52 protein-coding genes and 1 tRNA gene (2 of these 53 cut by a window edge) are annotated in these 55679 nt (G+C 73.3%); 30 read left to right on the top strand and 23 right to left on the bottom strand.

What is annotated here, in order from left to right:
* The 4 genes from ACFFXY_RS04525 to ACFFXY_RS04510 all read right to left on the bottom strand — a co-directional run.
* On the bottom strand, positions 1-980 hold the start of the coding sequence (locus ACFFXY_RS04525; protein WP_382346260.1) for an AfsR/SARP family transcriptional regulator. It extends 1810 nt beyond the left edge of the window; the window shows 980 of its 2790 coding nt (coding positions 1-980); the start codon lies at positions 978-980; the stop codon falls past the left edge of the window.
* Positions 981-1038: 58 nt separating this feature from the next.
* The gene (locus ACFFXY_RS04520) at positions 1039-1644 is read right to left on the bottom strand and encodes a hypothetical protein (RefSeq protein WP_382346258.1); all 606 of its coding nucleotides are present in this window, start codon (positions 1642-1644) and stop codon (positions 1039-1041) included.
* 149 nt (positions 1645-1793) lie between these two features.
* Positions 1794-2087, bottom strand: coding sequence for a putative antibiotic biosynthesis monooxygenase (locus tag ACFFXY_RS04515; RefSeq protein ID WP_382346256.1), 294 nt, complete (start codon positions 2085-2087; stop codon positions 1794-1796).
* Positions 2088-2136: 49 nt separating this feature from the next.
* Positions 2137-4488 (bottom strand): AfsR/SARP family transcriptional regulator, encoded by a 2352-nt coding sequence (locus ACFFXY_RS04510; protein ID WP_382346254.1) that lies wholly within the window; start codon positions 4486-4488, stop codon positions 2137-2139.
* Positions 4489-4629: 141 nt separating this feature from the next.
* On the opposite strand from ACFFXY_RS04510, the gene ACFFXY_RS04505 reads away from it, so the two are divergent.
* The gene (locus ACFFXY_RS04505) at positions 4630-5304 is read left to right on the top strand and encodes a hypothetical protein (protein ID WP_382346252.1); all 675 of its coding nucleotides are present in this window, start codon (positions 4630-4632) and stop codon (positions 5302-5304) included.
* Between the two features lie 148 nt (positions 5305-5452).
* On the opposite strand, the gene ACFFXY_RS04500 is transcribed toward ACFFXY_RS04505, so the two are convergent.
* Entirely contained in the window at positions 5453-6838 is a 1386-nt protein-coding gene (locus ACFFXY_RS04500; RefSeq protein ID WP_382346250.1) for a WXG100 family type VII secretion target, read from the bottom strand.
* A gap of 12 nt (positions 6839-6850) precedes the next feature.
* Positions 6851-7174 carry a hypothetical protein gene (locus ACFFXY_RS04495; protein WP_382346248.1) on the bottom strand — a complete coding sequence of 108 codons (324 nt, stop codon included), beginning with the start codon at positions 7172-7174 and terminating at the stop codon, positions 6851-6853.
* A gap of 165 nt (positions 7175-7339) precedes the next feature.
* On the opposite strand from ACFFXY_RS04495, the gene ACFFXY_RS04490 reads away from it, so the two are divergent.
* The 4 genes from ACFFXY_RS04490 (at position 7340) to ACFFXY_RS04475 (ending at position 11141) form a co-directional block, all read left to right on the top strand.
* Positions 7340-9001: a hypothetical protein gene (locus ACFFXY_RS04490; protein ID WP_382346246.1), complete on the top strand. Its 1662-nt coding sequence runs from the start codon at positions 7340-7342 to the stop codon at positions 8999-9001.
* Positions 9002-9009: 8 nt separating this feature from the next.
* Positions 9010-9468, top strand: coding sequence for a hypothetical protein (locus ACFFXY_RS04485; RefSeq protein WP_382346245.1), 459 nt, complete (start codon positions 9010-9012; stop codon positions 9466-9468).
* A gap of 624 nt (positions 9469-10092) precedes the next feature.
* Positions 10093-10758, top strand: coding sequence for a hypothetical protein (locus tag ACFFXY_RS04480; protein WP_382346243.1), 666 nt, complete (start codon positions 10093-10095; stop codon positions 10756-10758).
* The gene (locus ACFFXY_RS04475) at positions 10755-11141 is read left to right on the top strand and encodes a hypothetical protein (RefSeq protein WP_382346241.1); all 387 of its coding nucleotides are present in this window, start codon (positions 10755-10757) and stop codon (positions 11139-11141) included. The genes ACFFXY_RS04480 and ACFFXY_RS04475 overlap by 4 nt, the downstream gene beginning before the upstream one ends.
* Positions 11142-11228: 87 nt before the next feature.
* On the opposite strand, the gene ACFFXY_RS04470 is transcribed toward ACFFXY_RS04475, so the two are convergent.
* Both ACFFXY_RS04470 and ACFFXY_RS04465 read right to left on the bottom strand, forming a co-directional pair.
* Positions 11229-12371 (bottom strand): hypothetical protein, encoded by a 1143-nt coding sequence (locus ACFFXY_RS04470; RefSeq protein WP_382346239.1) that lies wholly within the window; start codon positions 12369-12371, stop codon positions 11229-11231.
* A 9-nt stretch (positions 12372-12380) separates the two neighbouring features.
* Entirely contained in the window at positions 12381-12704 is a 324-nt protein-coding gene (locus ACFFXY_RS04465) for a hypothetical protein (RefSeq protein ID WP_382346237.1), read from the bottom strand.
* Positions 12705-12889: 185 nt separating this feature from the next.
* Between ACFFXY_RS04465 and ACFFXY_RS04460 the strand changes: the two genes are divergently transcribed.
* The gene (locus ACFFXY_RS04460; protein WP_382346235.1) at positions 12890-14416 is read left to right on the top strand and encodes a hypothetical protein; all 1527 of its coding nucleotides are present in this window, start codon (positions 12890-12892) and stop codon (positions 14414-14416) included.
* Positions 14417-14445: 29 nt separating this feature from the next.
* Entirely contained in the window at positions 14446-14742 is a 297-nt protein-coding gene (locus tag ACFFXY_RS04455; protein WP_382346233.1) for a hypothetical protein, read from the top strand.
* Between the two features lie 85 nt (positions 14743-14827).
* Here ACFFXY_RS04455 and ACFFXY_RS04450 read toward each other — a convergent pair whose 3' ends face one another.
* The gene (locus ACFFXY_RS04450; RefSeq protein ID WP_382346231.1) at positions 14828-16666 is read right to left on the bottom strand and encodes an acyl-CoA dehydrogenase; all 1839 of its coding nucleotides are present in this window, start codon (positions 16664-16666) and stop codon (positions 14828-14830) included.
* A gap of 220 nt (positions 16667-16886) precedes the next feature.
* Here ACFFXY_RS04450 and ACFFXY_RS04445 point away from each other — a divergent pair, with 220 nt between their 5' ends.
* Positions 16887-17138 carry a hypothetical protein gene (locus ACFFXY_RS04445; protein WP_382346229.1) on the top strand — a complete coding sequence of 84 codons (252 nt, stop codon included), beginning with the start codon at positions 16887-16889 and terminating at the stop codon, positions 17136-17138.
* 100 nt (positions 17139-17238) lie between these two features.
* Here the strand turns inward: ACFFXY_RS04445 and ACFFXY_RS04440 are convergent, their stop codons facing one another.
* Entirely contained in the window at positions 17239-18342 is a 1104-nt protein-coding gene (locus ACFFXY_RS04440; protein ID WP_382346227.1) for a PP2C family protein-serine/threonine phosphatase, read from the bottom strand.
* A gap of 487 nt (positions 18343-18829) precedes the next feature.
* Here ACFFXY_RS04440 and ACFFXY_RS04435 point away from each other — a divergent pair, with 487 nt between their 5' ends.
* From ACFFXY_RS04435 to ACFFXY_RS04400, 8 genes are all read left to right on the top strand, one after another.
* Positions 18830-19303: a GNAT family N-acetyltransferase gene (locus tag ACFFXY_RS04435; protein WP_382346225.1), complete on the top strand. Its 474-nt coding sequence runs from the start codon at positions 18830-18832 to the stop codon at positions 19301-19303.
* A 117-nt stretch (positions 19304-19420) separates the two neighbouring features.
* The gene (locus ACFFXY_RS04430; protein ID WP_382346223.1) at positions 19421-20260 is read left to right on the top strand and encodes a S1 family serine peptidase; all 840 of its coding nucleotides are present in this window, start codon (positions 19421-19423) and stop codon (positions 20258-20260) included.
* A 237-nt stretch (positions 20261-20497) separates the two neighbouring features.
* Positions 20498-21310 (top strand): S1 family peptidase, encoded by an 813-nt coding sequence (locus tag ACFFXY_RS04425; RefSeq protein ID WP_382346222.1) that lies wholly within the window; start codon positions 20498-20500, stop codon positions 21308-21310.
* A gap of 79 nt (positions 21311-21389) precedes the next feature.
* Positions 21390-21460 (top strand) — tRNA-Gly (locus ACFFXY_RS04420).
* A 317-nt stretch (positions 21461-21777) separates the two neighbouring features.
* Complete coding sequence (locus ACFFXY_RS04415) at positions 21778-23058, top strand: extracellular solute-binding protein (protein ID WP_382346220.1); 1281 nt, start codon at positions 21778-21780, stop codon at positions 23056-23058.
* On the top strand, positions 23055-24038 hold the full coding sequence (locus ACFFXY_RS04410) for a carbohydrate ABC transporter permease (protein WP_382346218.1): 984 nt from the start codon (positions 23055-23057) through the stop codon (positions 24036-24038). The genes ACFFXY_RS04415 and ACFFXY_RS04410 overlap by 4 nt, the downstream gene beginning before the upstream one ends.
* Positions 24035-24877: a carbohydrate ABC transporter permease gene (locus tag ACFFXY_RS04405; RefSeq protein WP_382346216.1), complete on the top strand. Its 843-nt coding sequence runs from the start codon at positions 24035-24037 to the stop codon at positions 24875-24877. Before ACFFXY_RS04410 ends, ACFFXY_RS04405 begins: the two co-directional genes overlap by 4 nt.
* 129 nt (positions 24878-25006) lie before the next feature.
* Positions 25007-26947, top strand: a complete 1941-nt coding sequence (locus ACFFXY_RS04400; protein ID WP_382346214.1) for a beta-propeller domain-containing protein — start codon at positions 25007-25009, stop codon at positions 26945-26947.
* On the opposite strand, the gene ACFFXY_RS04395 is transcribed toward ACFFXY_RS04400, so the two are convergent.
* The 3 genes from ACFFXY_RS04395 to ACFFXY_RS04385 form a co-directional block, all read right to left on the bottom strand.
* Positions 26944-28734, bottom strand: coding sequence for an ABC transporter substrate-binding protein (locus tag ACFFXY_RS04395; protein WP_382346213.1), 1791 nt, complete (start codon positions 28732-28734; stop codon positions 26944-26946). The two genes, ACFFXY_RS04400 and ACFFXY_RS04395, sit on opposite strands and share 4 nt — an antisense overlap.
* A gap of 300 nt (positions 28735-29034) precedes the next feature.
* Positions 29035-29874, bottom strand: a complete 840-nt coding sequence (locus ACFFXY_RS04390) for an ABC transporter permease (RefSeq protein ID WP_382346212.1) — start codon at positions 29872-29874, stop codon at positions 29035-29037.
* A complete protein-coding gene (locus ACFFXY_RS04385; protein WP_382346211.1) occupies positions 29871-30812 on the bottom strand; it encodes an ATP-binding cassette domain-containing protein in 942 nt (313 codons plus the stop codon). The genes ACFFXY_RS04390 and ACFFXY_RS04385 overlap by 4 nt, the downstream gene beginning before the upstream one ends.
* Before the next feature lie 86 nt (positions 30813-30898).
* Here ACFFXY_RS04385 and ACFFXY_RS04380 point away from each other — a divergent pair, with 86 nt between their 5' ends.
* The gene (locus tag ACFFXY_RS04380; protein WP_382346210.1) at positions 30899-31663 is read left to right on the top strand and encodes a TetR/AcrR family transcriptional regulator; all 765 of its coding nucleotides are present in this window, start codon (positions 30899-30901) and stop codon (positions 31661-31663) included.
* A gap of 8 nt (positions 31664-31671) precedes the next feature.
* On the opposite strand, the gene ACFFXY_RS04375 is transcribed toward ACFFXY_RS04380, so the two are convergent.
* The 3 genes from ACFFXY_RS04375 to ACFFXY_RS04365 form a co-directional block, all read right to left on the bottom strand.
* Positions 31672-32772 (bottom strand): DUF4253 domain-containing protein, encoded by a 1101-nt coding sequence (locus ACFFXY_RS04375; protein ID WP_382346209.1) that lies wholly within the window; start codon positions 32770-32772, stop codon positions 31672-31674.
* A 234-nt stretch (positions 32773-33006) separates the two neighbouring features.
* Entirely contained in the window at positions 33007-33744 is a 738-nt protein-coding gene (locus tag ACFFXY_RS04370) for an SGNH/GDSL hydrolase family protein (RefSeq protein ID WP_382346207.1), read from the bottom strand.
* A 228-nt stretch (positions 33745-33972) separates the two neighbouring features.
* On the bottom strand, positions 33973-34800 hold the full coding sequence (locus ACFFXY_RS04365; RefSeq protein ID WP_382346205.1) for a diacylglycerol kinase family protein: 828 nt from the start codon (positions 34798-34800) through the stop codon (positions 33973-33975).
* A gap of 126 nt (positions 34801-34926) precedes the next feature.
* On the opposite strand from ACFFXY_RS04365, the gene ACFFXY_RS04360 reads away from it, so the two are divergent.
* On the top strand, positions 34927-36213 hold the full coding sequence (locus ACFFXY_RS04360; protein WP_382346203.1) for an adenylosuccinate synthase: 1287 nt from the start codon (positions 34927-34929) through the stop codon (positions 36211-36213).
* A gap of 67 nt (positions 36214-36280) precedes the next feature.
* Complete coding sequence (locus ACFFXY_RS04355; RefSeq protein ID WP_382346201.1) at positions 36281-38083, top strand: DUF7779 domain-containing protein; 1803 nt, start codon at positions 36281-36283, stop codon at positions 38081-38083.
* Positions 38084-38089: 6 nt separating this feature from the next.
* Here ACFFXY_RS04355 and ACFFXY_RS04350 read toward each other — a convergent pair whose 3' ends face one another.
* Positions 38090-38602: a MarR family winged helix-turn-helix transcriptional regulator gene (locus tag ACFFXY_RS04350; RefSeq protein ID WP_382346199.1), complete on the bottom strand. Its 513-nt coding sequence runs from the start codon at positions 38600-38602 to the stop codon at positions 38090-38092.
* 138 nt (positions 38603-38740) lie between these two features.
* Between ACFFXY_RS04350 and ACFFXY_RS04345 the strand changes: the two genes are divergently transcribed.
* On the top strand, positions 38741-39667 hold the full coding sequence (locus tag ACFFXY_RS04345) for an NADP-dependent oxidoreductase (protein ID WP_382346197.1): 927 nt from the start codon (positions 38741-38743) through the stop codon (positions 39665-39667).
* Between the two features lie 35 nt (positions 39668-39702).
* The gene (locus ACFFXY_RS04340) at positions 39703-40590 is read left to right on the top strand and encodes an RNA polymerase sigma-70 factor (RefSeq protein WP_382346195.1); all 888 of its coding nucleotides are present in this window, start codon (positions 39703-39705) and stop codon (positions 40588-40590) included.
* Positions 40591-40678: 88 nt separating this feature from the next.
* Here the strand turns inward: ACFFXY_RS04340 and ACFFXY_RS04335 are convergent, their stop codons facing one another.
* Positions 40679-41413 carry an SDR family oxidoreductase gene (locus tag ACFFXY_RS04335; RefSeq protein ID WP_382346193.1) on the bottom strand — a complete coding sequence of 245 codons (735 nt, stop codon included), beginning with the start codon at positions 41411-41413 and terminating at the stop codon, positions 40679-40681.
* Between the two features lie 147 nt (positions 41414-41560).
* On the opposite strand from ACFFXY_RS04335, the gene ACFFXY_RS04330 reads away from it, so the two are divergent.
* The 7 genes from ACFFXY_RS04330 to disA all read left to right on the top strand — a co-directional run bounded on the left by ACFFXY_RS04330 (position 41561) and on the right by disA (position 49546).
* Positions 41561-42577: a glycoside hydrolase family 43 protein gene (locus ACFFXY_RS04330; protein WP_382346191.1), complete on the top strand. Its 1017-nt coding sequence runs from the start codon at positions 41561-41563 to the stop codon at positions 42575-42577.
* Between the two features lie 110 nt (positions 42578-42687).
* Positions 42688-44061, top strand: a complete 1374-nt coding sequence (locus tag ACFFXY_RS04325; RefSeq protein ID WP_382346189.1) for an ABC transporter substrate-binding protein — start codon at positions 42688-42690, stop codon at positions 44059-44061.
* A gap of 134 nt (positions 44062-44195) precedes the next feature.
* A complete protein-coding gene (locus ACFFXY_RS04320; RefSeq protein ID WP_382346187.1) occupies positions 44196-45110 on the top strand; it encodes a carbohydrate ABC transporter permease in 915 nt (304 codons plus the stop codon).
* Positions 45107-45952, top strand: coding sequence for a carbohydrate ABC transporter permease (locus ACFFXY_RS04315; RefSeq protein WP_382346185.1), 846 nt, complete (start codon positions 45107-45109; stop codon positions 45950-45952). Before ACFFXY_RS04320 ends, ACFFXY_RS04315 begins: the two co-directional genes overlap by 4 nt.
* Before the next feature lie 5 nt (positions 45953-45957).
* The gene (locus tag ACFFXY_RS04310; protein WP_382346183.1) at positions 45958-47292 is read left to right on the top strand and encodes a Gfo/Idh/MocA family protein; all 1335 of its coding nucleotides are present in this window, start codon (positions 45958-45960) and stop codon (positions 47290-47292) included.
* 331 nt (positions 47293-47623) lie between these two features.
* Complete coding sequence (locus tag ACFFXY_RS04305; RefSeq protein ID WP_382346181.1) at positions 47624-48217, top strand: hypothetical protein; 594 nt, start codon at positions 47624-47626, stop codon at positions 48215-48217.
* Between the two features lie 306 nt (positions 48218-48523).
* Positions 48524-49546, top strand: coding sequence for a DNA integrity scanning diadenylate cyclase DisA (disA, locus tag ACFFXY_RS04300; RefSeq protein WP_382347385.1), 1023 nt, complete (start codon positions 48524-48526; stop codon positions 49544-49546).
* Here the strand turns inward: disA and ACFFXY_RS04295 are convergent, their stop codons facing one another.
* Entirely contained in the window at positions 49547-50215 is a 669-nt protein-coding gene (locus ACFFXY_RS04295; RefSeq protein WP_382346179.1) for a hypothetical protein, read from the bottom strand.
* 391 nt (positions 50216-50606) lie between these two features.
* Here ACFFXY_RS04295 and ACFFXY_RS04290 point away from each other — a divergent pair, with 391 nt between their 5' ends.
* Positions 50607-51518, top strand: a complete 912-nt coding sequence (locus ACFFXY_RS04290; protein ID WP_382346177.1) for an HhH-GPD family protein — start codon at positions 50607-50609, stop codon at positions 51516-51518.
* A gap of 351 nt (positions 51519-51869) precedes the next feature.
* Here ACFFXY_RS04290 and ACFFXY_RS04285 read toward each other — a convergent pair whose 3' ends face one another.
* The 4 genes from ACFFXY_RS04285 to ACFFXY_RS04270 all read right to left on the bottom strand — a co-directional run bounded on the left by ACFFXY_RS04285 (position 51870) and on the right by ACFFXY_RS04270 (position 54869).
* The gene (locus tag ACFFXY_RS04285) at positions 51870-52733 is read right to left on the bottom strand and encodes a PrsW family glutamic-type intramembrane protease (protein ID WP_382346175.1); all 864 of its coding nucleotides are present in this window, start codon (positions 52731-52733) and stop codon (positions 51870-51872) included.
* On the bottom strand, positions 52733-53251 hold the full coding sequence (locus ACFFXY_RS04280) for a hypothetical protein (protein ID WP_382346173.1): 519 nt from the start codon (positions 53249-53251) through the stop codon (positions 52733-52735). Before ACFFXY_RS04280 ends, ACFFXY_RS04285 begins: the two co-directional genes overlap by 1 nt.
* A gap of 355 nt (positions 53252-53606) precedes the next feature.
* Positions 53607-53828 carry a BldC family transcriptional regulator gene (locus ACFFXY_RS04275; RefSeq protein WP_106362672.1) on the bottom strand — a complete coding sequence of 74 codons (222 nt, stop codon included), beginning with the start codon at positions 53826-53828 and terminating at the stop codon, positions 53607-53609.
* Between the two features lie 207 nt (positions 53829-54035).
* A complete protein-coding gene (locus ACFFXY_RS04270; protein ID WP_382346171.1) occupies positions 54036-54869 on the bottom strand; it encodes a DUF8083 family protein in 834 nt (277 codons plus the stop codon).
* Positions 54870-55023: 154 nt separating this feature from the next.
* On the opposite strand from ACFFXY_RS04270, the gene ACFFXY_RS04265 reads away from it, so the two are divergent.
* On the top strand, positions 55024-55679 hold the 5' portion of the coding sequence (locus tag ACFFXY_RS04265; RefSeq protein WP_382346169.1) for a Glu/Leu/Phe/Val dehydrogenase dimerization domain-containing protein. It continues 415 nt past the right edge of the window; 656 of the gene's 1071 nt are visible here — the first part of the coding sequence; the start codon lies at positions 55024-55026; its stop codon lies beyond the right edge, outside the window.

Here is a 55679-nt window from a genome sequence, read left to right as displayed (position 1 = left end):
TACAGCTGCCCGTCGGGGAACCGGTGGGCGACTCGGTGGGCCCACCGGACGGCCAGCGCGGTCTTCCCGACGCCGCCCATTCCGGCGACGACCGCGAGGCCCGCCTCCCCGTCGGCCGCTTCGAGGGCGTCGTCCAGGGCCCGGATCTCGCCGTCGCGGCCGGTGAACCGGGTGATGGCGCGCGGGAGGGTCGCGGGGACGAGGCGGGGCGCCCCGGCGGGCGCGGGCGCGGCGGCGGGCTCGTCGCGCAGGATCGCCGCGTTCAGGTCGACCAGCTCCCGGTCGGGGTCGGCGCCGAGCTTGTCGAGCAGCCGGTCCTTCAGGGCCGCGAAGGCTTCGAGGGCCTCGGCGGTGCGCCCGGACGCGTGGAGGGCGCGCATGAGGAGCGCGGTGAACCGCTGGCGCGTGTCGTGGGCGGCGACGACCTGCCGCAGCTCGTCCACGACGTCGGCGGCGCGGCCCAGCTCCAGGTCGAGTTCGAGGCGCCGCTCCAGGAGGTTCGGGCGGTGCTCGTCGTAGCGGCGGCGGATCGCCTCGACGGCGGTCCCGGACAGGTCGGCGAGCGCGGGCCCGCGCCACTCGGCGAGGGCCTCGCGGAGCGCGGCGGCGGCCTCGGCGGTGCGGCCCTCGGCGCGGAGGTTCCGGGCCAGGTTCTCGTTCGCCTTGCAGCGCAGCAGGTCGAGTTCGCCGGGTGCGATGCGGAATCGGTAGGCGCGGCGGCCGACGGTCTCGATGCGGTCGCGGGCGGCCCCGAGTTCGCGGCGCAGGACGCCGACGGCGTTCTGGATCTGCGTCTCGGGGTCCTTGGGGAGGTCCGGGCCGTAGACGGCGCGGATGAGGTGCTCCAGGGGGACGACGGCGTTCGCGTCGTCGAGGAGGATCGCGAGGATCGTCGCGGTCTTGCCGCGGGGGACGGCGGCTTCGGCGCCGTCGATGCGGACCTCCAGGGGCCCGAGCAGGCGCACGTCCAGGGTGGGCATGTCTCCGCTTCCGGTCGGCTCCAGGGGGGTTCCAGTGTCCCACAGCGGGGAGGCGCGGTCAGGCCTGCTGCCAGAGGGTGACGTCGAGCGAACCGGTGGCGAACGTCCCGTCGGTGCCCGTCGCGGCGACGGTGACCGTGGCGGCGTAGCCGCCGCCGGTGTACGCGCATCCCTCTGCGGCCGTGGGGTTGTCGGGGTCGAAGCGCAGGTCCAGGTAGGTGTCGGCGCCGATCGCGGCGAGGCACGCGGCGGGGTCGGCGGTCCCGCCAGAGTCGACCGTCGCGGACTGGCCGACGCGCCCGTACACGGTGCCGTAGGGGTCGGCGCACGAGTACCAGGTGAGGTCCATCCAGTCGTCGAACGGGCCGTTGACCTCGGCCTGGGTGGCGCTGCCGCCGTCGTCGAGGTCGAGCTGGTCGGTCCAGCAGCGGCCGTCGGCGTAGGTCGCGGCGAGGCCGACCCGGTACGAGTCGACGGCGGTCCATTCGGGATCGTCCCAGGTGTCGTCGGCGACCGGGTCGCCGAGGTCCTCGCCGACAGTGGCGTACGGGTCGTCGGGGTCGCCGTGCTCGCGCTGGTCCTGGAGGGCGACGTAGGCGATCACGACGCCGACGACGCTCGCGATCGCGCCGACGGCGCCCCAGTTGAGACCTGAGCTGCCCATACGGCGAGCGTATCGGGGGTGCGGCGGCGGTGCGGCCCGCGCGCGGGCGGGGCGGTTCGGGGCGTTCAGGGGCGAACCGCCGCAACCGGTCCGGTGCTGTCGGGTATCCGACAGTGGATCGGACCGGCGCGGCGGTCGGGCAGGCCGGGTCAGGCGAGGCGGACGGGGAACAGGACGGTGGACTCCACGACGCGGTCGCGCTCAATGGTGAGGGCGGTGCGGCGCGGGTCGGCCATGTACGCGTCCAGGTCGTCCTGCAACGGGAACCGGTAGGTGTGGACCTCGTGGGGCTGGCCGTCGGCGCCGTCGCCGATCGCGCGGGAGACGAGCAGGCCGCCGTGCTCGGGGACGAGCGCGAGGACCCGGTCCTCGTAGGCGTGGAGGTCGGCTTCGCGGCCGGGGCGGGCGCGCAGGAGGCAGCACAGCTCGATGGGTTCGCTCATGCGGCCCATCATGGCACCGGCCGGGCCGCCGGGCGCCCGCGTTTCCCGCTCACCGGTCGGCGAGGTCCGCGGCCCGCCGCTCCCAGGCGCGGTCCCCCGCCTCGCGGAACCCGGCCTTCGCGCGGCGGGCCGCGGCCGGGCCGCCCCCCAGGAGCGCCTCCAGGTACGCGGTGAGCGCGCCCGGCCAGGGCCCGCCCGCCCGCGCGGCGAGGTCCGCGGCGCGCTCGGCGCACGCCTCGGCGGCGTCCCGGTCGCCGTGCCGGTGGTGGCCGATCGCCATGTAGCCCAGGCAGGTGAGGCGTTCGAGGGCGTCGCCGCGGCGCTCGGCGGCGGCGAGCGCGAGCGACTGCGCCTCCAGCAGGTCCCCTGCCGCGGCGCCGTCGAGGGCGCGTTCGGCGAGGACGCGGCCGAGCTGCCACACCCGCAGGTCGGCCTGGAACCCGGCGCGGGTGCGCAGGAGCCCGTGGAGGACCCGCTGCTCGGCCTCGAACCAGCCCGGCCCGGGGTCCTCGGCGCGGACGCCGGGCGCGGGGCGGCCGGGGTCGATCGCGCCGGGCCGCGCGCGCACGGCGGCGTGCAGGTAGTGCTCCAGCATGCGCAGTGCGGCGGCGCGGCGGGCGGTGTCGGGAACCTCGTCCTCGAAGCACTCGGCGGCGTAGGCGCGCAGCAGGTCGTGGATGGAGTAGCGGCCGCCGGGCAGCGGCTCGACCAGGTTGATCTCGGCGAGCGCTTCGAGGGCGGCGCGGGCGTCGGCGAGGGGCGCGCCCATGAGGCTCGCCATGGCCGCGGGCGTCAGGTCGGGGCCGGGGTGGAGTCCGAAGAGCCGGAACGCGAGCGCGTCCCGCTCGTCCAGGAGCTGGTAGGAGCAGTCGAAGACGGTGCGCGGGTCGGAGGCGAAGTCGGTGGAGACGAGCACGTTGAGGACGTTCGCGGCCCCCGCGAGGCGCTCGGCGAGCTCGCCGAGCGCCAGGTGCGGGTCGGCGGCGGCCCACGAGCCGACGAGGGTGAGCGCGAGCGGGAGCCGCCCGCACGCGGCCGCGATGCGCGCCACCGCGTCCCGGTGCGCGGCGGCCCGCTCGGGGCCGATGCGCCGCGCCAGCAGCGCCTCCGACTCGGCCTCGGGCATCGGCCCGAGGTGGACGACCTCGGCGCCCTCGCTCATGTCCAGGCCCACGAGCCGGTCGCGGCTGGTCACGATCGTGAAGCTCCCCGGGGCGGTGAGCAGCAGCGGGCGCACGTGGGCGGCGTCGCGGGCGTTGTCGAGGAGCACCAGGACGCGCCGCTGCGCGAGGATCGTCCGGTACAGGCCCGCCCGCTCGTCCAGCCCGGCCGGGACGGGGCCCGCGCCGAGGGCCGCGAGGGCCTCCCCGAGGACGTCCTCGGGGGTCGCGCCCGGCGCCGCGGGGTCGAAGCCGCGCAGGTTGAAGTACAGGTGCCCGTCGGGGAAGCGGTGGGCGACGCGGTGCGCCCACCGGACGGCCAGCGCGGTCTTCCCGATCCCGCCCATGCCCGTGACGGCGGCGAGACCGGCTTCGGCGCCCGCGTCCATGAGGAACCGGTCCAGGGCCCGGATCTCGGTCTCGCGGCCGGTGAACCGCGGGGTCGCGCGCGGGAGCATCGCCGGGACCGCGGACGCGGCGGGCGGCGGGGCCTCGGGTGCGGCGGGCCGGTCGCGGAGGATCGCCGTGTGGAGGGCGACGAGCTCCCGGTCGGGGTCGGCGCCGAGCGCGTCGGCGAGCCGCTCCTTCAGGGCCGCATACGCTTCGAGCGCCTCGGCGGTGCGCCCGGAGGCGTGGAGGGCGCGCATGAGGAGGGCGACGAGGCGCTGGCGCGTGTCGTGGGCGGCGATGATCTGCCGCAGCTCCTCGACCGCGCCCGCGGCCCGCCCGGTGTCGATGTCGGCGTCGATGCGCTGTTCGAGGAGGGCGAGCCGGTACTCGTCCAGGCGGCGGCCGATCGCGCCCGCGGCCCGGCCGGGCAGGTCGGCGAGCGCGGGCCCGCGCCACTCGTCGAGGGCCTCGCGCAGGACCGCGGCGGCCTTCTCGGCCTGGCCCTCGCGGCGCAGGCCCCGGGCCTCGTGCTCCTTCGCCTTGCAGCGCAGCGTGTCCAGCTCGGATTCGGTGATGCGGAACCGGTAGGCGCGGCCGACGGTCTCGATGCGCCCGCGGGCGGCCCCGAGCTGGCGGCGCAGCACCCCGACGGTGTTCTGCACCTGCGTCTCGGGATCGAGCGGCAGGTCGTCGCCGTAGACGGCGGCCACGAGGCCGCTGATGGGGACGGCCCGGCCCGCGTCGTCGAGGAGGAGCGCGAGGATCGTCGTGGCGTTGCCCCGCGGGACCGCGACCTGCCCGCCGTCCACGCGGACCTCCAGGGGTCCGAGCAGGCGCACGTCGAGGGCCATATCGTCGCTTTCCTCACCGCGGGTTGGGACCTCAGTGTCCCACAGGCGTGCGCGGGGCGCGTGGCATGACGAAGCGAGGACCGATCCGTGAGGCCCGGGTGGAGTCTTCCATTGAGCCCGACGAGCCGAGGAGGGGCCGCCATGGAGCGCATCGCCGTACCCGACGACTACGAGGACCGCCTCACCGCGGCCCGGGCCGCGCTGGCGCGGCTTCCCGAAGGGCCGCTTCGGGACACCGCGGCGCGGGTCCTGGACGGCGCCCCCTCGCGCGACGCGGCGGGCGCGGCCTCGGACGCGGCCGACCGGGCCGCGGCCCTGGCGGCGCAGTTGATGAGCTGCGGTTTCGACGGGACGGACACGGGCCGGGTGGTGTGGCTGCGCCTGGACTACACGGGCCGGCTCGGGTCGCTCGCGTTGAGCCCCACCGTGGACCGCATGAGCAACCGGGCGGTGGCGAAGGCCGTGGAGGCGGCGTGGGACGCGGCGGAGGGGGCCCGCGCCGAGCACGTGATGCGGGCCGAGCGGGTGGGCGCCGACCTGCTGGCGCGGTGCGCGCCGGACCCGCGCTCGGCGGAGCTGCGGGAGTGGATCGCGCGCTCCCCGGAGCGGTTCTCGGGCGGCGTCTCGGAGGACGACGTGTGCGACGCGGAGGTGGGCCTGGGCGGGCGCCTGACGGCGTTCCGGTTCCTGGTTCCCAACGCCACCATCGACATCGAGTACGAGCAGCTCGGCGCGGAGGTGTCGGGCGCGATCGGCCTGGCGCAGCGCCGGGCCGCGGACCGCCTCGCGGCGGTGGTCGCCTCCGGCGGCCGGTGAGACGCCCCCGGGCATGTAGTGGGTACGGCCCGGGGTGCCGGACGGCCCGCCGCCGACAGGGAGGATCTCCTGTGGACGGCGGGCCGTTCCTTGCGGGTGTTCTTCCTTGCGGGTGTGGGGCTTTGCGGGTATTCCAGCCTGCGGGTGCTCAGTCGCGGCCGGGGCCCGGTTCCGGCGGGGGGAACCCGGGCAGGAGGACCGGCGGCGGGTCCTGGAGGAGCGAGGGGAACGCGTCCTCGTCGGCGGTCTCGGCCTGCTCCTCCTGGTAGTCGACGTACGGGTTGTCCTCGGCGGTGCCGATCCCCCACACGTCCTCGTCGGGGTCCTCGGTCAGGAACGACTCCCGCTCGAACTCGTCGTCGGGGTTCGCGCCGCCGCGCGCGCCCGGGGCGCCGACCATGCCGCCGAGGCCGCGGCTCCCCGTACTGGTCCCGGGGCCGCCCGCGGCGTTCGCGGGCGCGCCGACGACGCCGACCGGGCCCGCGGTCGTGCCGGTCGGCACGGTCCCGGCGTCGGGTGCGCCGACCCCGCCGACACCGCCGCCGCCGAGGCCTCCGCCGCTCCCGGCGAGGCCGCCCGAGGGCAGCTCGGAGCCGTCGAGTTCGGCAGGGTCCCAATCGTTGTCGAGGCCCGGGACGTCGGGGGCCTCGTAGTCGACCAGGTCCGGCGAGGTGTAGTCGGGGACCTCGGGCTCGTTCGGCTCGACCGTCCCGTGCTGCTCCGGGTCGGCCTGGCCGGTCTGGTCCGGGTCCCGGCTCGGGTCCTGGTCCTTCGGCTCGTCTTCCTTGTCGTCTTCGGACTTCTCGTCTTCCTCGTCCCGCTTCTTGTCGTCGTCCTTCTTCTCGTCCTCGTCGGGGTCGTCGTCCTCAGTGGTCTTCTGCTTGGGGTCCTGGTCGGCCCGGCCGGTGGTGTCCCGGTCGTCTTTGCCGTCGCGGCCGGTGCGGTCGTCCTCGGCGACGACGGGCGGGCAGATCGTCGGGTCGGCCGGGCCTCCCTTGTCCTCCAAGGGCTCGAACTGCTCGGCGGCGGCCGTCAGGCCCGCTCCGGTGGCGGCGTCGGCGGCGGTGAGGAGCGAGAGGCCGAGCTGCAACTGCACGGTCCCCTCGTCGGCGCGGGCCTGGAACAGCGCCTGGAGCATCGGCCCGAACGGCCCCGCGGCGGCGATGGCCGCCCAGTGGACGGCCCCGAGCTCCACCCGCGGCTCGGTCTGCACGTTGAAGCCCGCGCCGCGGTAGGACGCGTCGAGGCCCTTCAATTGCTCCACCATGGACTGCATTGCGGCGCCGCCGGAGTCGAGCATCTCGGCGGCCTCGCCGACCTGCGAGACGACCTGCTCGACGTGGTCGTCGACGACCACCGCGTCGTCGTTGAACGCCGTGTTCGCCTTGTCCTGCCAACCGGCGTTGATCTCGACCACCGTCGAGTCGTACTCGGCCCGGTGCTCGGTCAGATCCGTTCCCGCCGAGGCCATCTCGGACGCGTAGTCGACGAACGCGGCCGGGTTCGCGGCCAGCGCCTCCTCATACGTGGGCATCGCGACCCCCTCCTAGTCCTGCTTCGAGCGGGGCACGGACCGCCCGATCGAGCGGAACCTCCCGCCGGCCTCGCCGTCGGCGCCGTCCATGTCGTCGGCGCTGCCGGTGACCTGCTCGCCCTGCCAGGCGACGCGCCGCTCCACGCCCTCGGTGACCTCGCCGAGCGCGGCCCGCCAGCGCTGCCCCGCGTCCCCGGTGAGGAACCCGGCGTTCCCGGTCGCGGCGGCCTCGGCGGGGGCCTCGACCCGGTCGGAGGCCTTGCGCGCCCCGGGGGCGACGGCCCGCAGGTCCGCGCCGCCGCCGCGCACCCGATCGACTTCCATGTACACGTCCATGCCGGTCCTCCTCGCACTGGCGGCGCCGGGTCCGGCGCCCTCCCCTGCAATGTGCCCGCCGCCGTCACGGACCGGTCCCGAGGCGGCCGGTCCGAAGTCGTGACGTTTCCATGACGCGCGGGTCTTCCATTGGGGCACCACCAGGAGCGACCAGGGAGGTGCGGCATGACGGACGGCGGACTCATCGAGGGCTCGGCGCCCGCGGGCGACTCGGGCGCCGAGTACACGACGGTGCTCGACGCCGCGGACACGGGGACGGCGCTCGTCTACGGCGACGAGACCGGCGCGGCGGAAGCGGACGGCGCCGGGTACGCGGACTACTCCGGGTACGGCGAGACCGCGTACGACGAGACGGCGTTCTACACCGAGCCGACCGCCAGCTCCGAGATCGCCTTCGGCGACACCGGGACCGGGGGCCGGAGCGGCTGCACGGCGGGCGCCTGCCCGCACCCGGTGGAGCACCCCGCCGAGGCGGACTGGGAGCGGCTCGTGTCCGCGGTCCCCGTCGAGGGGCAGCTCGGGCGGTTCAAGCCGCGCTGCGAGGGCATGTCCTACCCGACGGAGGACGACTTCCGGTCCGCGGTCGCCGCCGTGCGGCCCCTCGACCCCGACTCGTTCTCGTTGCAGCGGTTGCGGACCGGCTGGAACGAGGAGGTCGCCGCGGTCCTCGCCGACTGGCCGGGCCTGATGCGCTCCGCCCTCGCCGCGCTCGCTGCGGGCTGGGCCGGGGCCGACTTCGACGCGTTCTGCGAGCAGGCCGACCAGGCGAAGGCGCTCGTGCAGGGCGTGCTCGACGACATCGAGGACACGGCCGCGGAGCTGAAGCACCGCGAGGAGGCCCTGTACACGCTCCAGGGCGGCGACTCCGGCGAGATCCCTTACCCCGCACCGCTGGTGGGTGCGGACGGCGAGTGGACGAGCCTCGTCGCGATCCATGTGCGGCCCGCGTGGTGGCACGGGGACTGCATCCGGATGGGGTGCGAGGAGGCCGGGGACGCGCTGCGGCTGGGCGGCGCGGACCCGGCGCTCGCGGCGGAGGTGCGGGCGTTCCTGGAGGAGCGGGCGGGGGACGCCGTGGAGGGTTCGGTTGCGGGCGTTGCGCTCTCGGAAGCGCGGCTGCAGGCGGGCGAGGAGGCGCGGACGGCGTTCGGGGCGCGGATCGACGCGGAGGCCGCCGCATACGCGGAGCGGCACGCGGCGATCGACGGCGCGATCGGCGAGAAGCTGGACGGGCAGAGCGAGCAGCTCGCGGCGATGCGGGCGACCGGCGCGGACCGGCCCTGCCCGGACACCGCCGATTCATCCTATATGGATCTTGCCTCGCCGGTGATGGAGCAGCCCGCGGCGCCGGTGGCGCCGCAGGCGACCCAGGACCCGAGCCCGGTGCCGCCGAGCGGCGACGGCTCGGTGCGGACCGAGGACGAGACCGCCTCGGCCCCTTCGGAGGCGACCGCGGACGGGACCGTCTCGGGCGGTCTGGCGAGCGGTGGCGGCGGCGGATTCGGGGGCTTCGGCGGCGGTCCGGGCGGCGGTGGCGTCGTCCCGGGCGGCGCGGCGACCGTCGCTGGCGGCGCGGGTTTCACGGGGACGGCGCCGGGCGTGATCGGGCCGGGCGCGGCGACGGGGCCCGCGGCCGCGGGCTCGGGCTCCGGGCCGGGCGTGGGCGCGGCGCGGACCTCGGCGGCGAGCGGCCAGGCGGCGGCCGACGCGCGCAAGAAGGGCGAGCGGTCCGAGGAGGACGAGGAGCCGGAGGACGACGACCTCCTGTTCCGCGAGACCGGCAACGTGTGGGGCTATGTGCGGCCCGGCGACGACCCGTACAGCTAGGAGGCGAGATGGCGCAGGAGCGCGTGTTCGACGCGGAGGCGGTCGAGGAGTACCGGCAGTTCCTGCTCGGGCTGCTGGATCAGCTTGAGGGGCAGGTGGTCCCGGTGCTGGCGACGGGGACGCTGAGCCGGGCCCCGGCGTTCGGGACCGCGCCGGGCGCGGCCGACAACGCGGCGGTGCAGTACGCGGAGTTCCATGCCGCGACGTGGCGGAACCTCCAGTACCTGCGCGGGACGCTGCACGGCATGGAGGCGGCGCTCGCCGCGGCGGCGGGCACGGGCGCGGAGGCCGAGGACGACGCCGCGGCGGCGTTCACGGTGATCGAGTCCGACGCGGCGGAGTCGACGGTCCTGACCGCCGACGATCCGGCGTACGGGACCACCGTAGTCGCGGACGGCTCCACGGCGACCGCGGAAGTGCCGTTCTCCCAGGTGGCGACCGCCGAGGAGGTCGCGCCGGATTCATGAGGGCATGTCGCAACGCCCTTGAACCATCCACGAGCCCCCACCCACCCAGAGGGGACCGAAATCGTCGCCGGGCTCGATCCTGCCAATGGGGTCCGACAGGAAAAGGGCCGAAATCGGCCCGGGTGACCAGAGTTCACCCGAACGAGTGCGGCGATGCGAGCGCCGGTCCGATCCAAAGCACGGACCGGCGCTTTCCCACGCCCACCACAACTCCCGGCCGACCGCGCAAAGCGAAGCGCGGCGAAGCGCGGCGAAGCGCGGCGAAGCGCGGCGAAGCGCGGCGCGCTCGCACGCAGTGCGTGAGAGCGCGCCGCGCGGACCCGGCCCGGCGGGCCGGGGTCGAAGGCCCGGCCGGTCGGAAGCCGCTCGGCGGGGCCGGGGCTCTTCTTCGCCTCGGACTCGCGCCCCACCCCGGCTCATCCGGCCGCCCCGGTCAGGTCCCGCCCCAGCCGCCCGGCCACCCCGATCGGGCCCCGGACCTCCCGCCCAAGCCGGGCCTCCGGCCCGGCGGGCCGGGGCCTGTCCGGGCCCGGCGGTCGCCATCGCGGCCGGGATGACCGATCGGTGACCGATCGGTGGCCGGGGCGGGGAGGCTCGGCGGGTCAGTGCGATGAGGAGGCAGCTATGGACCGGATCGACATCCCCGAGGACTACGAGGACCGCGTGGAGGCCGCCCGCCGGGCCGCCGCGCGCCTGCCGGCCGGGCCGGTGCGCGAGGGCGTCGACCGGGCGCTCGAAGCCGCGCCCGGGCGCGACCGGTACGAGCAGGCCGCGGACCTCGCCGAGCGGGCGCGGGCGCTCACCGAGGAGCTCGCGACCCGCGGGTTCGACGGCACCGATCCCGGCCGCTTCGCGTGGGTGCGCCTCGACTACCTGGGCCGGCTCGTCGCGATCGCGCTGAGCCCCACCGTGGACCGGCTCTCGAACCGCGCCGCCGCCGACGCCGTCGAGGCCGCGTGGGACGGCGCCGAGCAGTCCCGTTCCGAGCACGTGCTCAACCTCGAACGCGCCCACCCCGACCTGCTCGCCGGGCGCCAACCCGACCGCAGGGGCGACGAGCTGCGCGACCGCATAGCCGCCCGCGCCGCCGACCGGTTCGAGCACACCACCGACGACGACCTGTGCGCCGCCGAGACCGACATCGAGGGCCGCCTCCGCGGCTTCAAGTTCCTCGTCCCCAACGCCACCATCGACACCGAATGCGAGGAGCTGTCCGCCCGCGCCACCGCCACCGTCCAAGCGGCGCAGGCGAAGGCGCACGAGGCCCTCGCCGCCGTGCTGGCGCGATGACCGACGCGGGCGAGGAGGACCCCACCGGCGGCGAGGCCCCGATCGTGCCCACCACAGGGAAGGTCGGGGTCACCGTCGCGCTCTTCCTGTTCGTGCTGTACCTGACGAACCAGGGCTTCGCCGACTTCGCCAGCGGCTTCCTCCACGACGACCTCGACGCCGTCCCGGTCCGCGGCATCTGCGTCCAGCGGCAGTACGACGAGAACGGCGACGCCTGGTATGTGCAGGTCCCCTGCTGGTCGGCGGCCACGAAGGCCGAGATCATCGAGGTGTACACGTCCCCGCCCGTGCCCGACGCGGCCGGGTGGAACTCCTGCGACTACGCGGGCGGCTCGACCGTCTGGTTCGACAACGGCGTCGCCGTCTGCACCGTCCCCCACTAGCACCCGCCCGGTCCGGACCCGGGCCGCAGCACGACCGCGCGAGAAGGCCCGGTCCCCCTGCCGGGACCGGGCCTTCGCCGACGACTCCTACTCGTACATGTCGTCGGCGGCCTTCCCGATGCCCCAGACGTCCTCGTCGGGGTCCTCGATCAGGTTCGACTCGCGCGCGCTCTCGTCCTCGGGACGCCCGCCGCCGCCACCGCGGCCGCCGCCCATCATCCCGCCGCCCGCACCGGAACCGGCCCCGGCGGCCAGGGCCGCGCCGCCCCCGGCGCCGCCCGCCCCCAAGGGGACCGACGACCCGGCCGCAACACCCGCGCCGCCCGCCGAGAGGCCCCCGCCCGGCAGGCCGCCCGCGCCGCCGCCGAGGCCGCCGCCTCCGGCGAGGCCGCCGGAGAAGTCCTCCGGGTCGGCGAGTTCGGAAGCGTCCCAGGGGTTCTCCAGGTCCGGGGTCTCGGGCTGCGCGAGATCCTCCATGCCGGAGGGGGTCTCAGGGGCGGTCGGCTGCTCCGCGCCCGGGTCGCCCGACTGGTCCTCCTCGCCGGGCTCCTCCTGCTCCTCCTCGGACTGCTCCTCTTCCGTCTCTTCCTCCTCCTCGGACTCCTCGCCCGACTCCTCCGACGACTCGTCGCCGCCGCCGGAGTGGTCCTCGGCCATCTGGTTCATGCTGTCGTCGTCCCCCGCGGACGTCTTGTCGTCCAAGGGCTTCAGCAGGTCGGCCGCCGCCGAGAGGGCCGCGCCCGCGGTCGCGTCGGCGGCGTTGACGAGGGTCGTGAGGGTCTGGAGGCCGAGGGTCCCGGCGAGGGCCTGGGCCTGGAGGGCGGCCTCGATGAGGCCGCCGAAGGGCCCGGCCATCGCGATCGCGGTCCGCTGCGCCGCACCGAGGGTCACCAGCGGCGCGGGCTGGACGTCGAAGCCGACGGCCTTCAGCGCCGCGTCGGCGGCCCGCAGCAGGGTGCACTCGGTGAGCATCTGCGACCCGGCCGCGGCGAGGCTGCCCGCCGTCGTGGTGATCTCGCCGACGACCTGCGTCAGGTGGGCGGCGACGGTCCCGGCCTCGCCATTGAAGGCGTCGTTCGCGGTGTCGCGCCAGTTCCGGTTGATGCCGGCGACCTTCTCGCCGTACTCGGCCTGCTGCGTCGCGAGGTCGCTCGCGGCGGCGGCCATCTCGGCCGCGTAGGCCACGAACTCCGAGGGCTCTGCCGCGAGGGCGTCCTGGTAAGTGGGCATGGGGTGCTCCTATCGCGTCGTGCCGGTCGGGATCTGGTTCTGGATGGCGGCGAACCGGTTCCCGGTCGCCACGTCGTTCGCCTCCGCGTCGTCGGCGCTGCCGACGACCTGGTCGCCCTGCCACATCAGGCGCCGCTCCACCGCGGAGGCGACGGTCTGGAGCGAGGTCTGCCACCGGCGGCCCGCGTCGCCGGTCGCGAAGCCGCGGTTGCGGTCCGCGGCCGACGCCGCCGGGCGCTCCACCCGCCTGGGCGCGGCCTGGCTGTTCGGCGCCAGCGCGCGCAGGCCGGTGCCGCCCGTTCGCACGCCTTCGACGTCCATGTGCACGGTCATGGGTTCCTCCTTCGAGTCCCGCTCCCGGACGGGCGCCCGGCGGCGTTCCCTGCACTCTCGCGCCAGGGGCCACCGATCGGTCACCGCACGGCCCGGGCGGGGCGATGACGGATGTGTGACCGGCCGGTCTTCCATGGGCCGCAGGGACCCGACGAGCGAGGGTCCGCCAGAGGAGGTGCGCTGCGATGACCGACGACCTGTCCGCGACCGGCGAGGGGACCGCCTGGTCGGTCGAGCTGCCGTCGCTGGAGTTCACGATCGCGTTCGGGGGCACGGCCTCCGGGGACGGAGGGCGGTCGGGCTGCACGGCGGGGGAGTGCCCGCACCCGGCGGCGCACCCGGCGGAGGAGGACTGGGTGCAGCTCGCGTCGGCGGTCCCGGTGGAGGGCCAGTCGGCCCGGTTGAAGCCCCGCTGCGAGGGCATGGCGTACCCGACGGAGACGGACTTCCGAGCCGCGGTGGACGCGGTGCGGCCCGAGGACGCGGACGCGTTCTCGCTGCAGCGCCTGCGAGGCGGCTGGACCGGGGAGGTCGGGGAGCGCATCGCGTCGTGGCCGGACCGGATGCGCTCCAAGCTCGCGGCGCTCGCGGAGGGCTGGGCGGGGGACGACTTCGACGCGCTGGCCGAGCAGGCGGACGCGGCGCGGGCGCTCGTGGAGGGCGTGCTCGACGACGTGGAGGCGACGGCCGCGGAGCTGGAGCGGCGCGAGTCGGCGATTTACGCGCTCCAGGGCGGCGACTCGGGCGAGATCCCGTACCCGGCGCCGCTGGTGGGGGTGGAGGGCGAGTGGTCGGAGCTCGCCGCGCTGCACGTCAGGCCCGCGTGGTGGCAGGGCGACTGCATCCGCATGACGTGCGAGGAGGCCGAGCGGGCCCTGGAGCTGGCGGGCGCGGACGCGGGGCTGGCGACGGAGGTGCGTGAGTTCGTCGAGGAGCGCGTGGGCGAGGGCCTGTCGGGGCTGGGCGCGCTGGTCGCGGACGTGCGGGCGACCGCGGGCCTGGAGGCGAAGGAGGTCTTCGGGGAGCGGGTGGCCGCGGAGTTCGCGGCGTACGAGGAGCGGCAGGCGGCGATCGACGAGTCGATCGCGGCGAAGCGGGACGGGCAGAGCGAGGAGCTCGCGGCGGTCCGGACCACAGGCGCGGACCGGCCGTTCCCGAGCACCGCCGACACCTCCTCCATGGACCTGGCCGCGCCGGAGGCGGAGCAGCCCGCGGCGCCGGCGTCGCCGCAGGCGGTGGAGGACCCGAGCCCCGTGCCGCCGGGCGGCGACGGGACCGTGCGGGAGGAGGAGGCCCCTTGGGACGCAGGGGAGGACGACGAGCCGGTCTCGGGCGGCCTCGCGAGCGGCACCGGCGGCGGGGGCGGGTTCGGGCCGGGCGGCGCGCAGGGCTCGGGCTTCGGGGGCCGCGGCGGGGCCGTCGCGGTCGCGGGCGCACCGGGCGGGGTCCCGCAGGGGCTGTTCGGCCCGGCGGTCGCCCCGGCGCCGACGACGGCCACGACCGCGGGTGCGGCGAAGGGCGGGGGCCTGTTCGGGCCCGCCGGGCAGCCGGGCGCGGCGGCGCGGGACGCCGACCGCAAAGGCAAGGGCGGCAAGGACGGCGACGGCGAGGACGAGAGCGATGACGCTGGCGGGGAGCCGCCGCAGCTGTCGCGGCGCGAGACCGGGAACGTGTGGGGCTACGTCAGGCCCACCGAGGACCCCTACAACTGACAACCGTTGCGCGAGAGAGGGAGAGGACCATGGGCGAGCGGGTGTACGACCCGGCGGCGGTCGAGGAGTACCGGCTGTTCCTGCTGGAGCTGATCGGGGAGCTGGAGGCCGAGGTGGTCCCGGTGCTGTCGGAGGGGACGCTGAGCCGGGCGCCCGCGTTCGGGACCGCGCCGGGCGCGGCCGACGCCGCCGCCCGCTACCTGGAGTCCCATGCGGCGCTGTGGCGGAACCTCCAGTACCTGCGGGGCACGCTGCACGGCATGGAGGCGGCGCTGGCCGGGTCCGAGGGCGGCGACCCCGGCTTCTTCGTGGCGTTCACGGCGTGAACGGGGGACGGGCCCGGCCGCGCACCCGGGGGCAGGGGCGCGGCGCGGGCCGTCGCGGCGGGCGTGTCGCGCCGCCGGGAGAGCGCTAGAACGCGCCGTCGGGGAGGTCCATCGGGACCAGGTCCGCGGCCTCGACGATCTTGCGGTCGGCGGTGATGCGCGGGAGCACCTCGTGGGAGAAGAACTTCGCGGCCGCGACCTTGCCGCGGTAGAAGTCGTCGTCCGCTCCTGCGTCCAGTTTGGACTGGGCGACCTCGGCCTGGCGCAGCAGGAGCCAGCCGACCATGAGGTCGCCGACGGCCAGCAGCAGGCGCCGCGAGTGCAGCCCGGCCTTGTACAGCTCGCGGGGCTCCTCGCCCATCGCGGCCATGAGCGCGGGCTGGAGCGACTCCAGGATGCCCTGCACGTCGCCGAGGGCGCGCAGCACGCGGCCGCGCACGTCGGCGAGGTCCGCGTGGCCGTCCTGGGTGGACTCCATGATCTCGCCCGCGACGGCCATGAGCGACTCGCCGTTGTCCTTGATGATCTTGCGGAACAGGAAGTCGAGGCTCTGGATGGCGGTGGTGCCCTCGTAGAGCGTGTCGATCTTCGCGTCGCGCACGTACTGCTCCAGCGGGTAGTCCTGGAGGTACCCGGAGCCGCCGAAGGTCTGGAGCGACTCGGAGGACAGCAGGTCGTACGCGCGCTCGGAGCCGCAGCCCTTGACGAGCGGCAGGAGCAGGTCGTTGATCTTCTTCGCGGTCTCGGCCGCGTCCTCGTCGCCGTCGGCCTCGGCGAGGACGGCCCGGTCCTGCCAGGAGGCGGTGTACGCGACGAGCGCGCGCAGGCCCTCGGCGTAGGACTTCTGGAGCAGCAGCGAGCGGCGCACGTCCGGGTGCCTGATGATCGGCACGCGCGGCGCGGTCTTGTCGGTCGACTGGAGCAGGTCGGCGCCCTGGATGCGGCTCTTGGCGTAGTCGAGCGCGTTCAGGTAGCCGGTGGAGAGCGTGGCGATGGCCTTGGTGCCCACCATCATCCGCGCGTACTCGATGATGAGGAACATCTGGCGGATGCCCTCGTGCTTGTCGCCGAGGAGCCAGCCCTTCGCGGGGGACTTGTCGCCGAAGGTGAGCTCGGCGGTCGCCGAGACCTTCAGGCCCATCTTGTGCTCGATGTTGGTGACGTTGACGCCGTTGCGCTCGCCCAGCTCGCCCGTGGCCGGGTCGAACAGGTACTTCGGCACGATGAACAGGCTCAGGCCCTTCGTGCCGGGCCCGCCCGCGCCCTCTTCGCCGACCGGGCGGGCGAGGACGTAGTGGATGATGTTCTCGGTCATGTCCTGGTCGCCCGAGGTGATGAACCGCTTGACGCCTTCGAGGTGCCAGGACCCGTCGGGCTGCTTGTACGCCTTGGTCAGGCCCGCGCCGACGTCGGAGCCCGCGTCGGGCTCGGTCAGGACCATCGTCGCGCCCCAGCCCTTCTCCACGAACAGCTTCGCCCACTCCTGCTGCTCGGGCGTGCCCTCGCGGTACGCGGAGTGCGCGAACGAGGAGCCGGCGGCGTACATCCACAGGGCCGGGTTGGAGCCGAGCACGAGTTCGGCCAGGGACCACCAGAGCATGCGCGGGGCGGAGGTGCCGCCGAGGACCTCGGGCAGGTCGAGGCGCCAGTACTCGGCGTCGATGAACGCGCGGTACGACTTCTTGAACGCCTCGGGGAGCGTCACCGAGTGGTTCGCGGCGTCGAACACGGGCGGGTTGCGGTCGCCCTCGACGTAGCTGGAGGCCAGCTCGTTCTCGGCGAGGCGGGCCAGCTCCGCCAGGATCTCTCGGGCGGTGGCCTCGTCCAGGTCGGGATAGGCCTGGTGGTCGAGGATCTTGTCCGCTCCGAAGACCTCGAAGAGATTGAACTCCAGGTCTCGGAGGTTGTGGCGGAAGTGCGTCATTGCGGGTCCTCCATTACTCGGTGGTAACCCCCATCATATTACCCGTCAGTAATCTCTACAAGGATCCCGCGGTCCGCCCCAGCTCCGCCAGCGTGTCGCGGTCGGAAACCCGACACTTCGCGCGTGCCCGGCGTCGTTCGATCGGGTGATCGTGGAGGTCGGTGCGCACGTGCCGTAACCGGCGCACTCGTGCCTCGTTGAACCGTGCATCAGACCGCCTGTGCGACGCCTTCCGGAACGGCCCGCAGAGGCCGGACCCGCCGCCGAGGACCGACCGCCGCACTGCACCGCCGCAGACCCGCCGCACCACCGGGAGCACCCCATGATCCGCACCGTCGCCACCCAGATCGCCGCCCGCGTCGGGCCCGCCTACGTCGGGCGCCACCGTCGCGCCCGGCCCGTCCTGCACCGCGTCCTGGGCCTGGTGGGCGCCGCCCCGGCCGACGCCCCCCTTGAGGAGGCCGTCCGATGAGCCGCCGCCTGCCCGTGCGCCTCACCAAGCGCCGCCGCAAAAGGCCCCGGCTCACGGCCCTGCGCCGCTGCCGGATAGGAGGGGGTGCCTGAGGCACCCCCTAGTCCGACTCCGGGCGGTAGTCCAGGAGCAGCAGCGCGATGTCGTCGGTCAGCGGGCCGCCGACCCAGCGCCGCAGCGCCGTCTCCAGCGACGCCAGCCCGTCGCCGGTGTTCCCGTGCCCGATGAGGCTCCACGCGCGCTCGCGGATCGGGAAGAACTCGCCGTCCTTGCGCGCCTCCGCCAGGCCGTCCGTGTACAGCAGGATCCGGTCCCCCGGCTGGAGCCGCACCGTCAGCTCCTGCGCCGACGGGCTCAGCCCCAGCGGCGGCGCCATCGACTCCGGCTCCAGGTAGGACGCCACGCCGTCGCGCACCAGCATCGGCGGCGGGTGCCCGCAGTTGAGGATCTCCAGGGTCCCGCCCCGCTCCTGGAGCAGGATCGCCGTCACGAAGTCCTCATCGCCCCCGTTCCGCGCCACCGCGTGGTCGAGGTCGTTGATCATGCACCGCTGGTCCGGCCGCTCGAACGCCACGTGCCGGAACGAGCCGAGCACCGTCGAGGACAGCCGCACCGCGTCCAGGCCCTTGCCGCGCACGTCGCCGATGACGATCCGCACCCCGTACTCGGTGTCCAGGGCCTCGTACAGGTCCCCGCCGATCTCCGCGCCCGACCGGGCCGACACGTACCGGGCCGCGATGTCGAAGGGCCCCAACCGCTCCCCGATGGGCCGCAGGATCGCCTGCTGCACCACCGACGCGAGCTGCGTCAGGCGCCGCACCCGCTCGTCGTCCCGCTCGCGCACGACCGCGACCGCCGCGGCGATCACCACCGCCACGGCCACCACCAGGAAGTCCACGCCGTGCCGGGACACCGCCGAGAACGAGAAGTCCCGCAGCGTCCACAGGTACCCGAAGGCCGCCGCCATGCTCGCGGCCCCGACCCCGGCGACCCAGCGCCACGGCAGGAACGCCGACGCCGCCAGCGGCGGCAGCGCCAGCCACGACACCGCGTGCGAATCGCCGCGGGCGGTCAGGCGCAGCCCGACCAGGACGACCACCACCGCGAACGCGGCCGTGAACGCCGAACGCATGGACGGCGCCGCCCAGCCCTTCCACAGGTCCCCCCGGGCCTTGGCCGGACTGCGGCGCTGCGTAGTGCGCATGTGGATGCATGCCTCCTTCCCACCGGAATCGCGGGCGCGTCCCGCACACTCGGGACCCCGCACGGGGTCCCCGGGTCAGGGCACGGCAGGCCCTCGGCCCCGGACCGGGCCGGAGGGGGTCGCCGCGCCCTCGCACCGGCCGGGGGTGTCGTCAGCACCGGCCCCGGCCGGCGGCGGTGGGAAGCCCGGAGCGCCGGACCCGTTTCGACCATCGCCGATGTGAAGATCGTAATGGTCGGCGCGGCGCTACCGGGCGTGGAGGACGCCGCCGCTTCCGAGAGCGCGAAGTCTGTGCGTTCGGCCGGACGAAACCGACGAACGGGCCTTGGCCACTCATCCGTTCGGACAGTGCTCCGGGGCCCTGAACAGGGACGCCGCTCCGCGTGCGGCGCATCGGGGAAGCGCCCCGCGGGGATTCGGAAGGCCCGTCGCAAACGTGACGAAAAGCGCTGGCACGGTGACCGCGCGTTGTGCGAATCTAGGGTCCGTGACGTTCACGATCGCGAGAACCCCCTACGCCAGCCCCGCCGCGCGGCTCCTGTGCGACGAGGTCCAGGCCGAGTACGTCGTGCGCTACGGCTCCGGGGACATGACCGAGATGGCCGACGCCGACTTCGAGCCGCCGAACGGCGACTTCCTCGTCGCGTACGACGGGTCCGGCGAGCCCGTCGGGTGCGGCGGCTGGCGCGCCCACGGCGACGACGCGGAGATGAAGCGCGTGTACGTGCGCGCGAGCGCCCGCCGCCAGGGGCTCGCCAAGCGGATCGTGGCCGCCGTCGAGGAGTCCGCCGCGGCCGCGGGCCGCAAGCGCCTGATCCTGGAGACCGGCCCCGAGCAGCCCGAGGCCGTCGCCATGTACGCCCTGCTCGGGTACACCCCGGTCGACGCGTTCGGGTACTACAGCGCCGAGGAGGGCTCGATCCACCTGGGCAAGGACCTCGCGAGCGACCTTCCACATTAATTCACTGAATTGCTATCAGAAGCGGCACGCAACCACTAAAGCCGCTGATAGCGCCTTTCGGGCAGGAAGGCCAAACGGCCTGAACCTCACCTCCACCCCGAAAGGATCAAAGTGGACATGAAGAGGAAGCACCTGATCCGCCTCGGCGCCGGGGCCGGCGCCGTGCTCGGCGCCGCGGCGCTCGCCTGGGCCGGCACCGCCGCCAACGCCCAGGACAACTCGGCCGACAACGACTTCGGCGCGCAGGTCATCGGCGGCCAGCCCGCCGAGGAGGGCCAGTACCCCTGGCTCGTCGGCCTCGGCTCCGCGGGGGAGGGCACCCCCTGGGAGCGCCAGTTCTGCGGCGGCTCGGTCATCTCCGAGACCGTCGTGCTCACCGCGGCGCACTGCGTCGAGGGCACCGAGGACGCCGCCGAGCTCGTCGTCTTCTCCGGCTCGGTGGACCTGGAGTCCGACGCGATCGTCGAGACCGCCGTGTCCGACTTCCACATCGCCGCCGACTACAACGACCCCGTCGCGATGGCGAACGACTGGGCGCTGCTGCTCCTGTCCGAGCCCGTCGACGTCGAGCCGATCGCGCTGAGCGCCGAGCCCGAGGAGTTCGACGCCCTGGAGACCGCGGGCTGGGGCAACACCGGCGAGGAGTACCCGGTCGTCGCCGAGTGGGTCGAGGTGCCCTTCGTGTCCGACGCCGACTGCGAGGCGGCCTACCCCGGCGAGGTCGACGCGGCCTCGATGCTGTGCGCGGGCGACCTCGCCAACGGCGGGGTGGACTCCTGCCAGGGCGACTCGGGCGGCCCGATCATGACCCCCGCCGGTGACGAGCAGATCCTCGTCGGCATCGTGAGCTGGGGCTACGGCTGCGCCGAGGCCGGCAACCCCGGCGTCTACGGCGAGGTCGCGGACTTCGACGAGGACATCGCCGCCGTCCTCGACGAGTGGGGCGTGCTCGCGTAACCGCTGACCGACCCGGAGGCCGGGAGGGCGTGCCCTCCCGGCCTTCCGCGTGCCCGCGGCCGTCCGGAATAGACCGTCCGCGGGTGTCCGTCCCTATTGCTGTTTCGAGCAGGTGAATTCACCGCTATTCACTGAAAAACAGCTTAGATGCGGATTACTCGGATATGAGCGATATTCCCGTATGCTGCTTGCGGCAGGTGAACGCCTGAATCCACCCCACCCGAAAGGATTTCTCGCGTGAAGCACAACCGAAAGACCCTCGTCAGGATCGGCGCGGTCGTGGCCGCCGGACTCGGGGCCGCCGCCCTCGCGATCGGCGCCACCGGCGCCAACGCCGAAGAAGCCGCCCCCGAAGGCGACTTCGACGCGCAGATCATCGGCGGCCAGCCCGCCGCCGACGGCCAGTTCCCCTGGACCGTCGCCCTCGCCGACGCGAACGACCCCTCGTTCAACTTCTGCGGCGGGCAGCTCATCGCCGAGGACGTCGTCCTCACCGCCGCCCACTGCACCGAGGGCTCGGCCGCCTCGGACATCGTGGTCCGCCACGGCGACACCGACGTCACCCAGACCGACGTGTACGACGTCGCCGAGATCGTCGTCGCCGACGGCTTCGACGGCTCGACCATGGTCAACGACTGGTCGCTGGTCAAGCTCGCCGAGCCGATCAGCGGCGCCGAGACCCTCCCGCTCGCCGAGGAGGACACCAAGGACTGGGGCACCCTCACCGTCATCGGCTGGGGCACCACCGAGTCCGGCTCGATGTCGCAGGACCTCCTGTACGTCGACGTCCCCTACATCAGCGACGGCGACTGCACCGGCGCCTACGGCGCCGAGTTCGACGCCGCCACGATGATCTGCGCGGGCGACCTGGAGAACGGCGGGGTCGACTCGTGCCAGGGCGACTCCGGCGGCCCGCTCGTCTCCGAGGACGGCGTCCTCGTCGGCATCGTGAGCTGGGGCTACGGCTGCGCCGAGGCGGGCAACCCCGGCGTGTACGCCAACGTCGGCCTCCTCCACGACGACATCACCGCCGCCCTCGCCACCCTGTAGCGGCACCCGTCCTCCGGGGCACCGGGAACCCCTCCGCGGGGTTTTGTATACTCGGTGCGGCTCCGTTCAGGCGGAGTTCGCGGGTGTAGTTCATTGGTAGAATGCGACCTTCCCAAGGTTGAGAGGCGAGTTCGATTCTCGTCACCCGCTCCGCGAGGACGTCACGGCCGCCCGGTTCCACCGGGCGGCCGTTTCCGTGTCCGCCGGGCGGTCTCCTCCACAACTTCCGGCGCGTGTTCGATTTCGTTCGATTGACCTGTTCCGGCCCCCCGAACCGACTCAGGGTCCGCGGCGCACCTCCTGCCAGCAGCGATGTTACCGATCCCTTACGCGGCATGGGATGGCGAATAGAGACCCCCTTCACTTTCCATGACGTCGCAGGTACCATGATCGCATCGAAAGTTTCCGATACTTCTTCTGAAACTTCCGGAAGCACGTACCCTCATCCCTCGAAAGGAACGCGCCCGATGCGAAATCCCCTTCTCCGGCCCCGAGCGCTCGTCGCGGCCGGTGCGGCCGCAGCCCTCGCGCTGACCGCCGCCGCGTGCGGCGACAGCGGCGAGAGCGACGCCGACATCACCTGGTGGCACATCCAGAACCAGGACCCGCTCATGTCCACCTGGCAGGAGTTCGCCGACGACTTCGGGGCCGACAACGACGTCACGTTCGACGTGCAGCCCATCGAGAACCAGGCGTTCAAGGACCGCATGGGCACCGCCTCCCAGTCCGGCGACGTGCCCGACATCTTCCACACCTGGGGCGGCGGCGTCCTCGCCGAGCAGGTCGAGGCCGGGCTCGTGCAGGACCTCACCGGCAAGCTCGACTGCATCGACCAGATCAACCCGATCGCCCTGGAGCCCTACACGATCGACGGCAAGCTCTACGGCATGCCGTTCGACGCCGGGGTCGTCGGCTTCTGGTACAACATGGACCTCTTCGCCGACGCGGGCATCGACGCGCCGCCCGCCACCTGGGACGAGTTCCTCACCGACGTCCAGCTCCTCAAGGACGCCGGGATCGCCCCCATCGCCCTCGCGGGCGCCGACCAGTGGCCCGGCCACTACTACTGGACCTACCTCGTGATGCGCACCGTGGGCCTCGACGGCCTCGAAGCCGCGGCCGAGGCCGGGGACTTCTCCGGCGAGGGCTTCGTCCAGGCCGGGCAGATGGTCGCCGACCTCGCCGCCCTGGAGCCGTTCCAGCCCGGGTTCGAGTCCGCGACCTACGGCGAGGCCGACGGCCAGTCCGCGGTCATGGGCGAAGGGCTCGCCGCCATGGAGCTCATGGGCCAGTGGGCCCCGCAGGCCCAGCGCGACAACTCCGGCACCGACGGGCCCGAGAACCTCGGGTTCTTCCCCTTCCCGACGGTCGAGGGCGGCACCGGGACCACCACCGAGTGGCTCGGCGGCGGCAACGGCTACGCGGTCGCCGCGGACGCGCCCGACGAGGCCCTCGACTTCCTGTGCTACCTCATGGAGCCCGAGAACTACGCCCGCGCGATCACCGAGGGCAACCTCACCCCGGTCGCCGTCGACACCGCGGCCGTCGCCCCGGACCTGAACGCCGACACCCAGAAGGTCGTGGACGCGCTCGCCACCGCCACCGGCACGCAGCTCTACCTCGACCAGGCGTACCCGCCGGCCATCGGCGGCGTCATCAACGAGGCCACCGAAGGGCTCATCCTGGGCCAGCTGACCCCCGACGACTTCGTGTCGATGGTCAACGAGGCGTGGGCGGCCGAGGAGTGACGACCACGGAGTCCCCCCGGGTCTCCCCGGGGCGCCCGGACCGCCGCGAGGGCACCCGCCCCCGCAAGCGGTCCGGGCGCCCCGGCGCGGGGACCCTCGCGTCGTTCATCGCGCCCGGCCTGGTCCTGTTCCTGCTGTTCGTGATCGTGCCGGTGCTGTTCGCCGCGTACGTCGCGTTCTTCCGCTGGAACGGGCTCGGCGGCGTCCCCACCGACTTCGTGGGCCTGGAGAACTTCCGGAACCTGATCCAGGACGAGGTGTTCCTCGGCGACCTGTGGCGCCTGGGCCTCATCGTGGTCCTGTCGCTCATCGTGCAGCTCCCGATCTCCTTCGGCCTGGCGATGCTCCTGCACCAGCGGTTCCCCGGGCGCACCGCGTTCCGCCTCCTGTTCTTCGTGCCCTACGTGCTCACCGAGGCCGTCACCGCGGTCCTGTTCCGCCTCGTGTTCTCCCCGCGGCGCGGCTTCGCCGACTCGCTCCTGGCGAACCTCGGCGTGGACTCCCAAGTCGGGTGGCTCTCCGACCGCGACATCGTCATGTTCGTGATCTTCGGCATCCTCACCTGGAAGTTCTTCGGGTTCCACATGATCCTGTTCCTCGCCGGGCGCCAGAACATCCCCGACGAGCTGTACGAGGCCGCCGCCATCGACGGCGCCACCGGCGCCCAGGCGTTCCGCTCGATCACCCTGCCGCTCATGGGCCCCACGGTCCGCATGATCGTGTTCCTGTCCGTCATCGGCAGCGTGCAGCTGTTCGACCTGGTGTACGTGCTCACCGGCGGCGGGCCGTTCCACGCCTCCGAGACCCTCGCGATCACCATGTATGAGCAGGGCTTCCAGCGCAACCAGATCGGGTACGCGTCGGCGCTGTCGATCGCGATGTTCCTCATCAGCCTCGTGTTCGCGCTGTTCTACCAGCGGTTCGTCCTCAACCGCGACCTCCAGGGGTCCATCACCACCGCCGGAGGGTCCCGCCCATGAAGGTCACCACGCGCCGCGCGAGGCTCCTGCGGCACACCGGGTTCTACGTCGCCGCGTTCGTCACCACCGCGTTCGTGGCGACCCCGATCCTGTTCGCGCTCCTCGGCGGCTTCAAGGACAACCAGCAGCTGCGCGAGAACGCGCTGGGCCTGCCGAGCCCGTGGAACACCGGGAACTACACCGACGTGCTCGCCTCGGACGCGTTCTGGCGGCAGGTCTTCTCCTCGGTGTTCATCGCGCTCGTCACCACGTTCATCGTCGTCGCGTGCTCGGCGATGATCGCGTTCGTGTTCGCGCGCTACGCGTTCCGCGGCCGCGAGGGCCTGTTCACGCTGTTCGCCGCGGGCATGATGTTCCCGTTCGCGGTGGCGGTCCTGCCGCTGTTCATCATCCTGCGCAGCTTCGAGCTGCTCAACAGCCCGTTCGGGGTGATCCTCCCGCAGGCCGCGTTCGGCCTGCCGCTGACGATCATCATCCTGCGCACGTTCTTCCGCTCGATCCCCGCCGAGGTCGAGGAGGCCGCGACGATCGACGGGGCCGGGCCGTGGCTGTTCTTCTCGCGCATCCTCCTGCCGATGGCGCGGCCGGTGCTCGCAACGGTGTCGGTGCTCGCCCTCGTCGGCTCATGGAACTCGTTCCTGCTGCCGCTCGTGGTGCTCCAGAAGTCGACCTGGTGGACGCTCCCGCTGGGCGTCACCCAGTTCAGCGGCCAGTACGCGTCCGACACGGCGAAGGTCCTCGCGTTCGTCATGCTCGCGATGCTCCCCGCGCTGGTCTTCTACGGCTTCGCCGAGCGCCACCTCATCAGCGGACTGACCTCGGGCGGCACGAAGGGTTGAGACGGCCGCCCGAGACGGGGCCCGGGACTGTGCTCATTTATGGCACGCAAGCTCTGCCATGACCTGGAACTCCCGGGCCCTTTTTCGCGCCCGGGGGAACCGGGGAGGGGCGGGCGGCGTCCCACCGGCATGAAAGCGAAACTCCTCACCGCACTCGCCGGAGCGGCCGCCCTCGCCGCCGCCGGGTGCACCTCCCCTCAGGGCGAGGTCGACCTCGACGTCGACGCCGTCCCGTGGGTGCCCGCCTCCGCGCAGCTCGCCTCCTACGGCGGCTGCGACGAGGCCCTCGAAGGCATCCAGAACGCGGCCGTCGCGATGATGGCCCAGTGGCAGGCCGGCGAGTACTTCGCGAGCGGCTTCGCCGAGGACGGCGTCGCCCGCGAGGAGGGCGACCTGTCCGCGGCGGGCGACAGCGCCGAGTCGCCGACCGCCGCGGCCTCGGACTCCTACTCGCAGACCAACAACGCGGTCGCCGGGGTCGACGAGCCCGACATCGTCAAGACCGACGGGACGTTCGTCTACAGCGTCCTCCAGAACGAGCTGCGCGCCGTCGACACCCGCTCCGGCGAGGTCGTCGCCGAGCACCGCTACGACGACATGTCCTGGGACCACGAGCTGTTCCTCGGCGACGACGAGCTGCTGGTCATGTACACGCAGGACCGCCAGGACGACGAGGCGTACTACAGCGAGTTCACGATCGACCGGCTCGACCCCGCGACCCTGGCCGTCCTCGACACCTTCGCCATGGACGGGTCCATGGTGGACGCCCGGCTGGTGGACGGGGAGGTGCGCCTCGCGGTGTCATCGCAGCCGAGCATCGAGCCGGTGCAGGACGTCCTGTACGACGCCGACGCCGACCTGGAGGACCTCAAGGCGGCCGTGGCGGCCACGGACCTGGAGGACTGGGTGCCGGGCTTCAGCGTCAACGGCGAGGACGGCGAGGTCGACTGCCGCGACATCGCCCACCCCGACCGGTTCAGCGGCTCGGCCGTGACCGTGTTCGGGCTCAGCGCCGACGGCGGCTGGGAGGGCGTCGAGCCGCACACCGTGATGGCCGACAGCGACACCGTCTACGGCACCACCGAGAGCCTCTACCTCGCGCACTACGACTACGGCTGGGGCGCGGCGGAAGACGGGGAGGAACCGCAGTCCGAGACCGAGCTGTACCGGTTCCACTTCGAGGGCGGCGAGCCGCGCCTTGCGGGCGAGGCGACGGTGGCCGGCTCGCTGCTCAACCAGTACTCGCTCAGCGAGTACGACGGGCACCTGCGGGTCGCGACCACCGAGAACGACGCGGTGTGGGGCTGGTGGGGCGGGTGCGGCCCGGCCGCCGACTGCGCGTGGGACGGCGGGTTCGCCGCGGGCGAGGTCGCCCCGGCCGAGCCCGAGCCCTCGAAGTCCACGGTCACGGTGTTCGCCGTCGGGGACGAGGCCCTCACCGAGACCGGCTCGGTCACCGACCTCGGCGTCACCGAGCAGATCTACGCGGTCCGCTTCATCGCCGACACCGCGTACATCGTGACGTTCCGCCAGACCGACCCGCTGTACACCGTGGACCTCTCCGACCCCGCGAACCCGGTCGTCACCGGCGAGCTGAAGATCACCGGCTACTCCGGGTACCTCCACCCGGTGGGGACCGACCGGCTCCTGGGCGTGGGCCAGGAGGCCACCGAGGACGGCGTCACCACCGGCCTCCAGGTGAGCCTGTTCGACACGGCCGCACCGGAGGCGGCGGTCCTCGACCAGTACTTCCGCGAGAACTCCGACTCCTCGGTCCAGTGGGACCCGCACGCGTTCCTCTACTGGGACGACGCCGGGATCGCCGTCCTGCCCGTCACCGACTGGGGCCGCGACTACGCGAACTGCCGCACCGGGGTCGTCGTCCTCGCCGTCGGCGCCGACACGGTCGAGCAGGCCGCCTGGATCGAGCAGGAGGTCGACGACCCCTACAGCGAGGGCGTCGTCCGCACCCTCGTCGTCGGCGGCCAGCTCTGGACCCTCTCCGCGGCGGGCCTGCAGTCCAACGAACTCGGCGGCGGCTACGCCGAGACCGCCTGGATCGGGTTCTAGAAGACCGGGGGGATGGAAGAGGGCCCGCGCCGCCTTTCGGGTGGCGGCGCGGGCCCGTTCCCGTCCGGTAACTCGACGGGGGTGATGCCGGTGAGCATGCGGACCGCGCCGAAGCCCCACATCTCGTCCCACATGCTGGCGTAGACGGCGCCGGAGTCGGCGGTGGGCCAGCCGGTCCAGACGGCGTTGCTGGCCTGGGACCAGGCGCCGTTGTACCAGACGGGGATCGCCGGGAGGTCGCGCAGCGCGAAGCGCTCCAGCTCGGCGATGATCTCCAGGTAGCGGGGGTCCTCGGTGGCGACGGTGGAGAGCTCCTGCGTGAGCTCCCAGGCGTCCTCGTTCTCCCAGCGGGAGTAGTTGCCGGTGAGCTGGGCGTCGGCGACGGGGAGCTGGAAGAGGTACCGGAAGTGGCTCCACGGCGAGTTGGTGAGGCGGCTGTCGTTGTTGACCAGCAGATCGAAGTCGCCGCCGGCGCGGGCGGCGTCGACGTCGGCGGCGTCCACGGACTCGGCGCGCACGTCGATCCCGGCGTCCACGAGGTCGGAGGCGATGGAGCGGGCGGCGTCCTCCCAGTCGGTCCAGCCGGTGGGGACGATGAGCCGCAGGGAGAACGGCTGGCCGTCGCGGTCCTCCACGAACCCGTCGCCGTCCTCGTCGGCGTACCCGGCGGCGCCGAGGATCGCCACGGCCTGGGACGGCTCGAAGACGAACCCGTCCTCTTCGAGCGCCTCGGGGTCGTAGTAGCGCTCCCAGACCGGGAGGAGGCCGGTCGGGTGGGCCTCGGTGACCATGCCGCCGTAGACGGCGTCCACGATCTGCCCGGGGCTGACGGCGCAGGCCATGGCGCGGCGGAACTCCGGGTCGTCGAGGGGCGCGCGGGTGGTGTTGGGGATGAGCATCGCCGTGTTCGCGGGGGCCATGAACGGCGGCTTGTCGTAGTAGGTGGTGAGCGCGGGGTCGCCGGAGAGGAAGTCGGCGACGCCGGGCATGAAGTTGTTCGCCAGGTCGAGGCGGCCCTCGATGAGCATGTTGAGGATGTCGGCGTTCGAGGGTGTCACGAGGTCCACGATGAACCGGGGCCGCACGTCGAGGCCGAGCGCCTCGGTGGCCCACCAGCCGTCGCGCTTGACCCAGGCGATGCGCCCCTCGTCGAAGGAGTGGACGCGGTAGGGCCCGGTGACGACGGGGTCGGGGCCGAGGGCGCCGGTGAGGACCTCCTCGGGGTCGAGGGCCGCGAAGACGTGCTTGGGCACGATCTCGTTGGTGTACAGGAAGTTGTCCCATTCCTGGTGGCGCGCTTCGGTGAAGCGGCACACGAGGGTGAGCTCGTCCACGACCTCGACCGATTCGAGCCAGTCCCAGACCCCGCCGAAGGGGACGCCCTCGGTCCTCCCCAGCTCGAACGTGTAGGCGACGTCCTCGGCGGTGAGCGACTCGCCGTCGCTCCAGTCGATCCCGGCGCGCACCTTGAGCTCGAACTCGCGCTCGCCGGTCCACGTCCCGGACTCGGCGAGCCAGGGGGTGAGGGCCTGCTCCTCGACGTCGTAGAGGAAGAGGTACTCGTAGCCGAGCCCGTTGAGGCCGGTGACGCCGCCCGCGGTGACCGGGTTGAAGTCGCCGGGCGGCCCCCAGGCCGTGCCGGTGGTGTACAGGGTCTCGCCGCGCGGGAAGTCGTCGATCGCGAGGCGGTCGGCGTCGCCTTCGGCGGCGGGCTCGTCGTCGCTGCACGCGGCGGTCGCCAGCACCGCGGTGGCGGCGAGCGCGGGGAGGTGTCTCCTCTTGGTCATGTCGGTTCTGCTTTCCGTCGAGGGATGACCGGGCGCCGGGTACGCGAGGCCGAGGTGAGGGAGCCTCGCGGTGGAAGAACGTTAGCGCAGAATGGAAGCGCTGTCAGGCCGGGCCTTTCGCTGAATCGCCGGAATTGCACGGATAAATACATCGATTGCGCAATCGTCTTCGCAAACGCTCCCATGGAATTGCGGATTTCGGTGCGGAATCGATACCGATAAAACTCGTAACATGCGGGAGGGCCCGCGCCGGAGTGCGGCGCGGGCCCGTTCCTGTTTCCCTTCAGGTCCGTGCGGCCCCTAGCGGCCGAGGTCGCGGAAGCGGCGCACCCCCAGGGGAAGGAACACCGCGGTGATGACGAGCGGCCAGACGATCGCGGCGAGGAGGGCGTGCTGCTCGGGCCAGGAGGTCCCGGCGGCGACGGGGTTGCCGAACAGCTCGCGGATGGCGGTCGCGGTGGCGGACACGGGGTTCCAGGCGGCGACGGCCCCGAGCCAGCCGGGCATGAGCTCGGGCGGGGTGAACACGGAGGAGACCATGCCGAAGGGGAACGCGAGGGCGAAGAGCGTCCCGGCCTGCTCGACGTTCTTGACCAGGAGGCCGAGCCACACGCCGATCCAGATGAGCGCGAAGCGCAGCCACAGCAGGAGGGCGAACGCGCCGAGCGTCTCGGCGATCGTGCCGCCGGAGCGCCAGCCGATGGCGAGGGCGATGAGGCTGAGCACGAGGAGGTCGACGGCGGCCTGGACGGTGTCGGTGATGTTGCGGCCCACCACGACCGCGGAGGAGGCCATGGGCATGGACCTGACGCGGTCGATGAAGCCCTTCTCCTTGGCGTAGGCGACGGCGGTGGCGGTGTTCATGAACCCGAAGGCCATGGTCATGGCGAACATGCCGGGCATGGCGTAGGCGACGTAGTCGACGCCGGCGCCCTGGCCGGTGACGTCCATGGCGGAGCCGAAGACGTACACGAACAGCAGGACCATGACGATCGGGAAGCCCAGGGCCCATGCGAAGTTCGCGGGCTGGCGCAGGATGTGGGTGAACTCCTGGCCGACGATGGCGCGGTAGTCGTGGAGCGTCCACTTGATGCGCCCGGCGAGGGTCTCGTCGGGGAGCGGGGCGAGGCTGGTCGTCACTGGTTCTCCTTGTCGCCGATGAGGTCGAGGAAGGCTTCGTCAAGAGTCGGGCGGCGCAGGCCGATGTCGGCGACGGTGATCCCGGAGTCCTGCACGGCGGTGGCGGCGGCGGTGAGGGCCGCGACGGGGTCCTTGACGGCGGCCGAGACGGAGGCGGCGCCGGCGGCGACGTCCCCGTCGGCGACCTTCGCCGCAATCGCCTGGAGCGCGGGGAGGTCGGCGGGGTCGGCCGCGACGATCTCCAGCCGGTCGGCGCCCATGCGGCGCTTGAGCCCGGCGGGGGTGTCGTCCACGAGGTTGCGGCCGTGGTCGATGACGGCGACACGGTCGCAGAGCCGGTCGGCCTCGTCGAGGTAGTGGGTGGTGAGGACGACGGTGGTGCCGTCGGCGGCGAGCCCGGAGACGGCGTCCCAGACCTCGCGGCGCCCGGCGGGGTCGAGGCCGGTGGTGGGCTCGTCCAGGAACAGGACCTGCGGGGCGAGGATCATGCTGGCGGCGAGGTCGAGGCGGCGCTTCATGCCGCCGGAGAAGTGCTTGGCCTGGCGGTCGGCGGCCTCGGCGAGGCCGAACTGGTCGAGCAGCTGCGCGGCGCGCTCCCTGGCGCGGGTCTTGTTCAGCCGGAACAGCTTCCCGAAGAGGACGAGGTTCTGGCGGGCGGTGAGGAGGTCGTCCACGGCGGTCTGCTGGCCGGTGAGGCCGATGCGGCGGCGCACCTGGCGGGCGTCCTTGGCGACGTCGAACCCGGCGACCGCGGCGCGCCCGGTGTCGAGGCGCAGCAGCGTGGTGAGGATGCGGACGGTGGTGGTCTTCCCGGCGCCGTTGGGGCCGAGGAGCCCGAGGACGGTGCCGGACTCGGCGGCGAGGTCGAAGCCGTCGAGCGCGGCGGTGTCCTTGAATCGCTTGCCGAGGCCGGCGGCCTCGACTGTCGTGGTGGTCATTGCCTGGTCTCCCTGAATCGGGTACGTTGTACCCAGTAATAGCATACGACGTACCCGGTTTGCAAGCGCGATATCATGAGGCCCCTATGGCGACACCACAGACGGGGGCGGGCGACCCCACACGCAGCCTGGAGCTGCTCTGGCGCGAGTTCGCGCCGCAGCCGAGCCGGCCGGGCCCGAAGCCGAAGCTCACCGTCGACCGGATCGTGGAGGCCGCGATCGCCGTGGCCGACCGCGAGGGCTCGTGCTTCGGGATGCGCAGCGTCTCGGCCGAGCTGGGCGTGGGCGCCATGACGATCTACCGGTACGTCCCGGGCAAGCACGAGCTCATCGACCTCATGGTCGACCGGGTCTCGCGCAACGACGGCGACGAGGCGCTGCTGGAGGGCCTGGGCTGGCGGGACCGCCTGGAGCTGCTCGCCGAGGGCACGTGGGAGGTGTACGGCGCGCACCCGTGGCTGCTGGAGATCAACCAGCGCCGCCCCGTGTTCGGCCCGGACTCCATGGCGGGCTACGACTTCGCGATCAGCGCGTTCGAGGGCCACGACCTGCCCGACCGGGAGGTCAACCTCGTCATCACGGCCATCATGAACCTGGTGACGGGCACGGCCCGCCAGTACCTCATGCGCGACAGCGCCGAGGAGGCCCCGGTCGCCGACGAGCGCGAGTGGTGGGCGAAGCAGGAGCCGTACCTCAACCGCGCCTTCGAGTCCGGCATGTACCGGCACATCCAGCGGTTCGCCGACGAGTCCGCATGGGACGTCACCGCCCACCAGGCGATGCGGTACGCCCTGGAGCGGTTCCTCGACGGCCTGGCGCCCCGCATGGAGGCGGCCCGCCGCGAGGCGTGACTAGCGGCCTAGGCCCACCGGAAGTACCAGGCCTTCGACCGGATCATGTGCTCGGCGAGGTCCTCCAGGGTGGGGACGCCGGAGTCGAGGAGGTCGGGGCAGTACGCGTACGCCTCGGAGGCGACGGCGATGGCCTCCTCGGGCGCGGGCGGGCGCGGCACGTACAGCTCGACGACGTCGTAGGTCATGGCGACCAGCTCGGCCTCGAAGCGGCGGTTCCAGCTGCGCAGGACCGCGGCGTGCTCGGCGCCGTACAGCTCCCAGTTCGTGGAGCCCTTCCACGGGAACATCGCGGGGATCTTCCAGCCCGCGTCGGTCTGCACCAGGCCCAGCAGGCCCTCCTGCTGGGGCGTGGCGAAGTCGGTGTCGCCGCGGCGGGGCAGGATCGGGACGCCGCGGGCGGGCTCCCCGGCCTCGGCGCCCTTCTCGTGGAGCAGTTCGGCGGCGTCGATCTCGTCGGCGCGCGCGAGCTCGTCGTCCCCTTCGTGGACGATGGCCTCGCCGTTGTCGCGCCACTCGGCGGGCGCGCCGAGGAGCACGGGCATCCACCCGGTCTGCTCGGCGGCCTGGCGGATGTCGAGCCACCAGCGCAGGGCCTCGGACGCGCGGACCCCGAACGCCCACATGGCGGTGTCGCCGCGGCGCACGAGCTGGTGCATCTTGGGGACGGCCAGCCCGGCGGCGCGCAGGTCGGCGCGCGGGGACCCGGCGATGTCGAGGTCCTCGGAGTCGATGCGCGGCATCATCTCGTCGCGGCCGGTGCCCGGCTGCCGGGGCGGCTCGGGCTTGTCCAGTGTGAGCAGTTCGCGGCGGGGCCGTTCGGGCACGAAGATCTCATCGGTGGATTCGGGCTGCGCGGGCACCGGCGGCGGCCCGTCGTCAGCGCTGTCGGGCAGGGGGTCGGGCGCGAGGTCGGGCACGAGCCGGAGTCCGGTCGCGGGCGCTGCGGTGGTGATGCTGTCCTCCTCCAGGTCGGCCGGGGAGGGGTCCGGGCCGGTCTCGGGGGCGGCGTCGCCGAGCGCGCCCGAGGACGCGCCGGGCTCGTTCACATCGCCGGGCGCGCTGCCGGGCTCGGAGGCAGGTTCGGGTTGGGCGGCGGGATCTGGCACTGAATCAGGTGTGTCCCGGCGCCCCAACAGACGCTGGAGGAGTCCCACAATGAACCATGATGCCCTGTCTCGGCCGGAAGCGCCACGCCCACCCCCGAAGAGGGGCAGGCGAATCCGCCGAGGAGGGCTCGCGTCAGCGGCCCCGGCCCTTCTTGAACAGCAGTCCGAAGAAGAACGCGCAGGTCAGGATCACGACCATGATCGCGAGGAGTTTGAACATGATGGCCATGGCGGTCACTTCACCTTGGTGAGGTCGGGGCGTTTGGGGGTGACGGCGTCCCCAGAGGACTTGCCGGTGAGGCGGCGCTTGACCCAGGGGGCCAGGTGCCTGCCGGCCCACTGGACGCCGTTCATCTCGCGGCGGGGCCGCGGGAGGTCGGGGAGCGGGTCGAGCCATGCCGGGTCGGGCGCGACGCCGAGGGCCAGGCACACGTCGTGGGCGACGCGCCGGTGGCCGAGGGTGTTCATGTGGAGGCGGTCGACGGCCCACAGGCGCGGGTCGTCGAACGCGCGGTCCTCCCACAGGTCGACGAGGATCGCGTCGTGGCGCTTGGCGACCTTCCGGTACGCCTCGTTCATGTCCGTGAAGCGCTTGCGGAGCATGCGCATCCCCGGGATGTGGGGGGTGACGTCCGCGCACGTGAAGAGCACGACCTGCGCGCCGGAGGCCTTGAGGAGCCGGACCACCTCGTGCGCGCGCGTCGCGAGGGGCACGTGGTTGTAGCCGGGCCGGAGCGCGTCGTTGGCGCCGGCCGCGAACGACACGAGGTCGGGGCTCTGCCGGATCGCGGGGACGACCTGCTCGTCCACGATCCGGTCGAAGAGCCTGCCGCGGACGGCGAGGTTCGCGTACGCGAACCCGGGCCACTCCTCGGCCGCGCGCTCCGCGAACAGGTCGGCCCAGCCGCGGTCGCGTCCGCCGTCGGGGTCCGGATCGCCGACCCCTTCGGTGAAACTGTCGCCGATGGCCACGAAACTCGTATACGCCGCCGCCACTGCCCGCCACCTCCATGTTCGCCGTGCGCCGGGTCGAGCACCCCGCGCTGCTCTCGCAAGAACGCTGCCTTGTGGGCGCTGACCAGCATGCCTCACCTAGATAACGATCGTATTTCAATCAGGTGGCGAGGTCGGGCACAGCGGTCGATACGACGCAGGAGGCCGCGCGTCGGATCGCGGTGTCCCGTTCGGCCGCTTGGGGTCTCAGGCCGCGTACCACCCGGCGGCGCCGGGCTCGACCCACCAGGTGCGCTTGCGGGCGAGCTGCCCGGCCAGGCCGTCCTGCACATAGGTGACGGTGTCGGCCGGGTGGACGGCGACGGCGCGGCCCCTCGCGCGCCGCACCTCGATGCGCAGGCGCTTCCTGAACCGCCCGGCCATGACCGGGACGGCCACCGCCACGTCGATCCTCCCGTCCGCGGGGTCCGGCTCGGCCAGGACCATGTCGTCGGCGGCCGCGTACCCGTCGGCGTTGGCCACCACGCACGCGAGGATCTGCTCGGACCCGTCGGCGAGGACCACGTCGTCGAGGTTGACCACGCCTCGCCACGGCCGGTCGCCGCCGCCCAGGCGCACCCCGTCGACCGCGACGCCGCCGCCGTCGTGGCGCATCAGGTCGGTGCGCCTCACCGCCCCGGCGGCCACGGCCTCGGCGACCTCGGCGGGCTTCTCGGGCAGGCCCAGCCGCACCACGATCCCCGGGACCGTCCCCAGCGGCAGCACCGCGAGCGCGGGCAGGTCCGGGACCGTGCGCCCCTCCGGGAGGCCCTCGGGCCGCTTGCTGGGCGCGGGCATCGCGAGCCGGGTGAGGCGCGCGACCACCGCGTTGACCTGCTCGTCGGTGTCGGCGGCCAGGACGATCCGCTCCTGGGGGTCGGCCACGGCGGCGTCCACGTCCTCGGGCGTGCGCGCCTCCACGGCCCGCACGCTCGCGCCGCGGGCCTTCAGCTCGTCGGCCAGGTGCAGCGCCTGGGTGCGCGGCCCGGGGTTCGAGCAGTCGGACTCCACGAGTGTCAACACGACGACGTTCACCCGACCGACTCTACGGTGTGACGGGGACCCGCTTCATAGTGCTTGGGCCTGCTGAGACCCCAGATAAACGAATGCAAGTAGGCTTGGCAGGTAATCGGGTGATCAACTTCCCGGGAGGATGGGCAGATGCCGGCGATCGCGGTCGTAGGAACGCAGTGGGGCGACGAGGGCAAGGGCAAGGTCACCGACCTGCTCGGCGCCGAGATGGACTACGTCGTCCGCTACCAGGGCGGCAACAACGCCGGACACACGGTGGTGACCCCCGACGGCACGAAGTACGCGATCCACCTGGTCCCGGTCGGCATCCTCACCCCCGGCGTCGTCCCCGTCATCGGCAACGGCGTCGTCGTGGACCCGAAGTTCCTCATCGCCGAGCTCGACGAGCTCACCGCCGGCGGCGTCGACGTCTCGAACCTCAAGCTCTCCGCCGACGCGCACCTCATCATGCCCCACCACCGGGCCCTCGACCGCGTCGTCGAGCGGTACCTCGGCGGCGCCCGCATCGGCACCACCGGGCGCGGCATCGGCCCCGCCTACGCCGACAAGGTCGCCCGCCAGGGCATCCGCGTGCAGGACCTCCTCGACCCGAAGATCCTCTCCATCAAACTGGAGCAGATCCTCCGCGAGAAGAACCAGATCCTCGTCAAGGTCTACAACCGCAAGGCCATCGACCCGCAGGCCGTCGTCGAGGAGTACCTCGGGTACGCCGAGCGCCTCAAGCCCTACATCGCCGACACGCGCCTCCTGCTCAACCAGGCCCTCGAAGCGGGCAAGAACGTCCTCCTCGAAGGCGCCCAGGCCACGATGCTCGACGTCGACCACGGCACCTACCCGTTCGTGACCTCCTCCAACCCGACCACCGGCGGCGCCTGCGTCGGCACCGGCATCGCGCCGAACAAGATCACCACCGCCATCGGCATCATCAAGGCGTACACGACCCGCGTCGGCTCGGGCCCCTTCCCCACGGAGCTGTTCGACGAGTTCGGGGAGTTCCTCCTCAAGAAGGGCGGCGAGTACGGCGTCACCACCGGCCGCCGCCGCCGCTGCGGCTGGTTCGACGCCGTCCTCGGCCGGTACGCCGTGCGCGTCAACGGCATCACCGACCTGTTCGTGACCAAGCTCGACGTCCTCTCCGAACTGGAGCGCGTCCCGATCTGCGTCGCCTACGAGGTCGACGGCGAGCGCGTCGAGGAGATGCCCATGACGCAGACCGGCGTCCACCACGCCAAGCCCGTGTACGAGTACCACGACGGCTGGTTCGAGGACATCTCCGCGTGCCGCAAGTTCGACGAGCTGCCCCGCAACGCCCAGACCTACATCGAGCGCCTCGAAGAGCTCTGCGGCGCACGGGTCTCCGTCGTCGGCGTCGGCCCGGGCCGCGAGGAGAACATCATCCGCCACCCCATGATCTGAACCTGAACGCGAAGGGGGCGCCCGCGGGCGCCCCCTTCCGCGCGCCCGCCCGGAGTACCCTGCCCCCATGCCCGAGAACACCGCCCCCAGACCCGGTTTCACGGTCAACGACCCGAAGGTCCACAACCTCATCCAGGGGCAGGAGGTGCACCTGCACCAGCCGTTCCAGGCGCACGCGTTCGCCGACGGGCCGCTCCTGGTCGGCCGCATCCCCAACGCCGCCCCCGCCCGGATCGACCGGGACGTCCCGGTCGCCGAAGAGGGCCCCACCGTCCTCACCGGCCTGACGGGCACCGGCAAGTCCGAGGCCGCCGCCGCGTACGCCCGGAAGGTCTGGAACGCAGGCGAACTCGACCTCCTCGTCTGGGCCGCCGCCGCCGACCGCGAAGGCATCGCCGCGGCGTTCGCCGAAGCCGCGGCGGCCGTGCGCGGCGACGGCCCCGGCGACGCCGAGGACGCGGCCGCCCGCTTCCTCAACTGGCTCGACCGCCCGAACGCGCCGCGCTGGCTCGTCGTCCTCGACGGCGTGACCGATCCCGACCACCTCGCGGGGCTCTGGCCGCCCGAGACCTCCCGCGGCAGGACGATCCTCACCACCCACGTCCGCAGCGCCGCCCTCGACGGCCACCGCGTCCGCCTCGGCCCGTTCACCCCCGAGGAGTCCGCGTCCTACCTGGAGCGGCGCCTGAGCGCCCGCGCCCTCGACGGCGCGGCCGACCTCGCCGCCGCGTTCGGCCACCTCCCGCGCGCCCTCGCCCTCGCCGCCGCCCACCTCCTCGACCGCCCCGGCGCCACCTGCCGCGGCTACCTGGAGGCCGTCCCCGAGACCGCCGCGCCCGCCACGGCCGCGATCCACCCGGTCGTCAAGAGCGCCGCCCGCGACGACCTGCCCCGGCTCGCCTCCTCGGTCCTGGAACTGGCGTGCAGCCTCGACCCCGACGGCATCCCGCTCGCCCTGTTCACCTCCGACCGCGCCCTGCGGACCTTCACCGACGTCGCCAGCGGCCCCTCCGGCACGCCGCCGACCCGCGCCGACGTCGAGGACGCGCTCGCGGACCTGCACCGGCTGTCGCTCATCGACATCGACGGCGACGCGGTCCGCGTCCACCCGCTCGTGCAGCGCGCGGCGGGCGAGACCCTGGAGCTGCGGGGCCGCGAGGCGACGATCCGGATCGCGGCGTACGCCATGCACGACCTCTGGCCGGGCGAGGACGACCCCGGCAGTGCCCTCTTCATCGCCAACGTCGAACGGCTGCTTGCGAACACGCAGGGCTCGCTGTTCGCCGACGAGCGCGCGAGCACGGTCCTGTTCGACGCGGTCCGGCGCATCGGCACGGTCCGGCCGGTCGCCGACGCCGTCGCGTACGCCGAGCGGTTCGCCGCCGCGTGCGAGACGCACCTGGGCGCCGACCACACGGACACCCTCGACGCGCTCGCATGGGCCGGCTACTGGCACGGCGAGTCGGACCGCCCGGAGGTCGCGATCCCCATCGGCGAGCGGGTCCTGGAAGCGCGCCTGCGCGTCCTCGGAGCCGACCACGCCTCGACGTTCACCGTCCGCAGCAACATCGCCCACTGGCGCCAGCGCTCCGGCGACGCCGCCCGGGCGGCCGCGGACTTCGCGTCCCTGGCCGACGACGCGGCCCGCGTCTTCGGCGCCGACGCCGAGCGCACGTTGAAGGCCCGCACCGACCACGCGGCCGCGCTGCGGGTGGCGGGCGAGGTCGACGCCGCGTTCGCCGCGTACCGGGCGGCCCTCCCCGACCTCGACCGCGTCCTCGGCCCCGATCACGTCGACGCGCGCAGGGCCCGCACCGCCCTCGCGGACCTCCTCCCGGACTCCGGCGACGCCCTGGCCGAGGAGGGGTAGCGTCCGTCAGCCCTTGGGGTGCCGCCTCCTGCGGGGGGCGGCCGAGCGCGGGGGCTCTTCGCGGATGTGGTCGCGGACGCGGGCCATGGTGTCGCCGAGGCGGTCGAGGTCGGCGGCGGGGACGGCCTCGTAGAGGAGGCGCCGGGTGACCTCGATGTGCCCGGGGAGGACCTTCCCGACGGTCTCGCGGCCCCGGTCGGTGATGGCGACGAGGGTGGCGCGCTCGTCCTCGGGGCTGGGGCGGCGGGTCACGAGCCCGGCCTTCTCCAGTTGCGCGGCCTGGTAGGTGAGGCCGCTGCGGCTGTAGACGACGCCGTCGGCGATCTCGGTCATGGTGAGGCGCTCGACCCCGTTGAGCGCCATGAGGATCTGGAACTGGACGTTGCTGATGCCGCCTTCGGCGCGGAGCTGCTGCTCGACGTGGTGCTGGAGGAGGCTCACGGCCTCGGTGAGCGCGAAGTAGGCCTCCAGCTGCCGGGGTTCGGGCAGCTCGACGCCGTCGAGTTCAGGTCCGTTCACCGGTGAATCCTACCTGCTTCGAATTCAAAGCAATGTGCCGACCATCACGCACCCCGACCCTTGTACTTCGAATTCAAAGCAGTCTAAGCTCGTCCGCAGATGCTTCGAACTCGAAGCACAAATGCGAAGGAGCCACCGATGAAAGCCATCCGCTACCACTCCTACGGCAGCACCGACGTCCTCGCCCTCGAAGACGCCGACCGCCCGACTGCGGGCCCCGGCCAGGTCGTCATCAAGGTCGCGGGCACCTCGTTCAACTTCCTCGACGCGGCGATCCGCGCGGGGATCATGCAGGAGGCCATGCCGATCGCCTTCCCGCACACCCCGGGCGTCGACGTCTCAGGCACCGTCGCCGAGACCGGCGAGGGCGTCACGGGCTGGAGCATCGGCGACCCGGTGGTCGCCTTCCTCCCGCCCACCGCGCCCGGCGCGGCCGCCGAGTACGTGGCCGCCCCGGCCGCCCTCCTCGCCGCGGCGCCCGCCACGGTCCCGCTCGCGGACGCCGCGGCCCTGCCGACGGTCGCGCTGACGGCCCGCCAGGCCCTCTTCGACCACCTCGACCTCAAGCCCGGCCAGCGCCTGCTCGTCAACGGCGCAGGTGGCGCGGTCGGCGGCTACGCCGTCCAGCTCGCCAAGCGCGCGGGGGCGGTCGTCACCGCGACCGCGAGCCCCCGCAGCATCGAGCGGGTCCGCGCGGCGGGCGCGGACCGGATCGTGGACCACACCGCGACGCCGGTCGTGGACCTCCTCGACGGCGAGGGCTTCGACGCGGTCCTGCAACTCGTCCGCGACACCCCGGAGGCGACCGCGGCCCTGGCGGGCCTGGTCGCCGACGGCGGCGCGTTCGCCAGCGCCACCACTCCGGGGCCGCGGACCCCGCGCATCCGGGTCGAGCAGGTCTACGTGGAGAGCGACGCCGCCCGCCTCGCCGACCTGGTCTCCCTGGTGGACGCCGGAGAGCTCCGGATCGAGGTGGCCGAGCGCCTCCCGATCGCCGACCTTCCCGCCGTTCACGACCGGGCCGTCGAAGGGAGGCTCCACGGCAAGACGGTGCTCACTCCGTGACGGCCGGGCCCGCCCGGGTGCGCTTAAATTGCCGGGTGGCAACCGTTGAAGGATCGTCCGACTCCGGACTCGATGCGGCCGCGGCGGTGTTCACCGCGGTGAGGCCGCGGCTGTTCGGGATCGCCTACCGGATGCTCGGCAGCGCGAGCGAGGCCGAGGATCTCGTCCAGGACGTGTGGCTGCGGTGGCAGGCGTACGACCGGGCGTCGGTGGCGGAGCCGGGGGCGTTCCTGGCGACGATCGCGACGCGGCTGTCGATCAACGTGTTGCAGTCGGCGCGGGTGCGCCGCGAGACCTACATCGGTCCGTGGCTCCCCGAGCCGGTCGACACCGCGGCGGACCCGCACCTGGGCGCGGAGCGCGGCGAGGCCCTGGAGTACGCGACGCTGCTGCTGATGGAGCGGCTGTCGCCGAACGAACGGGCCGCGTACGTCCTCCGCGAGGCGTTCGACTACCCGTACGGGCAGATCGCGGACGTCCTGGGCACCACGGCGACCGCGGCCCGCCAACTGGCGAGCCGGGCCCGGCGCCACATCGCCGACGGCCGCCGGTCCCGTCCGGCGCCCCAGGGGCAGCGCGAGCTCCTGGAGGCGTTCATGGCGGCGGCCCGCTCGGGCGACATGCAGGGCCTGGAGCGGCTCTTCGCGGCGGACGTCGTGAACGTCTCCGACGGCAACGGCGCCGTCAAGGTCGCCCGCCGCGAACTGACCGGCGCCGCCCGCGTCGCGAAGTTCCTCAAGGCCCTCGAATGGCTCTGGGAGGACGTCACGGTCACCTGGAAGGAGGTCGCCGGCCTCCACTGGGCGGTCCTCCACCAGAACGACGCCGTCTACGCGGCCCTGACAGTGAACGCGAACGACACCGGCATCGACCAGGTCCTATGGCTGGTGGCCCCCGAAAAGCTGGCCGCCTTCCAGGACTGACCCGGTCGACCGAAGACTCGAACACAAGGACGGGTGGGGCGCGCCGGGGCCGGGCGGCTGCGCCGCCCGGCCCCGGCGTTCCGGTCCGCTAGCGCGCCAGCCACTCCCGATAAGTGGTAGTGGACAGGACGGCGTCGTCCCCCGCGATGAGGGCGTCGCCCTTCACCGCCGCGAACATGCCCGCCGTGTCGTCGATGACCACGTTTCGCTTGTCGCCCTTCGCTTCGAGCGTGATCCGCCCGAGCTCGTCGAGCGTGAACACCTCCGGCCCCGCGACGTCGCGGGTCCCGTTCAGCGGCGCGCCGGCCGCGACCTCCGCGACGGCCCGCGCGATGTCCGCCGAGGCGATCGGCTGCACGGGTGTCGCGGGCAGCCGCACCGTGTGCTCGTCGGAGGTCCACGACATGACCGCGTCCATGAACTCGAAGAACTGCGTCGACCGCACGATCGAGTAGGGCACCGGCCCCGCCTTCAGCACGTCCTCCTGGAGCGTCTTCGCCCGGTAGTAGTCCAGCTCCGGCACCTGGTCGACGCCGACGATCGACAGGATCACCGCGTGCCCGACCCCCGCGTCACGCGCCCCGGCGAGCAGGTTGTCCATGCTCGTCTGGAACCACGCGATCGACGTCTCGTCGAACGCGGGCGAGTTCGACAGGTTGACGACCGCGCCCGCCCCCGCGAGCGCCTCGGCGATCCCCGCGCCGCTGAGGAGGTCCACCCCGGTGGACGGCGAGTGCGGCACGGCCTCGTGCCCGCCCTCGTTCAGGAGCCTGACGACCTGCGATCCGATGAGCCCGGTTCCGCCGATGACAGCGATCTTCATTGCACACCTCCGGTTCCGCGGGACGGCCCGTGCCGCCCCGTCGACAGCTGGGACAAGACAGCCCGCGAATCCGTGACATCCTCCCGCGCCCGGCCTGCCGAAATCACCGGCTCCAACCGCGCCCACCCGCTTGATAGCGTTTGCATCATGAGCGAGCCGACCGACTTCCCGCTGCACCTGCCCGACATGCCGCTGCACGACCCGTACGTCGTCGCGGACGCCGAAACCGGCCTCTACCACCTCTTCACCTCGAACCTCGACCTGTCCGGAACGCCCGGCGCCGGCACGATGGTCTACCGCTCCCCGAACCTCCGCGACTGGTCCGATCCGGTCCCGGTGTTCCTCACCGCCGACGAGCAGGAACCGTGGGCGCGCCACGGCGCCTGGGCTCCCGAGGTGCACCGATGGAACGGCCGCTGGTACCTGTTCACGACCCTCCACGACACCGATGCGCCGCTGCCGGTCCCGCGGCCCGGCGAGTACGGCACGCCGTTCCCGGTGGCGAACTACCGCCGCTCCACGGTCGTCGCGGTCGCCGACGACCTCACCGGCCCGTACCGGATGCTCAAGCCCGAGAAGCCGATCCTCCCCGCCGAGCTCATGACCCTCGACGGGACGCTCTATGTGGACGACGCCGGGAAGCCGTGGATGGTGTACGCCAACGAGTGGCTCCAGCGCATCGACGGCACCGTCGAGGCGTTCCCGCTCAACGACGCCCTCGACGCCGTCGCGGGCGACCCCGTGGTCCTCTTCCGCGGCTCCGACGCCTCCTGGCTCAGCCGCGAGCTCCCCGCGGGCGTCCCGCACCAGATCGCCCCCTACGTCACCGACGGCCCGCAGCTCTACCGCGCGCCCGGCGGCGCCCTCGTCTGCCTCTGGTCCACCTACGAGAAGAACCGCCTCACCGCGGGCGGCATCGACGGCGACTACGTCCAGACCTGGGCCGTCTCCCCCTCCGGCCGCCTCGAAGGCCCTTGGCAGCAGCGCGAACCCCTCGTCCGCGCCGACTCCGGCCACGGCATGCTCTTCACCGCCTTCGACGGCACCCTCATGCTCATCCTCCACCGCCCCTTCACCAACGCCCGCGGCAAGCTCTACGAGATGGCATGGCACGACGACGAACTCAAGGTCGCCCGCCACCGGACCGACCTCGACGGCGACTGAGCGGCCGCGACGCGGAACTGGCACGTACTCAGGGGTACCGTTCGGACACGGTCTGCCGCTATAGTGCGGATTGGATGCTGTAAGCGCCGATTCGCCCCTTAGGAGCGGCTATGAGGACAATGATGACCTGCATGGCGGCGGCGGTGCTGCTGTTCGCCGGATCGGCTTGCAGCCCCGGGGAGTCGGAGGAGGGCGACGGGTCGATCGTGTTCTGGACGCCGTACACGACGCCGGAGCGGATCGCCGCGCAGCAGCCCGTGGTCGACGCGTTCACCGAGGCGACCGGCATCGAGGTCGAGATGGTGCCGCTGGAGCCGGACCAGATGGGGCAGACCCTCGTGACCGGCGCGGCCTCGGGCGAGGTGCCGGACGTCATCGCGCACAACCCGTCGAGCACGGCGGCGTGGGCGGCGCAGGGGCTCTTGGACGACGAGGCGCCGCAGGAGGTCGTGGACGCGCTCGGCGCCGACACGTTCTCGCAGGCCGCGCTCGACATGGTCACCGTGGGCGGCGCGCTGAGCGCGGTGCCCTCGGACGGGTGGGGGCACATGGTCGCGTTCCGCACCGACCTGTTCGCCGACGCGGGTCTGGAGCCGCCGGAGTCGGTGGCCGACCTGGTCGCCGCCGCCGAGGCGCTCCAGTCGGACGGCATGGCGGGCATCGCGATCGGCACGACCCCCGGGGACGTGTACACGCAGGAGGGCATCGAGTCGATGCTCCTGCCGTTCGGGTGCGAGCTCGCCGAGGACGGCAAGGTCGCGATCGACTCGCCCGAGTGCGTCGAGGGGCTCGCGAACTACCAGCGGCTCGCCGCCGCGGCGGGGCCGGCGCAGATGGACGTGGAGGCGGCGCGGGCGGCGTACCTGTCGGGGTCGGCGGCGATGGTCCTATTCTCCTCGCACTTCGTGGACGAGGCGGCCGGGCTCGACGTCGACAACCCGGTGGCGTGCGCCGAGTGCGCCGACGACCCGCGGTTCCTCGCCGACAACACCGCGTACCTGACGACGTTCACCGGCGACGGGACCGAGACCCCCGCGGTGTACGGGCAGACCACGAACTACGGCATCCCCGCGGGCGCGAACACCGCCGACGCGAAGGCGTTCGTGGAGTACATGCTCACCGACGGGTACGTGGAGAACCTCGCCTCCGCGACCGAGGGCCGCATCCCGGTCCGGCCCGGGCCCGAGGCCGGGTCCACGGAGTACCTGGACGCGTGGGCGGCGCTGCCGTTCGGCAACGACCAGACGCAGGAGGTGTCGATCGCGCAGGTCTACGGGCCGGAGCTGGTCGACCGGATGGCAGCGGGCGCCGAGGAGTTCACCCGCTGGGGCTGGGGGACCGGCGACGCCGAGCTCGCCGGGATCGTGTTCTCCCAGACGATCCTCGCCACCGAGGCCGAGCCGCTGTTCGAAGGCGCCGACCCCGCCGAGGTCGCGGCGTCGATGGCGGCGGCGGTCGAGGCGGCGCAGCAGGACCTGGGCTGATGCCCGGCGAAGCGCCCCCGCCGGGCGGCGCCGCACCGCCGGTGTCGGACCCCCGTGGCACTGTTGCGACCGGGGGCCCGCCCCCGGGGCCCGAACGCCCCGTCAGCGTGCCCGGGAAACGGGCCCGCAGGCCGATGACGATGTCGCGGCGCGAGGACCGGGACGGGCGGCTGCTGGTCGCCCCGACGGTGCTCGTGGTCCTCGCGTTCGCGGTGCTGCCGTTCGCGGCCGTCGTGCTGTTCGCGTTCCTGGACGTGCGCCTCGTGGACATCCCGCGCCTGTACCTCGACGACCTCGACTTCACCGGCGAGAACCTCGCGACCGTGTGGGGCTCGCCGCGGTTCTGGTCCGCCGCGGGCACGACCGTCGTGTACGCGGCCGCGTCCTCGGCGGGCGCCGTCCTCTGCGGCCTCGCCGTCGCGCTCGCGCTGCGCAAGCCGTTCCGCGGGCGCGGGCTCGTGCGCGCGCTCGTCCTCGTCCCGTACGTCCTGCCGGTCGTCGCGGCGACGACGATCTGGAAGACGCTCCTCAACCCCGGGTACGGCCTCGTCAACGCCGTGGGCACCGATTGGCTCGGCTGGGCCGCGCCCGTCGCGTTCCTCACCACGACCAGCCGCGACGTCGGCCCGTTCACCGTCCCCGTCGCCCTGTTGACCGTGATCGCGTTCGAGGTGTGGAAGACCGCGCCGCTCGCGTTCCTGTTCATCACCGCGCGCCTCCAGGTCGTCCCCGGCGACATCGAGGAGGCCGCGCAGATCGACGGCGCCGGGAAGACCCGCGTGTTCCGCCACCTGCTCCTCCCCGAGCTCGCCGGGGTCATGGCGCTCCTGGCGGTCCTGCGGTTCCTGTGGTCGTTCCAGAACTTCAACGACATCTACCTGCTCACCGGCGGCGCCGGGGGCACCGAGGTCCTCGCCGTCCGCGTCTACACCGAGCTGGTGGTCCGCGCGAACATCGGCACGGCCTCGGCGACGGGCCTGCTCATGACCGGGATGCTCCTGGCAGTCGTCGCCGTCTACGCGTGGATGCTCAAGCGGGGCAAGGCATGAGGGGCGGCGTGGAGGACCGGGTGCTCGGCGTCCTGCGCTGGGCCGTCATCGCCGTGGCCATGCTCGCGACGGCGGGGCCGCTGCTGTACGGGGTGCTCCTGTCCCTGCGGCCCTTCCAGTCCGTGGTCTCCGAGCCGCTCGACCTCCTCCCCTCCCCCGGCGAGGTCACCCTGGACTCCTACCCGACGGCCATGGGCGAGTACGGGCTCGGCGGGAACATGTGGAACTCCCTCCAGGTCGCCCTGGTCACGGCGGGCCTGGCGATCGTCCTCAGCGTCCTCGGCGCGTACGCGGCCGTGCGGCTGCGGTTCCTCGGGCGCGACGCGGTGAACGTCGTGTTCCTCGGCGTGTACCTGCTGCCCGGGATCGTCCTTGCCGTGCCCCTGTTCGTGCTGCTCAGCCGCATCGGGCTCACCGGGAGCCTCGTCGGGCTCGTGCTCGTGTACACCGCGCAGACCGTCCCGGTCGCGCTGTACATGCTCCGCACCTACCTCGTCGCGGTACCGTCCTCTGTAGAGGAGGCGGCGATGATCGACGGGTGCGGGCGGCTCGCGCTCATCCGGCGGGTGGTCCTGCCGATGGCGCTCCCGGGCGTCGCCGCGACCGCCCTGTACGTGTTCATGATCGCCTGGAACGAGTACCTGTTCGCGCTGCTGTTCCTCGTCGCCGACCGGGACCGGTGGACGGTCTCGCTCGGCATCGCGCAGCTCACCGAGTTCTCGGTGCCCACGACGGTGCTCATGGCCGGCTCGATCGCGATCACCGTCCCGGTGGTCGCCGGATTCTTCCTGGCGCAGCGGCTCCTCGTCACGGGGCTGACGTCGGGGGCGGAGAAGGGGTGAGCGGCATGGCGGTCCGCCTGGGCATCCTCGGCGCGGGAGCGCGGGGCTCGGACACGTACGGGCGGTGGGCGGTCGAGCGGCCCGACCGGGCGCGCGTGGCGGCCCTCGCCGACCCCGACGCGCACCGGCGCGACTGCCTCGGCGACGCCGCGGGCACCGCCCCCGCGCACCGGTACGCCGACTGGCGGGACCTCCTGGACGACGCCGACGCGACCGGCCTCGACGCGATCGTGATCGCCCTCCCCGACCGGCTCCACGTCGAGGCGGCGCTCGCCGCCGCGGCCACGGGCCTGCCGATCCTGCTGGAGAAACCGGCCGCGACCACCGAGGAGGACCTCGACCGGCTCGCGGCGGCGGCACGGGAGCGCAAGGCGCGCATATGGATCGGGCACGTCATGCGCTACCAGCCGTTCTGGCGGGCGATCCGCCGCACCGTCGACTCCGGCGCCGTCGGCCGCCTCGTGACCGTCCGCGTAGAGGAGAACATCGGGTTCTGGCACTACGCCCACTCCTACGTGCGCGGCAACTGGCGCAACCTCGCCTCGTCGAGCCCGATGGTCCTCGCGAAGACCTGCCACGACCTCGACATCATCCGGTGGTTCGCGGGCGAGGCGCCCTCCACCGTGTCCTCGGTCGGGTCGCTCTCGTACTTCCGGCCCGAGCACGCCCCCGCGGGCGCCCCCGGCCACTGCCTCGACGGGTGCCCGGCCGCCGACTCGTGCCCGTTCTACGCCCCCAGGTACTACGCGGAGGCCCTCGCCGACCGCGACGGCTGGCCCGTCGCGCTCCTCGGCGACGACCTCTCGCCGCAGGGACGCCTCGACGCGCTCCGCGACGGCCCGTACGGGCGCTGCGTCTTCCACTGCGACAACGACGTCGTCGACCACCAGCAGACCGTCGCCGAGTTCCCCGGCGGCCTCACCGCCGTCCTCTCGACCTCCGCGTTCACCGGCCAGAACACCCGCACCGTGCGCTTCACCGGCACCGCCGGGGAGATCGCCGGGAACCTCCGCACCGGCGCCCTCGAAATCGACCTGTTCTCCCCGACCGCGCGCCTCCCCGACCTCCCCGAGGCCCGCCCGGGCCGCGCCTTCACCCGCGAACCCATGGGCCACCGCGTGTTCGAGCTGCACACCGGGCCCGTCACCGCCACCGGCGAACCCGACCACCGCGGCCACTCCGGCGGCGACGAAGCCCTCATCGACGCGTTCATCACCGCCCTCGAAGCGGGCGACAGCGGCGACGCGCCCCCCGACCTCGAAGCGTCCATCGACAGCCACCGCATGGCCTTCGCCGCCGAACGCTCCCGCCACACCGCCACCACCGTCCACTGGACCTGACCCGACCCGGCGACCCGGCGACCCGGCGACCCGGCGACCCGGCGACCCGGCGACCCGGCGACCGACTGTCACACCCCGCGGGCACCCTTGTACCGGGGGCCCATCGGACCCGACGCCATCTGCGATGCCCGCCGACCGGCGGCCGCAGGCCGCCTCCCCGGAATGTCACACCCCCCGGGCACCATAGGCACCGGGGGGCCCAGCGGGTCCGTCCACATCCGGGTGCCCGCGAACCGCTCCGCCCGTTCGGCCGTGGCGCCGTTCGACAGCGCTGGCTAGAGTTGCGGCTGGCGAGAGTCGTGCAGGCGAGAACCGCGGTCGGAGGTGAGGCGTGGGCAGGAGCTCGGAATGGGTCGTCGTCGAGCGCAGCTCACCCACCAGGCGGATCTCGTCACTCGCGCTGTACGCCGCCGCCTGCGCGGTGGGCGTCGGCGCCCTCGCCGGGCTCGTCCACACCGAGCCGTCCGTGCTCGACTCCGGCGAGCCGAACCCCGTCGCCGCACTGCCCGGGTTCTTCACCGTCATCGCGCTCATCGGCGCCGCCTGCTTCCTCGTCCCCCTCGTGCGCCCCCCGAAGCTCATGGCCAACCACTTCGGGCTGCGCGTGCGCCCCAGCTTCGGGAAGGCGCTGCTCATCCCCTGGAGCAACGTCGAGGAGCTGGCCGCCATCCACGTCGGCTCGAAGCGCCGCGGCACCTCCTACCTCCTGTTCGCCGCCGACGTGTACCTCGGCCGCGGCGGCTCCGACCGGCCCGGGTTCCTCGGCCGGTCCGTGCTCCGCGAGGCCAACCGGGCCACCGAGGGGCTCGTCGCCGGGTTCGACCTGGCCGTGCGGTGCAAGGACTTCGCGCCCGAACCGCAGCAGCTCCTTGCCCGCCTCGCCTCGTTCGCCCCCGGGCACGTGCAGGTCGTCGACCGCCTCTGAGACATGCCGCGGCCCCTCCCCCGGAGCGTGTTCGCCGCCGGCGAAACCCCCTCCGCGCCAGCGCATCCGGTCGAACAGTGGCCGGTTCCACCGGCCGTGATGCGCGGCTTGCCCCAAATGCCGGTCCCTGCCCCGCGCGGCCGATCCGTACACTGGAGGCGACCCGACCGCTCCGGCCACCCGAGCAGGCCGTGAACCGGCTCGGCCGCGCGGTCGCCTCACCCGACCGGCGTGCCGGTCCGTCCATCATCGGAGGTACCCGTGGCGTCGATCCCGGACGAGGGCCTGCGCGCGACCCTGGCCACCATGGCGCCCGGCACCGCGCTGCGCGACGGCCTCGAACGCATCCTCCGCGGCCGAACCGGCGCGCTCATCGTCGTCGGCTGCGACGCGATCGTGGAGCGCATCTGCACCGGCGGCTTCGAGATCGACATCGAGTTCTCCGCGACCCGCCTGCGCGAGCTCTGCAAGATGGACGGCGCGGTGGTCCTCACCACCGACGGCGCCCGGATCGTGCGCGCGGGCGTGCACCTCATGCCCGACCCGTCGATCCACTCCAACGAGTCGGGGACGCGGCACCGCACCGCCGAGCGCGTCGCGATCCAGACGGGGTTCCCGGTGATCTCGGTGAGCCAGTCGATGCACACGATCGGCCTGTACATGGGGGACATCCACCACCTGGTGGAGCCTTCGACGCAGATCCTGTCCCGCGCGAACCAGGCGCTCGCGACCCTGGAGCGGTACAAGCTGCGCCTCGACGAGGTCGCCGCGAGCCTCTCCAGCCTGGAGATCGAGGACCTGGTGACGGTGCGCGACGCGGTCACGGTCCTCCAGCGCCTGGAGATGGCGCGCCACATCGCCGACGAGGTCGAGGGGCACGTGATCGAGCTGGGCACGGACGGGCGGCTGCTCGCGCTCCAGCTCGACGAGCTCATGGCCGGTGTGGACGCGGACCGGGAGCTGGTCGTGCGCGACTACCTGCCCGACGACGTGGACTACCGCAAGGCGCTGCACGCGGTCGACCAGATGAGCTCCCCGGAGCTGCTCGACCTCATCGCGGTGGCCCGGTCGCTGGGGTACCCGAACTCCCCCGACGTGCTCGACCGGCGGGTGTCGCCGCGCGGGTACCGAATGCTCGCGAAGGTCCCGCGGCTGCCGGAGGCGATCATCGAGCGGGTCGTGGACCGGTTCGGGGCGCTGCCGGAGCTGCTCGGGGTGACGGTGGAGGAGCTCCAGGACGTGGACGGGGTCGGTCCGGGGCGGGCGCAGAGCATCCGCGAGTCGCTCACGCGGCTCGCGGAGGTGTCGATCCTCGACCGGTACCTGTGATCAGGTGAGCTTCAGCTTCGCGGGGGACGAGGCGGCATCGCCGAGGACGGCGCGCAGCTCGTAGTCCCCGGCGGGGAGTTCGCGGCGGGCGCCGCGGCAGCCCTCTTCGGAGGCGAGGCCGTCCACGGTGAACTCGACGGTCTGGCCCGCGCCGTCGCTCAGTTCGACCTCTTCGCCTTTCGGGGTCTCGCAGTGCGCGGTGGAGTAGACGACGTCGGAGCCCGCGGCGAGTTCCACGGCGACCTCGCGGAGGTCCACGGTGCAGGGCGTGTCGGCGCTGGAGGCGACGAGGACGCTGACGGGCACCTCGGCGCCGGAGCGGACCTCGTCGAACGCGGCGACGACCTGGAGCATGAGGTCGTCGGGGGTGCACGCCGTGACGGCGGGGGCGGACGGGGACGGCGACCCGGTGGGGGAGGGGGCCTCCGAGGTGGGTTCGGGGATGTAGGGGCGCTGGGCGCTGCCGGAGGGCTCCGGTGCGGTCCACTCCTGCTGGGCGGCGTCGGCTTCGCCGTTCGCGCCGGGTTCACCGCCGCCGCCGAGCGCGCTCAGGCCCCAGACCGCGAGGGCGACGAGGACGAGCACGACCCCGGCGACGATCCCCCGCCGCTTCCAGTAGACCGACTCCGGCTCCGAGCCCTTCACGAACCTGCCTTTGAAACCCTGCACGCGGGGACGCTAACGCAGCCCGGCCCCGCCCGGGCGGAATTACACGCGCCCCGCCCTCACGACCCGGGCCGGATCGCCGGGCCGGGCGGCACGGCCGGGTTGCCAGGCCGGGCCGCCGGGCCGCGTTGCCGGGCGAGACCACCGGGCCGCGATGCCGGATCGGATTGTCGGACCCCCGTGTCAGGGTTTCGACCGGGGGCCCGCAATACCGCCTCCTCGGGCTCTGCCCCTGCCCGGAAACTCCCGGCCGGACCCGGATGTCGGACCCCCGTGTCATGGTCTTGAACCGGGGGCCCGCGATCCGCCGGTCCCCGGCTCTGCCCGTGCCCGCCAGACGACGGCGCCCCGACCCGCCTCGCCGGTTGTCGGACCCCGCGCCGACAATGGGGGCATGCCCGCCGCGACCGACACCCCGACCGAACCGGCCCTGCCCTCCCCCGGACTGCTCGCCGAGCGGCTCCTGCCGTGGTTCGACGCGCACAACCGCACCGAGCTGCCGTGGCGCCGCCCCGGGACCACCGCGTGGGGGGTGCTCGTCTCCGAGGTGATGAGCCAGCAGACGCAGGTCGCGCGCGTCGCGCCCGTGTGGGAGGCGTGGATGAAGCGGTGGCCGACTCCCGCCGACCTCGCGGCCGCCCCGACCGCCGACGTGCTGCGCGAGTGGGGCCGCATGGGCTACCCGCGGCGGGCGCTGCGCCTCCAGGAGTGCGCGCGCGTCGTCGCCGAGGAGCACGGCGGGACCGTCCCCTCCGACCCGGCCGAGCTGGAGAAGCTCCCGGGCATCGGCAACTACACGGCCGCCGCGGTCGCGGTGTTCCACTACGGGGGCCGCCACGCCGTGGTGGACACGAACGTGCGTCGCGTCGTCGCCCGCCTCGGCGGGCGCGCCGACGCCGGGAACGCGACCACGCGCGCCGACCTCGCCGCGACCGCGTCGCTGCTGCCCGAGGACGCCCCCACGGCCGCGCGGGTCTCGTTGGCGCTCATGGAGCTCGGGGCGCTCGTGTGCACCGCGCGCAAGACCGAGTGCGGGACCTGCCCGGTGACCGACGCGTGCGGGTTCTCCGGCCGGGAGCTCCCCGAGGGCCCCAGCCGCAAGCGCCAGCGCTACAAGGGCACGAACCGGCACGTGCGCGGGGAGATCATGGCGCTGCTGCGGGACGCGGACGGGCCGGTCGACCGGGCCCGGATCGACGCGGTGTGGCATGACGAGCGGATGGTGAACGAGGCGGTCGCGCAGTTGATCGAGGACGGTCTGATCGGCACCGACGAGGCGGGCCGATTCGAACTGCCGAGTCGGTGACAAACGCATCCGCCGCTGCTAGCGTGGGAGTTGAGAGAACTTCACGATGCTCGGTCGGCACCGGTCCGCAGGACCGGCGGCCCCGGGTCCAACCCCGCCGGTCACCGCGGCGGGGCACCGGACGGGCCTTATGGTCACTGCCGGTGCCGGGACCGATCGCCTACCGCGCGGCCGCCCCCGAGCGGTCGGCCAGGAACACGACGACGCGGCTCGCGCCATCTACCGTCGCGTCGACCGCGGACCGGCCGCACGTCAAGCGGGCCGTGCGGGAGCGGACGCCTCCAGCGGCGGACGCGGCCGGGCGGATGCAATGCCGCCGGGGTACCGCGCGCTCAGACCCGGGCGGCATTGCTATGCATCGGTCACCCGCACGGCGGGCGCCTCGTTGCGGCGGGCCCAGCGGACCAGCCACCACACGATGAGCACGGCGGGCAGGCCCTTGAGCATGATCCCGCCGAGCACCCCGAGCGAGCCGAGGCCGAGGCCGTCGCGCAGCAGGGGCGAGTTCCACACCGCGTGCAGGACGATGACGGCCGCGGTGGCGCCCGCGGCGGTCCACGCGGACCGGGCGGTGCGGCGGGTCGCGGCGTAGGCGATGCCCGCCCCGGCGATGGCGGTGAAGATCGCGTGGCTCCACAGTCCGGCGAGGACGCCGCGGACGATGAACACGGCGACGACCGGTTCGACGACGTCCCCGGCCCGGTTGAGGACGGTGTTGGACATGGCGAACGCGTAGCCCTCGACGATCTGGAAGCCGACGCCGCAGAACGCGCCGAGGACGATCCCGTCGAGGACGCCGTGGAGGCGGCCCCAGAAGATCGCGACGACCAGGACCACGCCCGCGGTCTTGACGACCTCCTCGACGAGGGGCGCGGCGAGGACCGGCGCCCAGCGCTCGGCCCAGGCCGGGCCCCACGCGGTGGCGAAGAGGCCGTGGAGGGCGCGGGAACCGAACAGGGACGTCATGACGGCGACGGTGGCGCCCCAGGCGAGGCCGATGGCCAGGCCCGCGCCGGGCAGGACCAGGTGGTCGGCGAGGCGGCGGCGCATCACCAGGAACGGGACGGCGAACAGGGAGAACAGGACGAGCGCGGTCGTCCCGGCCCGCGGGTAGGCGAGGGCGACGGGGAGGGTGTTGTACAGCAGCAGGATCGCGGCCGCGCCGATGAGGAGCGCGGCCGTCCACTGCACGGGCGAGGAGGGGTCGGGGCGCATCAGGCGGCCCCGAACGAGAGCTGCGCGATGAGGGCGTCGATGCGTTCGACGGTGTGCGCGTCGAGGGACGCGCCGCGGGCGGTGACCTCGGCCCTGGTGTCGCCGTGGACGAACGCGCACGCGAACCCGGCGCCGGTCTCGGTGGTGAAGGAGCGCCCGGCGCCCTCGACGCCGTCGGCGGCGCACGCGCGGGGCTCGGTGAGGCGCACGCCCGGCTGGACTTCGAGGAGGCGGGCCATCTCGTCGGCCAGGTACTCGGCGTCGAAGCCGTAGGGCCCGGCGACGGCGATGTCGACTTCCGCGTCGCCGACGAGGAACTCGGCGCGTCCGGACTCGGGCTTGTAGTAGCCGGGGCGCATCCGGGTGTCCTCGGGGGCGGTGAGGACGACGCCCGCGAGGGCGAACTGCTCGCCGCCGACGTCGACGGTGGGGGAGACGGCCTTGTTGAGCAGGGGCACGCCGAGTGCGAACACGAGGACCGCGGCGGCGACGGCTGCGGCGACGGCGAGGCTCCTCATACGGGACACACCGCAAGCGTCGCATGTGATCCGCCCGATCGCATCGGTAATGCGGGGGGAAGTGCGGCCTCGCCCGGGGCGCGGCGGCGGGAGCGGGGCGTGCCGGGGCGGACCTGCCGGCCGGGACCTGGTTCAGGGGTCCTGCGGCCGGCGTCTCCGCGGTGCTCATGCGCGGGGCGGGCCCTGAGGGAGGGCCCGCTTCCCACCGGCCGGGGGGCCGGCGGGCCGACGGCGGAGCGCCGGTACCGCGGCTTCTTCGATGGGGCGGCGGCCGGAAGGGTGGTCCGGCCTCGGACTGGTTCCTCATGCCTCCTCGCCTGGTCGGCGGCGGGAGGCGGTCGTGCTGGTGCTGCGGCTACTCCGCGGCTTCGCGCTGCACGGGGATGTCGCCGTTGATCAGCGCGCGGATCTCGGACTCGCGGTAGCGGCGGTGGCCGCCGAGGGTCCGGATCGCGGAGATCTTGCCGGCCTTGGCCCAGCGCGTCACGGTCTTGGGGTCGACGCGGAACATCGCGGCGACCTCAGAAGGGGTGAGCAGGGCCTCGGATTCCACCGGAAGGTTCAGCTCTGTCGTCATCGTTCGTTCTCCTCCACACACGGGCTGCGAATCACCGGCTGCCGAGCCTTGATTCGTTCCTTCTGCAATCGTCCGGCCTGTCGTAGATGTCCGACATAGGCCGAACGGCCGATTTTGCTTGGACTTTCCGGTCGTACCGCTCATCCGAGTGATCACTCCACAAGCGAACGACCTGGCAGCGGGCTCGGGGCCGCGGCGGACGCGAGCTCAGTTCAGGCGTTCCGCGAGACGACGATCACGCCAGCGGTCGACAAGGCGCGCATAGCACTCCTGCGCGTCCTCGGGCTCGGAGGCGCCGAGGTGGTCGAGAGCCTGCCAGGTGAGGTCCACGGAGTCCTCGTCGCGGAGCTCGTCGGCGTCGAGCCGGGCGGCGATCCCGCCGTAGTCGAGCTCGACGACGGAGTCGCGGTGGAACCCGTCGAGCCAGTGCCCGGTCTCGGCGAGGGCCTCGGCGAGCTCGGCGCCCTCGCCGAACTCGGCGCGCACCAGGTTGCGGGCCACGGCGAGGCCGCTGCGGGACTTCGCGATCGGGGTGCGGTAGCGCAGCTGCACGAGGCCGGGCTGGATGACCAGCTCGCGGTCCTCGGGGCGCACGCACGCGAACCAGCGCAGCGGGACCGACCAGGTGGCGACGTGCTCGTGGGCGTCGGCGGGGGCGTCGCGGCGGTCGGCGCCCTCGTCGAGCGCGACGACCTCGGCGGCGGAGGCGAGGAACTCCGCGGGGAACAGGGCCTCGGCGACCGCCTCGGGCGTCAGGCGCCGCACCTCCAGTGCGGCCGAGGCGATCCGGTAGCGGAGGTTCCAGGGGCACACGAGCGGGTCGGCCCCGGGGCGGTCGATGACGTACGCGTCGCGCCCGAAGGAGGGGACGCCCCGCCAGGGCCATCCGATGCGCTCGTACAGTGCTTCCCGTCGGACCCTCGGGCCTTCGAGCGGGTCGACCGCGCGCCCCGACGCGGCGTACGCGCGCCAGTACCCGGCGTCGGCGAAGGCCGCGGCGGGCTCGTAGACGCGCAGATAGGACGCGCTCGGTGCGTACACGAGGCAGATACTTCCATAGTCATATGCTGGTGGCGTAGGCATACCCGCGCTACGACGAGGAAGCGGCCGCGACCCGGCCGCGCCCCTGGGGCGCCGCCCGGCGCGCACCGCGCTCCGGGGCCCGAACCCCTAGAGAAGAACTGGAGAGCAAGCCATGAGCATCTTCGACGCGACCGGCCACGAACAGGTCGTGTTCTGCCACGACCCGGACACCGGGCTCCGGGCGATCATCGCGGTGTACTCCACCGCGCTCGGCCCCGCCCTCGGCGGCACCCGCTTCTACCCCTACGCCTCCGAGGAGGAGGCCCTCACCGACGTGCTGCACCTGTCGGAGGGCATGGCGTACAAGAACGCGATCGCCGGGCTCGACCACGGCGGCGGCAAGGCCGTCATCTGGGGCGACCCCGAGACCCTCAAGAGCGAGGCGCTGCTGCGGGCGTACGGCCGGTTCGTCGAGTCGCTCGGCGGGCGGTACGTGACCGCGTGCGACGTCGGCACGTACGTCGAGGACATGGACCACATCGCGCGCGAGACCCGGCACGTGTCGGGCCGCAGCCCCGAGGCCGGCGGCGCCGGGGACTCCTCGATCCTCACCGCGTTCGGCGTCTACCAGGCGATGCGCTCGGCGGCGCAGCACCGGTGGGGCGCGGTGGACCTGAACGGGCGCACCGTGGGCGTCGCGGGCCTGGGCAAGGTCGGGCGCCACCTCATCCCCCACCTCGTGGAGGCCGGGGCCGAGGTCGTCGCGTGCGACGTGAACGACGCGGCGATCCGGTGGGCCCGCGAGCACTTCCCGCAGGTGCGGATCGT

Source organism: Glycomyces mayteni, from assembly GCF_042428885.1.
Taxonomy (GTDB): Bacteria; Actinomycetota; Actinomycetes; order Mycobacteriales; family Micromonosporaceae; genus Glycomyces; species Glycomyces mayteni.
Note: the sequence above shows the minus strand (reverse complement) of the source record. Positions and strands in the feature narration are given on the sequence as shown.

What these genes read in the sequence shown, in the direction of transcription:
- ACFFXY_RS04520 (WP_382346258.1), bottom strand. Translation starts at nt 1,644, where the DNA reads ATGGGCAGCTCAGGTCTCAACTGGGGCGCCGTCGGCGCGATCGCGAGC.
- ACFFXY_RS04515 (WP_382346256.1), bottom strand. Translation starts at nt 2,087, where the DNA reads ATGAGCGAACCCATCGAGCTGTGCTGCCTCCTGCGCGCCCGCCCCGGC.
- ACFFXY_RS04510 (WP_382346254.1), bottom strand. Translation starts at nt 4,488, where the DNA reads ATGGCCCTCGACGTGCGCCTGCTCGGACCCCTGGAGGTCCGCGTGGAC.
- ACFFXY_RS04505 (WP_382346252.1), top strand. Translation starts at nt 4,630, where the DNA reads ATGGAGCGCATCGCCGTACCCGACGACTACGAGGACCGCCTCACCGCG.
- ACFFXY_RS04500 (WP_382346250.1), bottom strand. Translation starts at nt 6,838, where the DNA reads ATGCCCACGTATGAGGAGGCGCTGGCCGCGAACCCGGCCGCGTTCGTC.
- ACFFXY_RS04495 (WP_382346248.1), bottom strand. Translation starts at nt 7,174, where the DNA reads ATGGACGTGTACATGGAAGTCGATCGGGTGCGCGGCGGCGGCGCGGAC.
- ACFFXY_RS04490 (WP_382346246.1), top strand. Translation starts at nt 7,340, where the DNA reads ATGACGGACGGCGGACTCATCGAGGGCTCGGCGCCCGCGGGCGACTCG.
- ACFFXY_RS04485 (WP_382346245.1), top strand. Translation starts at nt 9,010, where the DNA reads ATGGCGCAGGAGCGCGTGTTCGACGCGGAGGCGGTCGAGGAGTACCGG.
- ACFFXY_RS04480 (WP_382346243.1), top strand. Translation starts at nt 10,093, where the DNA reads ATGGACCGGATCGACATCCCCGAGGACTACGAGGACCGCGTGGAGGCC.
- ACFFXY_RS04475 (WP_382346241.1), top strand. Translation starts at nt 10,755, where the DNA reads ATGACCGACGCGGGCGAGGAGGACCCCACCGGCGGCGAGGCCCCGATC.
- ACFFXY_RS04470 (WP_382346239.1), bottom strand. Translation starts at nt 12,371, where the DNA reads ATGCCCACTTACCAGGACGCCCTCGCGGCAGAGCCCTCGGAGTTCGTG.
- ACFFXY_RS04465 (WP_382346237.1), bottom strand. Translation starts at nt 12,704, where the DNA reads ATGACCGTGCACATGGACGTCGAAGGCGTGCGAACGGGCGGCACCGGC.
- ACFFXY_RS04460 (WP_382346235.1), top strand. Translation starts at nt 12,890, where the DNA reads ATGACCGACGACCTGTCCGCGACCGGCGAGGGGACCGCCTGGTCGGTC.
- ACFFXY_RS04455 (WP_382346233.1), top strand. Translation starts at nt 14,446, where the DNA reads ATGGGCGAGCGGGTGTACGACCCGGCGGCGGTCGAGGAGTACCGGCTG.
- ACFFXY_RS04450 (WP_382346231.1), bottom strand. Translation starts at nt 16,666, where the DNA reads ATGACGCACTTCCGCCACAACCTCCGAGACCTGGAGTTCAATCTCTTC.
- ACFFXY_RS04440 (WP_382346227.1), bottom strand. Translation starts at nt 18,342, where the DNA reads ATGCGCACTACGCAGCGCCGCAGTCCGGCCAAGGCCCGGGGGGACCTG.
- ACFFXY_RS04430 (WP_382346223.1), top strand. Translation starts at nt 19,421, where the DNA reads ATGAAGAGGAAGCACCTGATCCGCCTCGGCGCCGGGGCCGGCGCCGTG.
- ACFFXY_RS04415 (WP_382346220.1), top strand. Translation starts at nt 21,778, where the DNA reads ATGCGAAATCCCCTTCTCCGGCCCCGAGCGCTCGTCGCGGCCGGTGCG.
- ACFFXY_RS04405 (WP_382346216.1), top strand. Translation starts at nt 24,035, where the DNA reads ATGAAGGTCACCACGCGCCGCGCGAGGCTCCTGCGGCACACCGGGTTC.
- ACFFXY_RS04400 (WP_382346214.1), top strand. Translation starts at nt 25,007, where the DNA reads ATGAAAGCGAAACTCCTCACCGCACTCGCCGGAGCGGCCGCCCTCGCC.
- ACFFXY_RS04395 (WP_382346213.1), bottom strand. Translation starts at nt 28,734, where the DNA reads ATGACCAAGAGGAGACACCTCCCCGCGCTCGCCGCCACCGCGGTGCTG.
- ACFFXY_RS04385 (WP_382346211.1), bottom strand. Translation starts at nt 30,812, where the DNA reads ATGACCACCACGACAGTCGAGGCCGCCGGCCTCGGCAAGCGATTCAAG.
- ACFFXY_RS04380 (WP_382346210.1), top strand. Translation starts at nt 30,899, where the DNA reads ATGGCGACACCACAGACGGGGGCGGGCGACCCCACACGCAGCCTGGAG.
- ACFFXY_RS04360 (WP_382346203.1), top strand. Translation starts at nt 34,927, where the DNA reads ATGCCGGCGATCGCGGTCGTAGGAACGCAGTGGGGCGACGAGGGCAAG.
- ACFFXY_RS04355 (WP_382346201.1), top strand. Translation starts at nt 36,281, where the DNA reads ATGCCCGAGAACACCGCCCCCAGACCCGGTTTCACGGTCAACGACCCG.
- ACFFXY_RS04345 (WP_382346197.1), top strand. Translation starts at nt 38,741, where the DNA reads ATGAAAGCCATCCGCTACCACTCCTACGGCAGCACCGACGTCCTCGCC.
- ACFFXY_RS04335 (WP_382346193.1), bottom strand. Translation starts at nt 41,413, where the DNA reads ATGAAGATCGCTGTCATCGGCGGAACCGGGCTCATCGGATCGCAGGTC.
- ACFFXY_RS04330 (WP_382346191.1), top strand. Translation starts at nt 41,561, where the DNA reads ATGAGCGAGCCGACCGACTTCCCGCTGCACCTGCCCGACATGCCGCTG.
- ACFFXY_RS04325 (WP_382346189.1), top strand. Translation starts at nt 42,688, where the DNA reads ATGAGGACAATGATGACCTGCATGGCGGCGGCGGTGCTGCTGTTCGCC.
- ACFFXY_RS04320 (WP_382346187.1), top strand. Translation starts at nt 44,196, where the DNA reads ATGACGATGTCGCGGCGCGAGGACCGGGACGGGCGGCTGCTGGTCGCC.
- ACFFXY_RS04315 (WP_382346185.1), top strand. Translation starts at nt 45,107, where the DNA reads ATGAGGGGCGGCGTGGAGGACCGGGTGCTCGGCGTCCTGCGCTGGGCC.
- ACFFXY_RS04310 (WP_382346183.1), top strand. Translation starts at nt 45,958, where the DNA reads ATGGCGGTCCGCCTGGGCATCCTCGGCGCGGGAGCGCGGGGCTCGGAC.
- disA (WP_382347385.1), top strand. Translation starts at nt 48,524, where the DNA reads ATGGCGCCCGGCACCGCGCTGCGCGACGGCCTCGAACGCATCCTCCGC.
- ACFFXY_RS04290 (WP_382346177.1), top strand. Translation starts at nt 50,607, where the DNA reads ATGCCCGCCGCGACCGACACCCCGACCGAACCGGCCCTGCCCTCCCCC.
- ACFFXY_RS04285 (WP_382346175.1), bottom strand. Translation starts at nt 52,733, where the DNA reads ATGCGCCCCGACCCCTCCTCGCCCGTGCAGTGGACGGCCGCGCTCCTC.
- ACFFXY_RS04280 (WP_382346173.1), bottom strand. Translation starts at nt 53,251, where the DNA reads ATGAGGAGCCTCGCCGTCGCCGCAGCCGTCGCCGCCGCGGTCCTCGTG.
- ACFFXY_RS04275 (WP_106362672.1), bottom strand. Translation starts at nt 53,828, where the DNA reads ATGACGACAGAGCTGAACCTTCCGGTGGAATCCGAGGCCCTGCTCACC.